General features: G+C 64.9%; 50 protein-coding genes, 1 other RNA gene and 1 pseudogene. 38 read left to right on the top strand and 14 right to left on the bottom strand.

The window, feature by feature from the left end:
* Positions 1-57: 57 nt before the first annotated feature.
* Complete coding sequence (locus tag AB4136_RS18685; RefSeq protein WP_024923474.1) at positions 58-1,563, top strand: amino acid permease; 1,506 nt, start codon at positions 58-60, stop codon at positions 1,561-1,563.
* A 44-nt stretch (positions 1,564-1,607) separates the two neighbouring features.
* Positions 1,608-2,375, top strand: a complete 768-nt coding sequence (locus tag AB4136_RS18680; RefSeq protein ID WP_024923473.1) for an SDR family NAD(P)-dependent oxidoreductase — start codon at positions 1,608-1,610, stop codon at positions 2,373-2,375.
* 2 nt (positions 2,376-2,377) lie between these two features.
* Here the strand turns inward: AB4136_RS18680 and AB4136_RS18675 are convergent, their stop codons facing one another.
* Both AB4136_RS18675 and tsaA read right to left on the bottom strand, forming a co-directional pair.
* The gene (locus tag AB4136_RS18675; protein WP_024923472.1) at positions 2,378-2,692 is read right to left on the bottom strand and encodes a DUF2293 domain-containing protein; all 315 of its coding nucleotides are present in this window, start codon (positions 2,690-2,692) and stop codon (positions 2,378-2,380) included.
* Entirely contained in the window at positions 2,689-3,195 is a 507-nt protein-coding gene (gene tsaA, locus AB4136_RS18670; protein WP_024923471.1) for a tRNA (N6-threonylcarbamoyladenosine(37)-N6)-methyltransferase TrmO, read from the bottom strand. The genes AB4136_RS18675 and tsaA overlap by 4 nt, the downstream gene beginning before the upstream one ends.
* Before the next feature lie 120 nt (positions 3,196-3,315).
* Here tsaA and AB4136_RS18665 point away from each other — a divergent pair, with 120 nt between their 5' ends.
* Both AB4136_RS18665 and metF read left to right on the top strand, forming a co-directional pair.
* Complete coding sequence (locus AB4136_RS18665; RefSeq protein ID WP_024923470.1) at positions 3,316-4,323, top strand: ArsR/SmtB family transcription factor; 1,008 nt, start codon at positions 3,316-3,318, stop codon at positions 4,321-4,323.
* Positions 4,323-5,282 (top strand): methylenetetrahydrofolate reductase [NAD(P)H], encoded by a 960-nt coding sequence (gene metF, locus AB4136_RS18660; RefSeq protein WP_024923469.1) that lies wholly within the window; start codon positions 4,323-4,325, stop codon positions 5,280-5,282. The genes AB4136_RS18665 and metF overlap by 1 nt, the downstream gene beginning before the upstream one ends.
* A gap of 240 nt (positions 5,283-5,522) precedes the next feature.
* Here the strand turns inward: metF and AB4136_RS18655 are convergent, their stop codons facing one another.
* Together AB4136_RS18655 and AB4136_RS18650 are read right to left on the bottom strand one after the other, a co-directional pair.
* A complete protein-coding gene (locus AB4136_RS18655) occupies positions 5,523-6,131 on the bottom strand; it encodes a YdeI/OmpD-associated family protein (protein WP_024923468.1) in 609 nt (202 codons plus the stop codon).
* Positions 6,132-6,547: 416 nt separating this feature from the next.
* Positions 6,548-7,468: a DMT family transporter gene (locus AB4136_RS18650; protein WP_024923467.1), complete on the bottom strand. Its 921-nt coding sequence runs from the start codon at positions 7,466-7,468 to the stop codon at positions 6,548-6,550.
* A gap of 204 nt (positions 7,469-7,672) precedes the next feature.
* Here AB4136_RS18650 and AB4136_RS18645 point away from each other — a divergent pair, with 204 nt between their 5' ends.
* Both AB4136_RS18645 and AB4136_RS18640 read left to right on the top strand, forming a co-directional pair.
* Positions 7,673-8,893, top strand: coding sequence for an alanine racemase (locus tag AB4136_RS18645; protein ID WP_024923466.1), 1,221 nt, complete (start codon positions 7,673-7,675; stop codon positions 8,891-8,893).
* 32 nt (positions 8,894-8,925) lie between these two features.
* Positions 8,926-9,273, top strand: a complete 348-nt coding sequence (locus tag AB4136_RS18640; RefSeq protein ID WP_036254254.1) for an MliC family protein — start codon at positions 8,926-8,928, stop codon at positions 9,271-9,273.
* Here AB4136_RS18640 and AB4136_RS18635 read toward each other — a convergent pair whose 3' ends face one another.
* The gene (locus AB4136_RS18635; RefSeq protein WP_024923464.1) at positions 9,274-10,548 is read right to left on the bottom strand and encodes a lytic murein transglycosylase; all 1,275 of its coding nucleotides are present in this window, start codon (positions 10,546-10,548) and stop codon (positions 9,274-9,276) included. It abuts the gene before it with no gap.
* Between the two features lie 82 nt (positions 10,549-10,630).
* Complete coding sequence (locus AB4136_RS18630; protein ID WP_024923463.1) at positions 10,631-11,440, bottom strand: glycoside hydrolase family 25 protein; 810 nt, start codon at positions 11,438-11,440, stop codon at positions 10,631-10,633.
* 293 nt (positions 11,441-11,733) lie between these two features.
* Here AB4136_RS18630 and AB4136_RS18625 point away from each other — a divergent pair, with 293 nt between their 5' ends.
* Positions 11,734-13,116 carry a serine hydrolase domain-containing protein gene (locus tag AB4136_RS18625; protein ID WP_024923462.1) on the top strand — a complete coding sequence of 461 codons (1,383 nt, stop codon included), beginning with the start codon at positions 11,734-11,736 and terminating at the stop codon, positions 13,114-13,116.
* A gap of 36 nt (positions 13,117-13,152) precedes the next feature.
* Here AB4136_RS18625 and AB4136_RS18620 read toward each other — a convergent pair whose 3' ends face one another.
* Positions 13,153-13,812 (bottom strand): class I SAM-dependent methyltransferase, encoded by a 660-nt coding sequence (locus AB4136_RS18620; RefSeq protein WP_137900825.1) that lies wholly within the window; start codon positions 13,810-13,812, stop codon positions 13,153-13,155.
* The gene (locus tag AB4136_RS18615; protein WP_024923460.1) at positions 13,812-15,056 is read right to left on the bottom strand and encodes a DUF3419 family protein; all 1,245 of its coding nucleotides are present in this window, start codon (positions 15,054-15,056) and stop codon (positions 13,812-13,814) included. Before AB4136_RS18615 ends, AB4136_RS18620 begins: the two co-directional genes overlap by 1 nt.
* 155 nt (positions 15,057-15,211) lie before the next feature.
* Between AB4136_RS18615 and AB4136_RS18610 the strand changes: the two genes are divergently transcribed.
* On the top strand, positions 15,212-15,601 hold the full coding sequence (locus tag AB4136_RS18610) for a cupin domain-containing protein (protein ID WP_024923459.1): 390 nt from the start codon (positions 15,212-15,214) through the stop codon (positions 15,599-15,601).
* Between the two features lie 12 nt (positions 15,602-15,613).
* On the opposite strand, the gene AB4136_RS18605 is transcribed toward AB4136_RS18610, so the two are convergent.
* Complete coding sequence (locus AB4136_RS18605) at positions 15,614-19,258, bottom strand: hydantoinase B/oxoprolinase family protein (RefSeq protein WP_024923458.1); 3,645 nt, start codon at positions 19,256-19,258, stop codon at positions 15,614-15,616.
* A 181-nt stretch (positions 19,259-19,439) separates the two neighbouring features.
* On the opposite strand from AB4136_RS18605, the gene AB4136_RS18600 reads away from it, so the two are divergent.
* Positions 19,440-19,673, top strand: a complete 234-nt coding sequence (locus AB4136_RS18600) for a hypothetical protein (protein ID WP_024923457.1) — start codon at positions 19,440-19,442, stop codon at positions 19,671-19,673.
* Positions 19,674-19,793: 120 nt separating this feature from the next.
* On the opposite strand, the gene AB4136_RS18595 is transcribed toward AB4136_RS18600, so the two are convergent.
* Both AB4136_RS18595 and AB4136_RS18590 read right to left on the bottom strand, forming a co-directional pair.
* Positions 19,794-20,099 (bottom strand): hypothetical protein, encoded by a 306-nt coding sequence (locus AB4136_RS18595; protein ID WP_024923456.1) that lies wholly within the window; start codon positions 20,097-20,099, stop codon positions 19,794-19,796.
* 5 nt (positions 20,100-20,104) lie between these two features.
* Positions 20,105-20,899: a DUF899 domain-containing protein gene (locus tag AB4136_RS18590; RefSeq protein ID WP_024923455.1), complete on the bottom strand. Its 795-nt coding sequence runs from the start codon at positions 20,897-20,899 to the stop codon at positions 20,105-20,107.
* Between the two features lie 119 nt (positions 20,900-21,018).
* Here AB4136_RS18590 and AB4136_RS18585 point away from each other — a divergent pair, with 119 nt between their 5' ends.
* The 6 genes from AB4136_RS18585 to rnpB all read left to right on the top strand — a co-directional run bounded on the left by AB4136_RS18585 (position 21,019) and on the right by rnpB (position 25,945).
* Positions 21,019-22,239 (top strand): hypothetical protein, encoded by a 1,221-nt coding sequence (locus tag AB4136_RS18585; RefSeq protein WP_024923454.1) that lies wholly within the window; start codon positions 21,019-21,021, stop codon positions 22,237-22,239.
* A gap of 64 nt (positions 22,240-22,303) precedes the next feature.
* A complete protein-coding gene (locus AB4136_RS18580; protein ID WP_024923453.1) occupies positions 22,304-22,948 on the top strand; it encodes a Vgb family protein in 645 nt (214 codons plus the stop codon).
* Between the two features lie 89 nt (positions 22,949-23,037).
* Positions 23,038-23,757, top strand: a complete 720-nt coding sequence (locus tag AB4136_RS18575; protein ID WP_024923452.1) for a J domain-containing protein — start codon at positions 23,038-23,040, stop codon at positions 23,755-23,757.
* Positions 23,754-24,518, top strand: coding sequence for a peptidoglycan recognition protein family protein (locus AB4136_RS18570; RefSeq protein WP_024923451.1), 765 nt, complete (start codon positions 23,754-23,756; stop codon positions 24,516-24,518). Before AB4136_RS18575 ends, AB4136_RS18570 begins: the two co-directional genes overlap by 4 nt.
* A 186-nt stretch (positions 24,519-24,704) precedes the next feature.
* Positions 24,705-25,469, top strand: a complete 765-nt coding sequence (locus AB4136_RS18565) for a lytic transglycosylase domain-containing protein (RefSeq protein ID WP_024923450.1) — start codon at positions 24,705-24,707, stop codon at positions 25,467-25,469.
* 80 nt (positions 25,470-25,549) lie between these two features.
* Positions 25,550-25,945: RNase P RNA component class A (rnpB, locus tag AB4136_RS18560), an RNA gene on the top strand.
* Between the two features lie 80 nt (positions 25,946-26,025).
* Here the strand turns inward: rnpB and AB4136_RS18555 are convergent.
* Positions 26,026-27,144 carry a cystathionine gamma-lyase gene (locus AB4136_RS18555; RefSeq protein WP_024923449.1) on the bottom strand — a complete coding sequence of 373 codons (1,119 nt, stop codon included), beginning with the start codon at positions 27,142-27,144 and terminating at the stop codon, positions 26,026-26,028.
* Between the two features lie 415 nt (positions 27,145-27,559).
* Between AB4136_RS18555 and mraZ the strand changes: the two genes are divergently transcribed.
* The 12 genes and pseudogenes from mraZ to murB all read left to right on the top strand — a co-directional run bounded on the left by mraZ (position 27,560) and on the right by murB (position 41,402).
* The gene (mraZ, locus tag AB4136_RS18550) at positions 27,560-28,018 is read left to right on the top strand and encodes a division/cell wall cluster transcriptional repressor MraZ (protein ID WP_024923448.1); all 459 of its coding nucleotides are present in this window, start codon (positions 27,560-27,562) and stop codon (positions 28,016-28,018) included.
* Positions 28,015-29,031, top strand: a complete 1,017-nt coding sequence (gene rsmH / locus AB4136_RS18545) for a 16S rRNA (cytosine(1402)-N(4))-methyltransferase RsmH (RefSeq protein ID WP_024923447.1) — start codon at positions 28,015-28,017, stop codon at positions 29,029-29,031. The genes mraZ and rsmH overlap by 4 nt, the downstream gene beginning before the upstream one ends.
* A gap of 4 nt (positions 29,032-29,035) precedes the next feature.
* Positions 29,036-29,401, top strand: a pseudogene (gene ftsL, locus AB4136_RS18540) (cell division protein FtsL); the annotation flags it as partial.
* A gap of 176 nt (positions 29,402-29,577) precedes the next feature.
* Complete coding sequence (locus AB4136_RS18535) at positions 29,578-31,290, top strand: peptidoglycan D,D-transpeptidase FtsI family protein (protein ID WP_024923445.1); 1,713 nt, start codon at positions 29,578-29,580, stop codon at positions 31,288-31,290.
* 58 nt (positions 31,291-31,348) lie between these two features.
* Positions 31,349-32,797 carry a UDP-N-acetylmuramoyl-L-alanyl-D-glutamate--2,6-diaminopimelate ligase gene (locus AB4136_RS18530; protein ID WP_024923444.1) on the top strand — a complete coding sequence of 483 codons (1,449 nt, stop codon included), beginning with the start codon at positions 31,349-31,351 and terminating at the stop codon, positions 32,795-32,797.
* A complete protein-coding gene (locus tag AB4136_RS18525) occupies positions 32,794-34,224 on the top strand; it encodes a UDP-N-acetylmuramoylalanyl-D-glutamyl-2,6-diaminopimelate--D-alanyl-D-alanine ligase (protein ID WP_024923443.1) in 1,431 nt (476 codons plus the stop codon). The genes AB4136_RS18530 and AB4136_RS18525 overlap by 4 nt, the downstream gene beginning before the upstream one ends.
* Positions 34,225-34,246: 22 nt before the next feature.
* The gene (gene mraY, locus AB4136_RS18520; protein WP_024923442.1) at positions 34,247-35,329 is read left to right on the top strand and encodes a phospho-N-acetylmuramoyl-pentapeptide-transferase; all 1,083 of its coding nucleotides are present in this window, start codon (positions 34,247-34,249) and stop codon (positions 35,327-35,329) included.
* 7 nt (positions 35,330-35,336) lie between these two features.
* Entirely contained in the window at positions 35,337-36,737 is a 1,401-nt protein-coding gene (gene murD / locus AB4136_RS18515; RefSeq protein ID WP_024923441.1) for a UDP-N-acetylmuramoyl-L-alanine--D-glutamate ligase, read from the top strand.
* Complete coding sequence (gene ftsW, locus AB4136_RS18510) at positions 36,737-37,897, top strand: putative lipid II flippase FtsW (protein ID WP_024923440.1); 1,161 nt, start codon at positions 36,737-36,739, stop codon at positions 37,895-37,897. Before murD ends, ftsW begins: the two co-directional genes overlap by 1 nt.
* Before the next feature lie 12 nt (positions 37,898-37,909).
* Complete coding sequence (gene murG, locus AB4136_RS18505; RefSeq protein WP_024923439.1) at positions 37,910-39,037, top strand: undecaprenyldiphospho-muramoylpentapeptide beta-N-acetylglucosaminyltransferase; 1,128 nt, start codon at positions 37,910-37,912, stop codon at positions 39,035-39,037.
* A complete protein-coding gene (gene murC, locus AB4136_RS18500; protein ID WP_024923438.1) occupies positions 39,034-40,440 on the top strand; it encodes a UDP-N-acetylmuramate--L-alanine ligase in 1,407 nt (468 codons plus the stop codon). Before murG ends, murC begins: the two co-directional genes overlap by 4 nt.
* Positions 40,437-41,402, top strand: a complete 966-nt coding sequence (gene murB / locus AB4136_RS18495; protein WP_024923437.1) for a UDP-N-acetylmuramate dehydrogenase — start codon at positions 40,437-40,439, stop codon at positions 41,400-41,402. Before murC ends, murB begins: the two co-directional genes overlap by 4 nt.
* A 31-nt stretch (positions 41,403-41,433) precedes the next feature.
* Here murB and AB4136_RS18490 read toward each other — a convergent pair whose 3' ends face one another.
* On the bottom strand, positions 41,434-42,243 hold the full coding sequence (locus AB4136_RS18490) for a hypothetical protein (RefSeq protein ID WP_024923436.1): 810 nt from the start codon (positions 42,241-42,243) through the stop codon (positions 41,434-41,436).
* A gap of 379 nt (positions 42,244-42,622) precedes the next feature.
* Here AB4136_RS18490 and AB4136_RS18485 point away from each other — a divergent pair, with 379 nt between their 5' ends.
* Both AB4136_RS18485 and AB4136_RS18480 read left to right on the top strand, forming a co-directional pair.
* Positions 42,623-43,465, top strand: coding sequence for a transporter substrate-binding domain-containing protein (locus AB4136_RS18485; RefSeq protein ID WP_024923435.1), 843 nt, complete (start codon positions 42,623-42,625; stop codon positions 43,463-43,465).
* A gap of 11 nt (positions 43,466-43,476) precedes the next feature.
* Positions 43,477-44,292 carry an amino acid ABC transporter permease gene (locus AB4136_RS18480; protein WP_024923434.1) on the top strand — a complete coding sequence of 272 codons (816 nt, stop codon included), beginning with the start codon at positions 43,477-43,479 and terminating at the stop codon, positions 44,290-44,292.
* A gap of 38 nt (positions 44,293-44,330) precedes the next feature.
* On the opposite strand, the gene AB4136_RS18475 is transcribed toward AB4136_RS18480, so the two are convergent.
* Positions 44,331-45,779, bottom strand: a complete 1,449-nt coding sequence (locus tag AB4136_RS18475) for an MFS transporter (RefSeq protein ID WP_244431119.1) — start codon at positions 45,777-45,779, stop codon at positions 44,331-44,333.
* A gap of 104 nt (positions 45,780-45,883) precedes the next feature.
* Here AB4136_RS18475 and AB4136_RS18470 point away from each other — a divergent pair, with 104 nt between their 5' ends.
* The 9 genes from AB4136_RS18470 to AB4136_RS18430 all read left to right on the top strand — a co-directional run bounded on the left by AB4136_RS18470 (position 45,884) and on the right by AB4136_RS18430 (position 56,141).
* Positions 45,884-46,489, top strand: a complete 606-nt coding sequence (locus AB4136_RS18470; protein WP_441931546.1) for a TetR/AcrR family transcriptional regulator — start codon at positions 45,884-45,886, stop codon at positions 46,487-46,489.
* Positions 46,490-46,770: 281 nt separating this feature from the next.
* Entirely contained in the window at positions 46,771-47,697 is a 927-nt protein-coding gene (locus AB4136_RS18465) for a D-alanine--D-alanine ligase (RefSeq protein ID WP_137900823.1), read from the top strand.
* Entirely contained in the window at positions 47,685-48,626 is a 942-nt protein-coding gene (locus AB4136_RS18460) for a cell division protein FtsQ/DivIB (protein ID WP_137900822.1), read from the top strand. Before AB4136_RS18465 ends, AB4136_RS18460 begins: the two co-directional genes overlap by 13 nt.
* A complete protein-coding gene (gene ftsA, locus AB4136_RS18455) occupies positions 48,623-49,930 on the top strand; it encodes a cell division protein FtsA (protein ID WP_024923429.1) in 1,308 nt (435 codons plus the stop codon). The genes AB4136_RS18460 and ftsA overlap by 4 nt, the downstream gene beginning before the upstream one ends.
* 72 nt (positions 49,931-50,002) lie before the next feature.
* A complete protein-coding gene (gene ftsZ / locus AB4136_RS18450; protein WP_024923428.1) occupies positions 50,003-51,682 on the top strand; it encodes a cell division protein FtsZ in 1,680 nt (559 codons plus the stop codon).
* A gap of 272 nt (positions 51,683-51,954) precedes the next feature.
* Positions 51,955-52,899, top strand: a complete 945-nt coding sequence (gene lpxC, locus AB4136_RS18445; RefSeq protein ID WP_024923427.1) for a UDP-3-O-acyl-N-acetylglucosamine deacetylase — start codon at positions 51,955-51,957, stop codon at positions 52,897-52,899.
* A 199-nt stretch (positions 52,900-53,098) separates the two neighbouring features.
* Positions 53,099-53,971, top strand: a complete 873-nt coding sequence (locus AB4136_RS18440) for an outer membrane protein assembly factor BamD (RefSeq protein ID WP_137900821.1) — start codon at positions 53,099-53,101, stop codon at positions 53,969-53,971.
* 70 nt (positions 53,972-54,041) lie between these two features.
* Positions 54,042-55,715 carry a DNA repair protein RecN gene (gene recN, locus AB4136_RS18435; protein WP_024923425.1) on the top strand — a complete coding sequence of 558 codons (1,674 nt, stop codon included), beginning with the start codon at positions 54,042-54,044 and terminating at the stop codon, positions 55,713-55,715.
* Between the two features lie 15 nt (positions 55,716-55,730).
* Positions 55,731-56,141, top strand: coding sequence for a hypothetical protein (locus AB4136_RS18430; protein WP_024923424.1), 411 nt, complete (start codon positions 55,731-55,733; stop codon positions 56,139-56,141).
* Positions 56,142-56,467 lie beyond the last annotated feature (326 nt).

The raw sequence follows: 56,467 nt of genomic DNA, 5'->3' as shown, positions 1-56,467 counted from the left end.
GGGCTAGGACCAATCGACACCGATTGGCGCCGATCCTCCGTGAAGGAGGGGATAGGGATGAGCAAACGCACCGACGGGCGGACAGCCGGCGTCACATACCAGGCGGTCGATCAGAGTTATTTCGAGCAACGCCAGTTGCAACGGCATGCCGGGCTGTTTTCGCTCTGGATGATGGGCGTGGGCGCCGTCATCGCCGGCGAATATTCGGGCTGGAACATCGGCTTCTCGCAGGGCGGCTTCGGCGGCCTTCTATTGGCGGCGCTGATCATCGGCTTCATGTATGTGTGCCTGTGCTGTTCGATCGGCGAGATGAGCGCGGCACTGCCGCATACCGGCGGCGCCTATTCCTTCTCGCGTACGGCCCTGGGCCCCTGGGGCGGCTTCACCACCGGCCTTGCCGAAAACATCGAATTCGTGCTGGCGCCCGCCGCCAACATGTTTTTCATGAGCTCCTATCTCGCTGCCATCTTCGGCACGCCCGACAGCGCGCTGCCGCTGTGGTGGGCGGGTGGCTATGCGGTGATGCTGGGGCTGTCGCTGCGCGGGCTGGAGCTGTCGATGCGGGTCGTCATCTACATCACTGTCGCCGCGATCGCCGTCCTGCTGTTCTTCTTCGTCGTGGCCATCCCGCATCTCGACTTCGCCCGCTACGCCCTGAACATAGCCGCGGGTCCGCAGGGCTCGGCGCTGTTGCCGGAAGGCAATGGGCCGTGGTTACCGTTTGGCTTCACCGGCGTGATGCTGTCGCTGCCGTTCGCGGTCTATATGTTCCTGGCGGTCGAGCAACTGCCGCTCACCGCCGAGGAGGCGAAGAACCCGAAGCGCGACATGCCGCGCGCGCTGATCCTGTCGATCCTCACGCTGGCCGCGCTGGCGCTCGGCGTTTTGTTCTTCAGCGCGTCCATTCCGCATGGCGCGCATGCCATGGGCACTTCGGGCGAACCGCTGCTCGATGGTTTCCGCACCATCTTCGGCGACGGTTGGGCAAAGCTTCTGGCCTCGGTGGCGGTGCTGGGGCTGGCCGCTTCCTTCTTCGCCGGTTCATTCGCTTCCGGTCGCAACATCTATTCGCTGTCGCGTGCCGGTTATCTGCCGACCGCCCTGTCGGTGACCAATCCCCGCACCAAGACGCCCAACATCGCGTTGGCCGCGGGTTCGGGCCTTGCCTTGTTCATGCTGCTGCTCGTCTGGTTCCTGGGCGGCCGGCACAATGTCGCCTTCATGGGCGGGTTCCTGGTCTCGATGATCGTCTTTGCCGGCATGGTCTCCTATGTGATGCAGAGCATTGCTTTCCTGCGGCTGCGCACAACCTACGCCGCGATCGAGCGGCCCTTCATCAGCCCGTTCGGCCGCTTCGGCGCCTATGCCACGATCTTCATCTGCGTGGTCACGCTGGCCTATCAGTTCTTCGATCCGCTCTATCGCTGGGCGGCGATCGCGGCTGCCGTCTGGTACGCCGTCGGGCTTGCCTATTTCGGCTTCTATCGCCGGCACCGCCTGGTGCTGTCGCCGGAGGAGGAATTCGCCGTGTCGGGCGGCATGCGCGGTCAGCCGGCTGAATGAGAAGCAGTCAGGCCGGCAAGAAAAATAACAGCAGGGACAAGAACATGACTGGAAGACTGCAAGGTAAGGTGGCGATCGTCTCGGGCGGTGCGACGGGCATGGGCGGCGCTGCCTCGCGCCTCTTCGCGGCAGAAGGCGCGAAGGTGGCGATCGTCGACCGCAACGCGGAAGCCTCGGCGGCCGCCGTTGCCGAGATCGAGGCGGCCGGCGGCGAGGCCGCCTATTTCACCGCCGATGTCTCGGACGAGGCCCAGGTCGAAGCGGCGGTGAAGGCGGCGGCGGAAACTCTTGGGGCGGCGACCGTGCTGTTCAACCATGCCGGCACCATCGTCATCAAGCCGTTCCTGGACACCACGGTGACGGAATGGGATTGGCTGCATGCCGTCAACGTGCGCTCGATGTTCCTGATGACGCGCGCGGTGCTGCCGGGCATGATCGCGGCCGGCGGCGGCTCCATCGTCTGCACCTCGTCCATTTCGGCGGTGGCGGCGACGCCGATGGAGGTGCTCTACGACACCACCAAGGGCGCCTGCCACATGTTCGCGCGCGCAATCGCCGTCGAGTTCCGCGACAGGAACATCCGCTGCAACGCTGTCTGCCCCGGCTTCATCCGCACGCCGCACGGCTTGCGTGAAGTTGCGGAATTGCAGCGGCTCGGCGTCGATGTCTCCGAGGCGGCGATTGCCGCCCAGCAGGGCCGCATCGGCGAACCGGAGGAGGTGGCGAAGGCGGCGCTGTTCCTGGCCAGCGACGAATCGAGCTTCGTCAACGGCGCGCACCTGTTCGTCGACAACGCCTTTACGGCGATCTGAGCCTAGTCTTCGTCGTCATCCGGGTCGAGCAGGCGGGTGGCGCGCCAGCGTGTCAGCACCTCGTTGGTCTGGCCGACGACAAAGAAACGCGCCGAGTCGCGGTCATAGCCTTCCGCCAGCAGCTTCTCGTAATCGGTGTGCTGGTGGCGGACATGGGCAATCGTCGCCAGCCACACCGCGATGCCTGGCGGCAAGGTCTTCATATGCACGGCGCCGGCGTCGGTGCGGATGCGCTCCATGTCGGCATAAGGCGCCAGCGGCAAAAGTGCGGTGAGCGCCTTGGCGATGGCGCGGCGGCGGCCGGTCGGCGCGGTCATCGCTCACCCCGGTCCGGCATCAGTGCGTCGGCCAAAACATCGACCGAGGGAAAATAAGGCTTGATGTCGATGATCGGCGTGCCGTCTAGCGCGTCGATGGTCTCGATCTCCAGTCTGCCCGCCGCGATATCGAGCGAGACAAGCCGCACCGAATGCAGGCCGACGGGGTTCGGCCGGGCCGGCGACCGCAGCGCGAAAACGCCTTTGGCTTCCGTAGCATGGCGTGGTTTCTGCACAATCAGATTCCGCGGCGCGTGGTGCATCCAGGTCAGCACATGGATATGGTTGGCGCGCTCCAATCCGGTCAGGCCGGGGCGATAAGGCTCGTCGATCAGCAATGCCGCCGGCTGGCTGGTCTCTCTCGCGGCGCGCATGTTCTTCGGACAGTCCTCCCGCGCCATCCAGGGCGACAGAACGCGGCCGATGAAGACGAGATGACCGTCCGGGTCCAGCATGGCCGGATCGTCGGCTAGTCGTACCTCTCCGTCGCGCATCTCAAACATCGATCGTCCCCCGCGCAAAAGGGCTGCGCCATTTTCTGGTCGTGACGCGACATTGCCAATTGCAAGGCTTGCGAAATTGACATAAACATATGTTTATATCTTTTGCGCGAGACTTCGATCATGCATGTCGCACTCGACACGATGGTAGATACATTGAAGGCGGCGGCCGAATCCAGCCGGTTGCGCATTCTGGCGCTTTTGGCGCGCGGCGACCTCACGGTTTCCGACCTCACCGAAATCCTTGGTCAGTCGCAACCGCGTGTCTCGCGCCATCTCAAATTGCTGCTCGATGCCGGGTTGATCGGTCGTTACCAGGAAGGGTCCTGGGCCTTCTTCCGCCTCTCCGACCTCGACAATGCACGCGACTTCGTGCTCAGGCTGATTGGCGGCATCCGCGCCGACGATCCGCAAGGCGAGCGCGATCTTGAGCGGCTGGCGACGGTCAAACGCAAGCGCCAGGACCGCGCTGCCGAATATTTCTCCACCAACGCCGCGAGCTGGGACGAAATCCGTTCGCTGCACGTGCCGGAGCGCGCGGTCGAGGCGGCTTTGCTCAAACTGGTCGGCAAGCGGCCGTTCCAGTCGATGCTCGATCTCGGCACCGGCACCGGCCGCCTGCTCGAAATTTTCGCGCCGCTCTACCGGCGTGGCGTCGGCATCGATATGTCGCGTGAGATGCTGGCGGTGGCCCGCGCCAATCTCGACAAGGCCGGCGTGGCGCATGCGCAGGTGCGCCAAGGCGATATCCTTTCGCCACCGGTGGAACGCGATTCTTTCGACCTGATCACCATCCATCAGGTGCTGCATTATCTTGACGATCCGGCGGCCGCCATTCGCGCCGCGGCGCGGCTGCTGCGCCCGTCCGGGCGGTTGATCATCGTCGATTTCGCCGCGCACGCGCTGGAGTTCCTGCGCGACGAGCATGCGCATCAGCGCCTCGGCTTCTCAGACCGGCAGATCGCCGAATGGTTCACCGAAGCCGGTCTCGATCTTGAGGAGAGCCAGGATTTCGAACCGCGCGGCGGCTCCGACGCCAAGCTCACCGTCAAATTGTGGCTCGGTCGCGACCGGCGCCTGCTGATCGCCGATCCCATCCCCGAAACCCAATCCGTGCGGGAAATCGCCTGATGAACCAGTTCCGCCTTTCCCGCCGCCCCGACATCGGCGACAAGATCCGGGTTTCGTTCGAGTTCTTCCCGCCGAAGACCGACGAGATGGAAGCCAGGCTGTGGGAGACGGTCAAGCGGCTGGAACCGCTGAGGCCGAACTTCGTCTCCGTCACCTATGGCGCCGGCGGCTCGACACGCGAACGCACGGCACGCACGGTGCGTCGTATCCTCACCGAAACCGGCGTTCCGGCGGCGGCGCATCTCACCTGCGTCGGTGCGACGCGCGAGGAGGTGGACGCGGTGATCCGCGATTTTTCCGCCACCGGCATCAAGCGTTTCGTCGCGCTGCGCGGCGATCCGGCCTCCGGCGTTGGCCAGGCCTATACGCCGCATCCCGGCGGCTATCAGAACGGCGCCGAACTGGTGGCGGGCCTGAAGGGGATCGCCGATTTCGACATTTCGGTCGCCGCTTATCCGGAAAAGCATCCGGAGAGCCCAGACTTCGCCACCGACATCGAAATGCTGAAGCGCAAGGTGGACAATGGCGCCAAGCGGGCGATCACCCAGTTCTTCTTCGACAACGATCTCTACGAACGTTACGTCGAGCGTGTGCGCCGCGCCGGTATCTACATCCCGATCGTGCCGGGCATTCAGCCGGTGCACAGTTTCCGGCAGGTGGCGAACTTCGCCACGCGCGCCGGCGCCCATGTGCCAGCCTGGCTGGCCGAGCGTTTCGAAGGGCTGGACAACGACCCGCAGACCCATGCGCTGGTCGCTTCCGCCGTAGCGGCCGAGCAGGTGCTCGATCTTGTCGAGCGTGGCGTCGGCGACTTCCATTTCTACACGATGAACCGCGCCGACCTCGTCTTCGCCATCTGCCACATGATCGGCATCCGCGCGCACCAGCCGGCTGCGGAAGCTGCGGTGCCGGCAAGCCACACGGCAACGGTTGCCAAGGCGGGACCGGCCGCCGCCTGAGTTACACGCGCGTCATTCCGGGCAAGCGAGGCGGAGCCGAGCGCCGACCGAGAACCTATTGAGCAGCGCGGCCGGGTTCAAATTTCGCCGTGACATCGGCGGAGTGCACGGCACCAGTGCGGAAGTGCGGGCAGACTAAGCGAGGACCGGGCCGCTCTCGACGACGATGCGGCCAATGGGTCCCGGATAGCCTTCGCTGCGCTTCGGCTTCCGGGATGACGACGGTGTCGGCGTGGTCGTTCAGGAGGAGGCGGATGTGCCAGTGTTTCCAGCCACACCCTCCGCCATCGCGACTGCCTGCTCGATGCGGCGCTGTCGCGTCTGCTGCTGCCCGGCCCGGCTGATCCAGTCGAGGATTAGCCGCCTGGACGGTGTCGGCAGCCGTTCGAAATTGCGGTAGGCGGCGCGGTTCTTGTCGAACTCCTGCCGCAGATCGACCGGCAGGCTGGCCGGGAAGGCGCCGGCCGCTGTCTCCCAGTTGCCGGCGCTTCTGGCCAGGCGTATGGCGGCAAGGCCGGGCTCCCGCATCAGGCCCCTGTCGATCAGGCTTTCGGCGCGTTCGCGGCTGATCCTGTCCCAGACGCCGTCGACCGGACGCGGCGAAAAGGTGAGGTGGAAACTGTCGGTGTCGCGCCGCGAAGCCCGGCCGTCGGCCCAGCCGTAGCAGAGCGCATCCTCGATCGCCTGATGGAAGTGGATGCCCGGCGCCTCGCTGGTCTTGTGACGGATGAGGAGGCTCACGCCTCGGGCGGTGCGCCCATTGGTTTCCAGCCAAGCGCGCCACTCCGCGCTGGAGGCGACGGCAAGCATCGGGAAATCGTCGCGGGTGCTGGGTTCGTCGATCCGCATCGCTCGTCTTCCTACCCCCCGGGGTCGCCGGTACTATAAGCGGGGCAGGAGTTCCTACAAAGTCCCAGAATGGAAAAAGGCCGGGTTTCCCCGGCCTTTTCAATGATTTGAACTATCAGGTGCTGCTTTCCCCCGCTTTCGCGGCTTTATGGAAGAACGCCCACAATGAGGGCGCCAATGAATGCAAACGCAGCACAAATCATCAATGCGTTGAGTGGCCTCGTTAGTCCCATGACATAGCCTCCTCTTGGAAAACTATGGCCAGAGTCTAGAGGCAATCAGGCAACACACAAGAAGAAAATGTGCTGCAATGCGACAAGCCTTTAGAAAATTCGACCTGTCTCTTGCCCCTATGCCTTGAATTCCTTGGCGAAACAGCGGTGAGCCGGCTGTGCATAAATTGTGTCTGAAAGGTGTCAGCGACGGGCGAAAAGACGCCCGTCTATGGTGACCAGGCCAAGCCCGATCAGCACCATCCCGATAAGCTCGAGCAGCTCGATGCGCTCGCCCAGGAAAGCGATGCCAAGCAGGATGGCGCTGACCGGCACGATCAGCGTCACCAGCGACGCGTTGGTAGCTCCGGCGGAGGCGACCAGGTTGAAATAAAGGATGTAGGCGAAGGCGGTGGACAACAATGCCAGGCCGAACACAGCAGTCCACACCGGCGTGCTCGCCACGAACAAGCCGCCCGGTCCGACGGCAAGCAGCGCAACCGGGATCATGATGATGGTGGAGGCGGTCAACTGGCCAGTCGCCAACACCGGCGGCGGTACGCTCTTCAGCCGCCGCGCCACCATCAGTGCGAAGGCATAGGAGAGCGAGGCACCGATCAGCGCGAATTTCGGCCAGACCGGTCCGCCAAGGCCCGCCAGTACGCCCGGGCCGACCATGACGGCGGTGCCGGCGATGCCGAGGCCGATGCCGGCGAGCTTGTTCACGGACAGTTTCTCGTCGGTGGTCATCGCATTGGCGACGATCAACGTCCAGAACGGCGTCGTCGCGTTGAGCACCGAGGCTATACCTGCGCCGAGCTGGGTCTGGCCGGCGAAGATCAGCGCGAAGGGGATGACGTTGTTGGTGAGCGCCAGCAGGAAGAACAGGCCGGCATGGGGCAGCGCCAGCTGGAAGGAGGGGCCGCGCAGGAGGAGGAAGACATGCAGTGCGGCCGCCGCGATCGCCACGCGAAACAACACCAGCACCAGCGGGTGCATTTCCGCTACCGCGATGCGGGCGAAAAAGAACGAGCCGCCCCAGATGGCGCCGAGCAGCAGAAGCTGGCCCCAGTCCCTCGCGCTCATCGGCCCGGTGGAAACGGTCTGTGTCGTTGCGGTGCTCATGGCTGGCGGTTCCCTCCCGTGCAGCGCGTTGCTGTCGGGCAAGATTAGCCGCTCTTAGGCTCGCGGCCACCCGAATCCTGCCGTCGGCGGCTTTATTCCTGCCAATTCCTTTTGCTGGATCAGTAATGAAGCGAACAGACATGGAAGTGTTTTCTTTCCCGGCTAGCGTGAAATAATTACGCACCGAGAACAGGGATTCGCCCCATGCAGCGATTCGAAAACGCCCGCGAGGCAGCCCTCGCGCTCCGCCCCGACGATCCGATCTATTGCTTCCGCCCTCAGGTGCTGAAGGACGATGCCCGGCAATTCATGCAGATGTTTCCGGGCAAGACCGCCTATGCGGTCAAGACCAATGGCGAGCAGATCGTGCTGAAAGCGCTGGCCGAGGCAGGCGTTACCGCCTTCGACGTGGCGTCTCCAGGTGAATTCGCCGCCGTGCGCGCCATCTCGCCGGATGCGGAAATGCTCTACATGCACCCGATCAAGGCGCAGTCGGACATCAAGCTGGCGCTGGAGAAATACGGCATCCGCGTCATCGCCGTCGACCATGAGGACGAGATCACCAAGCTGACGCGGGTGGTGCGCGCGCTCGACATCGACCCCGGTGCGATCACCGTCTTTGTCCGTGTCCAGACCAAGGGCCACGCCGCCTATGAGCTGTCGAAGAAGTTCGGCGCCGGGCCGGCCAACGCGGTGGAACTGGCGGAGCGGCTGGCGCGCACCGGCTACAAGGTCGGGCTGTGCTTCCATGTCGGCAGCCAGATCGAGGACCCCGACACCTATGAGCGGGCACTCGCCTCGGCCGACTGGGTGCGCAACCGGCTCTCCTTCGATCTCGCCGGGCTCGATGTCGGCGGCGGCTTCCCGGCCGAATATGGCCACGACCCGAACCGCAAGCATGTCGAAATGCCGTCGCTCGGCCAGATCATGTCCAGGCTGTCCGGCGATCTCAAGGAATACGGTTTTGACCAGATGCCGCTGGTGGCCGAACCCGGCCGGGTGATCGTGGCGCGCTGCCTGTCGCTGATCGTGCGTGTGTTGCTGCGCAAGGGCAGGCGGCTCTACATCAATGACGGCATCTGGGCGTCACTGTCGGATTCGTGGACCGGCAAGATCACGCTGCCGGCGCGTTTCATCCCCGATCCCGCGATCCGCTCGCGCAACGGCTCGGAAAAGAACATCGTGCCGTTCAAGGTGTGCGGGGCGACCTGCGATTCCGTCGACATCCTGTCGCGGCCGTTCTGGCTGCCGGAAACGGTGGATACCGGCGACTGGATCGAGATCGGCCATATCGGCGCCTATTCGCTGTCGCTGCGCACCCGCTTCAACGGCTTTTATCCAGACACCTTCGTGGAAGTGACGACGCCCTTCGACGAGGGCGAGGCGCCGCAGGGCTTCGCCAGTCTGGAGACGATGGCGGATTGAGTTCGAGGGTTCAACCTATTGGGAGATCGACCGTGAAAGGCATTGCATTTCTCGCAGGCTCGCTGCTGGCGATGACTGTCGTCGCATCGGCGACGACCGTGGCGATCAAGCTGCCGGGGAAGGAAAAACCTCAGACCACAAAAGCGACCTACACCTGCCCCGGGCGCAAAATGACGGTCACCTACATCAACACCAGCGCCAACCAGTTCGCCGTGCTGGATCTCGGCAAGACCACCGTCGTCACCGTTTCGGTGATCAGCGGTTCCGGCGCGCGCTATGTCGGGCAGCAATACGAGTGGTGGACCAAGGGCAAGGAAGCGACCTTCACCGACCTGATGCAGAACCCGCAGAAACCGGTGACCTGCACCGAAGCCAAATAGCTACGACGAGAGCTTCGCGAGCAGGTCCGGCGTCGGCCAGCCGTCGGCTGGAATGCCGAGCCTGATCTGCTCCTTGCGCACGGCATCGCGCGTGTTGGTGCCGAGGATGCCGTCGACCTTGCCGACGTCGTAGCCCTTGGCTTCCAGTTTGTTCTGCAGCTCCTTCATCTGGTCCATGCTGAGGCCGGGCTCGGGATCGCGCGGGTCATAGGCCGGGGCGCCGGCAAAGCGGGTCGCCAGAACGGCGGCGGTCAGCGCATAGGTGAAGGACTGGTTCCACTCGATATAAACGTCGAAGTTCTCGTAGGTCAGGAAGGCGGGGCCCTTGCGGCCCATCGGTAACGCCAGGCCGGCCTTCAGTCCGTTGTCCTTGAGCGGCGAGCCGTCGGGATTGGTGAGGCCCCATGCGTTCCACTGGCTGATCAGCATCTTGTTGGTGCGCGCCGTCTGTTCCCAGGGCAAGGTGTCGGGCACGCGCACTTCCTGCACCCAGGGTTGATCGCGCTTCCAGCCCTTGATCTCGAGCTTCTTGGCGGTGGTCATGATGACGTCGGGCGCGCTGTTGCGCAGGTCGACCTTGCCGTCGCCGTCGCCATCGACGCTGTCTTCCAGATAGTCGATCGGCAGCATCTGGGTCTGGCCGATCTCACCGGCCCAGGCGCCCTTGACGTCGGCGGGCAGGTCGCCGCGGTCGATCAGCTTGAGCAGCGGCACGATCTGGCGACGGAAGGTGGCCGGGCGGCGGCAGTCATGCGACAGCGTGACCAGCGCGTTCAGCGTGCCGAAATCGCCCTGGACGGCGCCGAAATCGGTCTCCAGCGCCCAGAATGCGGTGACGATGGCCGGCTGCACGCCGAATTCCTGCTGGGCGCGGGCGAAGACCGAGCCGTATTTCTGCATCATCGCGGCGCCTTGCTTCAGCCGGTAGGCCGAGATCATGCGGCCGGAGAACTGGGTGAAGGTCTGCGAGAACACGCCTTGCGAGCGGTCGCGCGCCAGGACGCGGGTGTCGATGCGCGAATCCTCGAGCGCCTCGAGGCCGGCGGCGCCGACGCCGGCGGCCTTGGCCTCCTCGGTGATGCCCTGCTTCCAGGCATCGAAGTCGCCGCCGCAAGGTGCTGCAGTCGGGTCAAACTGCGCGCCGGCGCCGGCATCGGGCTGGACGCCGGCAGCGGGGGTAACCTGCTGTTGCGTGGGCGCGGATTCCTGCGCCATGGCGGGAGCTGCCACCAATACCGGCAGCAGCGCAGCAATGAGCTGGGAGCGCAGTCGCATGGTCTTCCTTTCGGACTGATTACGTGGCGCGGCGCAAATGGCCTGCGCGGTCAGTGTCGAAAAGCAGGCGAGGGCCGCCCTGTCAACGGGTGTTCTGACGCAGCCACTTGTTCCAGGCGGCCTCGGTACCGTTGAAAACGTTGATGTCGGCATCGCCCTTCATGCCTGGAATGACCCCGGTTCCGGTGTATTGCCAGAAGGTGAAGGGGTGGCTTCCGTATTTCTTGGTGGGATGGCCGGCGACCGAGCGCAGCCAGTAGGGATAGCCGCGGAAGGTCGACAGGTTGTTGTCGTCGAAGAAGTCGACGGAGGTGTAGATGATCGGCTTCTTGCCGTAGTGCTTCTCGACCATCTGCAGGAAGATGGTCATCTCCGAACGCACCGTCTCGGCAGGCGGACGCAGCTTGCAGGTCGGCGATTGCGGGTTCCATTCCATGTCGAGCACGGGCGGCATCGAGGAGCGCTCGTTCGGCACGTTCTCGATGAACCAGCGCGCTTGTTCGGCCGCCGGGCGGCAGAAATAGTAGAAATGGTAGGCCGCGCGGGGAACACCCGCTGCTTTCGTGCTGCGCCAATGCTCTGCGAACATGTCGTCGACGCGGTCGCCGCCCTCCGTCGCCTTGATAAAGGCGAAGGAAACGCCGTTGGCTCTCGCCTTCGGCCAGTCGACGGATGTCTGGTATTTGGACACGTCGGTGCCGTGGACGGCATAGTTCCAGGGCGCGCCACTGTCCCATTCATGCGGGTTGGAATCGGCGAAGCGGGGTGCCCGCACGACCACGGAGCCGGCGCCGGAACTGGAGCCCGAGCCGGACGCCACCGGGCTAAGCGTGTCGACCGTAGAACAGGCGGAAAGCGCCAGCAGGGAAAAGGCGATCGCGAGACGGCGCATCCGATATTCAGGTCCAGACCGGAGGCCGCCGGTTGCGGATGGGTCGTTCTGCCGGTCCTTAGCCGGTTGCGGCGTGCCCACCTGGCCGCAACACATCCCTCTGTCATCGCCCAACATGGTTGATAATCGGTTGATGCCAGGCGAAGTGCAATGGGTCGCGGTCCCATCGCAGGGGAGGGAGTTAAGCCTGACAAGCCTGCTTTCCCTAAGGGAAATTAGCGCGGCGACATCCGCTGTTGCGATCTTGGTGCCAATCGCGGCAGATTGCGGCACCGACTGTTGGGAGGCAGGGCATGCGTGTCATCGGCAAGATTTTCAAATGGCTGCTCTGGCTGATCGTCGTCGCCGTTATCGGCGGGGCGGTCTGGCTGTGGATCGCGCCGCCGGTCTTGATCCGGGTCGCCGCCAACTACACGGCCAAGATCGTCTGCTCGAACGTCTTCCTGGCCGGGCGCGATGCCGGGCAGGTTCTGGCGGTGGACGTGCAGGCGCCGGGTCATCCGATCCTCAAGCTGATGATGCTGAATGTCGACAAGAGCGGCGGCACGGTCAGCGCCGGCCTGCTTGGTATCTTCGGCAAGGGGACGGCGGTGCTGCGTCCGGGGCTCGGCTGCACCGACGTGCCCGACGGCAATGTGGCTGCAGCCAAGGCAATCAGCACCGATATCGTCACGCCGCCGACGGTGGCCGACGCGCTGTGGCCGGAAGGCGGCCGTGTCGAGCCCTCGCAAAACCCGGAGATTGCGAAAATCCTTGACGATGCGGGTCTGACCGGTCCGGGCATGCGCGCCGTCGTGGTGGCCCAGAACGGCCGCATCCTCGGCGAGCGCTACGGTGCCGGTTTCTCCGAAAACACGCCGCTGCTCGGCTGGTCGATGACCAAATCGGTCAACGCCGCGATCGTCGGCACGCTGGTCAAGGAAGGCAAGCTTGCCATCACCGACCAGGGCCTGTTCGCCGACTGGAAGGCCGACAAGCGTGCCGCGGTCACGCTGGCCGACATGATGGCAATGTCGAGCGGGCTGGAGTTCAACGAAGACTATGGCGCGGTCACCGACGTGACACGCATGCTCTACCAGCAAGGCAACATGGCCGATTTCGCCTCCAACAAGCCGCTGACGGGAGAGCCCGGCAAGGTCTATTCCTATTCGAGCGGCACGGCGGTGATGCTGTCGCGCATCTGGCAAAACACCTTCGCCGACCCGAAGCAGGCGCTGGCATGGCCGCGCCAGAAGCTGTTCCAGCCGATCGGCATGAACAGCGCGGTGCTGGAGACAGACCAGCACGGAACCTTCGTCGGCTCGTCCTATCTTTACGCCACGGCGCGTGACTGGGCACGCTTCGGCCAGTTCCTGTTGCAGGACGGCGCCTGGAACGGCCAGCAGATCCTCCCCGACGGCTTCGTATCGTGGATGCGCGAGCCGGCGCCAGCCTCCAAGAATGTCTATACGCGAGGCCAATTGTGGATCGAGGCGCCCGGCAACGAGAACGACCCCGGCGCTACCGCCCGGGCCGGCGTGCCGGCGGACACCTATTGGCTCGAAGGGCATGACGGACAGACCGTCGCGGTCGTGCCGTCGCAGAAGCTGGTCGTCGTGCGGCTGGGGCTGACGCCGTTCAAGCTCGGCTACCGGCCGCAGAACCTGACGGCGGCGCTGGCAAAGGTGCTGAAGTAAGGGCGCTGTTTCCTTCTCCCGCGAGGGAAAAAGGGGTCAGCGTCGGGCTATCGCCAGCCATGCGTAGCCGCGATAAAGTCTTTCGAATGAAAGGCTTGCGCCGGCTTTGGCGGATTCCGATTCAAGCACTTCGTGCAGCGATTCACGCGGACTGACGTGGAATTTCCGCAGCCACGCCTGAAGCAGCGAGTGGAACCAGCCGGGCAGCTTTTCCTGCTGGCCGAAATCGACGACATGCAGCGATCCGCCGGGTGCCAGCGCGGCAAGCCCGGCGGCCACGGTCTTTTCCCAACTGGGGATCATCGACAGCGAATAGGACACGAAGACGCGGTCGAAATGCGCGACGCCGAACAGCGCCTGGGGATCGAAGTCGGTGGCATCCGCGCGGGCCAAAACAGCGCGGCCGGCGATACCGTCGCGAACGATCGCGGCCTGCGCGCTGTCCAGCATCTCGGCTGAGATGTCGAGGCCATAGAGACGGGCGTCAGGATAGTGTCGGGCGGTCAGCACAAGGTTGCGGCCGGTGCCGCAACCGAGTTCCAGCACACTGCCGCCGGCCGGCACGTCGAGACCGGCGATCAGCCGGTCGCGGCCGAGCAGATAATATTTGCGGGTCAGGTCATAGATGTGGCGCTGCCAGCGATAGACGCCGTCCATCAGTTCGGCATGATTGGCGGGAAGCTCCTGCGTGCTCATCAGCCGCGCTTCACGTAGAGGTGGAAGCCGCCATAGATCGCCGAGCGGTCGCGGGCGGAATAGTCGCGCGAGGCTTCGTCCTCGTAGTGCCACTGGTCGAGCAGGGAGGCGGAGACACGGCCCGGCAGCAGGCTGGGCTCGGCGGCGGTGCGGAAGATGACGCGCGCGCCGGGCGAGGCGGCGCGGGTGATCTCGGTCCACAGCGCGTTGAGCTGCTCGTCGGTCATCCAGTCCTGCGCGTCGAGCAGGATGAAGCGGTCGACCGTGCCGGCGTCCTTGCCGGCCAGGAATTCGATCATGTTGGCATGGTGGATGCCGACGCGGTCGACATTGGCCTTCAGCGTCGCGTGGTTTTCCTTTTCCAGATAGGCTGGCAGGGCTGCCTCGCCCGGATTGGGATAGCGGCGCGCGAAAGCCTGCCAGGCGAAATAATTGTCCTTCAGCGGGAAATCGCAAGCGAGCTTTTCGAGGCGCGCCTTCAGCACCGAGGCCATCGAGCCATCGCCGGAGGTGATGAGGGAATCGTATTGCGCCGGCGGGATGCCCAGGCCGAACAGCGAGGCCTTGCGCGAGGTTGCCCAGCGCAAAAGCTTGTTGTCGAAGACCGGCGCCAGCTTCTCGTCGAAGAAGCGGCGCTGCTCGGCGAGATCGGTGGCAGCCATGATGCCGGACGGATCGACGCCGAACAGGCGGCCGGCGCGATGGCCGGTGGCGATGAACAGGCCGAGCAGGCCGGTGCGGTAGAAATTGCGATTGAACACCTCGATGCGGCGGCGACCGCGCCAATTGCGCTTTTCCCAATAGTGGCGGCTGACCGGATCGAGATTGGGCGCGATGAAACGGTCATAGGCGGCGGAATTGTGCTCGGCGCCGGCCGCGCCGAAGAAGCGGAACAAATCGGCCTGCGTCGGCAGATCACGCACGGCGGTGAGCTTCATGCGGTTCAGCGCGATATGGGCCGCGTTGAGGTCGACGGCGTCGATTTTCGCCGGCGAGCGCGTGAGATAGGCCAGGATGTTGCAGCCGCCCGAGGCGATGGTGACGACGCGGTGGCCTTCGCCGAGCTGCATCGCCTCGATGTCGATATCGGGGTCTTCCCAGATCTGCGGGTAGACGAGACCGGAAAACAGCAGCGCGAACAGGCGCTCGGAAATGCCCGCCTTGGAGAGGGCGCGGTTCTGGTAGACCGCCTTTCCCACTTCCTTGCCGCGCCTGAAAACCAGTTCCGCAGAAACGTCCGACATGGCAAGGCGATTCCCCGTTTACATTGGGCGAAGCGCGTAGCGCAGCGGCATGACAGTGCGGTGACGCGGGGGTGACGGGCACATGACGCGGCGGAGTCGGCTTGCGCTCGGCGGCCGGCTTGTCCATTTTTCGGGGGCATAGATCGGAGACTTTTATGACTCGACGCGATTTCGACCCCACGACCGTCGTTCCGGACGGTCGTTCACCGGCGAAGGCCCGGCTTTTCGACGCCGCGCTGCCGGGTCCTTATCGCGGGTCTGTCAATGGCGAGACCTTGCCGACCGAGGTCACAATATTGACCTATGGCAACGATGAGCCCGGCACGGGGCCGGTGCTGCACATCCACCCCTATGACGAAATCTTCGTGGTCCAGCAGGGCCGCGCGCGCTTTTTCGTCGGCGACGAGGTGATCGACGCGGAGGCCGGCGACGTCGTGCTCGGACCGGCCGCCCTGCCGCACCGCTTCATCAATCTGGGGCCGGGGCGGCTGCAGACGCTCGACATCCACCTGTCGCCGAAGTGGATCCAGACCAACCTGGACTAGGGACGACGCGCTTCATCCCGCGCCATAGCCGCCCGGCGTCGGCGTCGTCACGATCACCGCCTCGCCTTTCTCCAGCACGGTCTGGTCGCAGGCTTTCAGCACATCGACGCGGCCGTCGAGGCGGCGCACCTTGGTCGAGCCCACTTCGCCGTCGCCGCCGCCATCGAGGCCTTGCGGCGGGCGCGAGCGGTGCGAGGAGAGGATCGCGCACTCCATCTTCTCCAGGAAACGGATCGAGCGGCGGGTGCCATCGCCGGCGCTCCAGCGACCCTTGCCGCCGGAGCCTTGGCGAATGCGGAAGTCCTCCAAAAGCACGGGGAAACGCAATTCGAGGATTTCCGGGTCGGTCAGGCGCGAATTGGTCATGTGGGTGTGTACGCCGGACGTGCCGGCAAAGCCGCGGCCGTCATTCATGCGCCCCGCCGGCGAGCCCGAGCAGATGGTCTCGTAGTATTGGTAGCGATCGTTGCCGAAAGTCAGGTTGTTCATCGTGCCCTGCGCGTTGGCCATGGCGCCCATGGCGCCGAACAGCGCGTTGGTGACGTGCTGCGAGGTCTCGACATTGCCAGCGACGACGGCGGCAGGGTAGGCCGGCTTGAGCATCGAGCCGTCCGGGATGACGATGGTGATCGGCCGCAAGCAGCCAGCGTTCATCGGGATGTTGTCCTCGACCATGACGCGGAAGGCGTAAAGCACGGCCGCCCGCGCCACCGGCTCCGGCGCGTTGAAATTGTTCTTCATCACCGGCGAGGTGCCGGTGAAGTCGACGGTGGCCTGGCGCCTGCCGCGGTCGATGGCGATGCTGACCTTGATGACCTGGCCGGTATCGGTGGCATAGGCATAGGCGGAACTGTCCGGCAGCCGGTCGAGCACGCGCCGCACGCTTTCGGCCGCATTGTCCTGGACATGGCCCATATAGGCTTCGACGACGTCGAGGCCGAAATGCTCGACCATGCGGCGCAGCTCGGCGACGCCCTTTTCGTTGGCGGCGATCTGTGCCTTGAGGTCGGCAACGTTCTGGGCGGGATTGCGGGCAGGGTAGCGATGGTCGGTCAGCAGGTGGACGAGTTCTGTCTCGCGGAATCGGCCTTGCTCGACCAGTCGGAAATTGTCGAACAGCACGCCTTCCTCGTCGACTGTGGTTGCCAGCGGGGTCATCGAACCGGGTGCCGTTCCGCCGACATCGGCATGGTGGCCGCGCGAGGCGGTCCAGAACAGGATGTTCTCCCGTGCGTCGTCGAACACCGGCGTCACCACGGTGATATCCGGCAGATGGGTGCCGCCATTGTAAGGGGCGTTGAGGGCGAAGACGTCGCCCGGCCGGATGTCGCCCTGGTTGAGGCGGATGATTGTTTCGACCGAGCGGTCCATCGAGCCCAGATGCACCGGCATGTGCGGGGCGTTGGCGACCAGCGCGCCGTTGCGATCGAAGACGGCGCAGGAGAAATCGAGCCGCTCCTTGATGTTGACCGAATAGGCGGTGTTCTGCAGCGTCACGCCCATCTGCTCGGCGATCGACATGAACAGGTTGTTGAACACCTCCAGCATGACCGGGTCGGCTTCGGTGCCGAGTGCCGCGCGGCGTTGCTTTTTCTCCGCGCGGCGCAAGAGCACATGGTTGCGCGCCGTGATCTCGGCCCGCCAGCCGGGTTCGACGACGATGGTCTGGTTCGGCTCGATGATCAAAGCGGGGCCGGCGACCTTGTTGCCGGCATTCATCGCCTCACGCCGGAAAATGCCGGCCTCGTGCCATTTACCCTCGCAATAGACCCGTCTGGTCTCTGGAGCTGCCGCGTCGATTTTCGCGAGCGGAGCACTGGCCTCGCCCAGGCCATTCCGGGCTTGTTCCCATCCCTCGACAGCGCCGGTTTCGACGATCATCGGCTTGTCGGCATAGACGAAGCCGAACTGCGCCTTGTGCATGGCCTCGAAATCGCGCTTCGCCGCCTCAATGGAGCCAGCGGAAAAATCGACCGGCAGAGCGGTGTCGGTGCCGTCATAGCGGATATGCAGCACCGGCCTCGTCTCGATGCCGGTTGCCGCGACGCCTTGCTCCGCAAGCTCGTTCACAACCGCCTCGCGCAGGGCAGCCAGCGCGTCCTCGATCTCAGCCAGCGCGCTCTCGGCAAGCGGCGCCAGCAACGCCTTTTGGCGCGATGCGAACACCGAGGACAGGCCGATGCCATAGGCTGACAGAAGGCCGGAAAGCGGATGGATCAGCACCGCCTCCATGCCGAGCGCATCGGCCACCAGGCAGGCATGCTGGCCGCCGGCGCCGCCGAAGCAGTTCAGCAGATATTCGGTGACGTCGTAGCCGCGCTGCACCGAAATCTTCTTGATGGCGTTGGCCATGTTTTCCACCGCGATGGTGACGAAGCCTTCGGCCACCGCCTCGGGGCTGCGGTCGTCGCCGATCTCCGTTGCCAGCGCGATAAATTTTGCCCGTACCGCCTCGGCATCCAGCGGCCGGTCTTGTCCAGGGCCGAAGATCGACGGGAAGAAATCGGGCTGCAGCTTGCCCAGCATGACATTGGCGTCGGTGACGGCGAGCGGGCCGCCGCGGCGATAGCTGGCGGGGCCGGGATTGGCGCCGGCGGAGTCCGGGCCGACGCGGAAGCGGCCGGCCTCGAAATGCAAGACCGAGCCGCCGCCGGCGGCGACGGTGTGGATGCGCATCATCGGTGCGCGGATGCGCACGCCGGCGACCTCGGTGTCGAAGGCGCGTTCGTAGTCGCCGTCATAATGGGCGACGTCGGTCGAGGTGCCGCCCATGTCGAAGCCGATGACTTTCTCGAAGCCGGCGAGCCGCGCGGTTTCCACCATGCCGACGACACCGCCGGCCGGGCCGGACAGCAGCGCGTCCTTGCCCTGGAACTTGTCGGCCGCGGTCAGGCCGCCCGAGGACATCATGAACGTCAGTCTCGGGCTCGCGGCCGAGCGCTCGCTGGGCTGTGCCGACACGATGCCCAGTTCGCCCGCCACCCGCTGCACGTAGCGCGACAGGATCGGCGACAGGTAGGCGTCGACCACTGTGGTATCGCCGCGCCCGACCAGCTTGATGAGCGGCGACACTTCGTGGCTCACCGAAACCTGCGAGAAGCCGGCTTTGTGGCAGACCTTGGCCACCGCCTTCTCATGCTCGGGATATTTCCAGGCATGCATGAAGACGATGGCGACAGCGTCGATGCCGTCGGCCTTGGCCTGTTCGATCGCCGGCTTGACATTGGCGATGTCGAGAAGCCGTTCCACGCAGCCGTCAGCGCGCACCCGCTCGTCCACCTCGACGACGCGCTCGTAGAGCTGTTCGGGCAGGATGATCTCCTTGGCGAAGATGTCGGGGCGCGCCTGATAGGCGATGCGCAACGCATCGCGAAAACCCTTGGTGATGAGCAGCAAGACGCGGTCGCCCTTGCGCTCCAGCAGCGCGTTGGTGGCGACCGTGGTGCCCATGCGCACCTCGCCGATGGCATCGGCCGGAATGGCCGTGCCGGGCGCGAGGCCGAGCAAGGTGCGAATGCCATGGATGGCGGCGTCGGGGTAGGCCTCCGGGTTTTCCGACAACAGCTTCATGGGATGGAGCGCACTGTCCGGTCCGCGCCCGATGACGTCGGTGAAGGTACCGCCGCGGTCGATCCAGAAGTCCCATTTTCCGTTCATCGACCGTCCTCTCGATGCCATTGCCCTCCCTGTTAGAGCCGATGGCGCGGCCCGGCAACGGCCGATCGCGTGGGTTCGGCTGTTACAGAGCGAAACGCAATGTGACGAAACGGATGCGCGTCTGCGGCATTGAACCGATGCCGCCCTTCACAAGGGGGTGAAGTTGCGAAGGAGAAAAGCGATGAAAAACCTCGTTCTTGCCTCGGTTTCGGCGTTGCTGTTGCTCGGTGTCGCCGCCTGCAGTGAAAACAGCGGCGGCGGCAGTGGTACCGGCACGGACAAGACCACGACGGAAAGCACGACGCCGCCTCCCGCCGACGTGCAGCCGATGAAGCCTGCGACCCCGCAGGCGCAGCCGCCAGCCGACAACACCATGAAGCCGGCGCAGCCGAACTCCACGGCACCGGCGCAATAAGCGCGGGAAGTCCTGGCTTGAAGCGGCCGGTCGATGCCGGCCGCGCAAAAACGAAGAAGGCCGGGCGTGTCCCGGCCTTTTTCTTGGTTTCTAGCGGTCAGTTGTCGAGACGTTCTGGTCTCAGACGGAAAATCCGCGATCCGGCCGGTCTGCATCGACCGACCTGCCAGCGCGGCCGGCAACGAGCCGCAGCCAGGGCGGCAGGTGGAAAGCGCTCATCAGCAGATACATCATCACCATGCCGTTGAGCGGCAGGGCGTCCGCCATGGAGGAGCAGATCATGTCCGCCCCTCCGGTGACGGCGCTGAGCAGCGCCATTGCAGCGAAGGTCGGCGTGGCAGCGAGGCAGAGCCAATCCGTGAAGCCTGCCGTTGCGCCGCGCGGCCCGTTGGGCGTGTTGCTTCCGGTTCGATCAAGCGCGAACATAGTCGTTACGCCCGACCGTATTCGTCGTTGCGGCGCCACCAGAAACCGGTTTCGTTGCGGCCTTTGGGAGCACGGTCCAGCCACTGATACATGCCCCAGATACCGTCCAGGCCACGCGAATAGGCGGAATAGGTGTGGTAGACCTGCCCGTCTTCCAACACGAAGGCGCTGAGGCCGGGCAGATCGCGCAAGAAGGTGGCAGCGTCGGTTCCGGTCGTGGCGGCAAACTGGGCGACCGGACTGTCGTCGTCGCGCGGCTGCGATTTGCTGTCGGTCAGTTCCGCTGCTGGTCCAGCCATCGCTGGCTCGCGGCGATAGTTGTAGTCGATGCCGGCGCGCTGCTGCTCTTCGCTGAACCAGACGCCGAAATCGCTGTTGAAATCGCTGCCGAAGGAGGAAGCCCAGTCGAAGCTCCATCCCATGCGCTGCCTGTAAGCGAGCAGCTTTTCCAGCGGTGCCCGCGAGATGGCGGTGAAGGCAACGTCATGGTTTTCGAGGTGCACGACGCTGCCGTTGACGCCGTCGGCGATCGAGGAGCAGGAGGGGCAACCGGCCTTGTAGTCGGGGCCGAACATGAAATGATAGACGAGCAGCTGCGAGCGGCCCTTGAAGAGGTCGACCAACGAGGCGCTGCCGGCGGCGGTGTCAAAGCGATAGTCCTTGTCGATCCGCACCCATGGCAGTTTTTGGCGCAGCTCGGCCAGTGCGTCGCTGCGCCGCGTCAATTCCTTTTCGGCCGCGAGCAGGTCGAGCCGCGCTTCGAGCCATTGTTTGCGCGTTCCTGTCACATGCATCGTCATCGAACGTCTCCTTGTGAACTCTCGGCGGACCGTCACTGGTCCGGCCGTTTGCTTCGGAATAGGATCAGGCTAAGCCCGGAGCGCGCGATGGCGGGAGTTACAAATTTGACGGGATTGCCATGGACTCGCTGATCACCGCGGCAGCCCGCGCTCTGGCGGCCGGTGATCCGCTTGGCGCCTTGAAGCGGGTCGGCCTGCGCGATGACGCGCCGGCGCTGGCTTTGCGCGGTATCACCATGGCGCAGCTTGGCGACTTCGCCCGGGCAAAGATGCTGCTCAAGAACGCGGCGCGTGCCTTTGGTCCGAAGGAAGCGGTGGCGCGCGCGCGTTGTGTCGTCGCCGAAGCCGAGATCGCGCTGGTCTCGCGCGACCTCGGCTGGCCGGTGAAGGCGCTCGATGCCGCCCGAGCGACGCTGGAAGCCCATGGTGATCGCGTCAACGCTGCTCACGCGCGCAATCTCGAAATCCGGCGCCTGCTGTTGATCGGCCGCCTCGACGAAGCCGAACGCCTGCTGACGGAAGCCGACGTCGGACCCTTGCCACCGGCGGCAAGGGCTTCGCGCGAGCTGGCGGCGGCCGGCATCGCGATCCGGCGCCTGCAGACCAGGGCTGCGCGGGCCGCTCTTGCGCGGGCCGGCGAGGCAGCGCGCCAGTCGGGCATCGGCGCGTTGATCGCCGAGGTGGAGAGCGCCGCCGTGGTGCTTGAGGCACCCGCCGCGCGGCTGATCGCCCATGGGCAGGCACGCCCCTTGCTGCTCGACGAGGTCGAGACGCTGCTGGCGTCCGGGTCGCTGGTGGTCGACGCCTGCCGCAACGTCGTGCGCGGCGGCGGCATCGTGGTGCCGCTGGCGACGCGCCCGGTGCTGTTCGCCCTTGTGCGCGAACTGGCTGAAGCGTGGCCGGGCGATGTGTCCCGAAGCACACTTCTGCTGCGTGCCTTTGGCGCGAAATATGCCGATGAATCGCATCGTGCGCGGCTGAGGGTCGAGATCGGTCGCCTGCGCGCGGAACTCAGGATGCTGGTCGAGGTGAACGCGACCAGCGAGGGTTTTGCGCTTGCGCCGCGCCGGTCCGCCGATGCGGTGGTGCTGGCACCGCCCGTCGAGGAGGAAAATGCGGCGGTGCTGGCTTTCCTGGCCGATGGCGAAGCCTGGTCGAGCTCGGCTCTGGCACTCGCGCTCGGCGCCAGCCCGCGCACGGTTCAGCGGGCGCTGGAGCAGTTGGCCGCGGCCGGCAAGGTCCACTCGTTCGGCCGTGGCCGGGCGGTTCGCTGGATGACGCCGCCGGTGCCGGGTTTCCCGACAGCCTTGTTACTCCCGGGACCGCTGCCGAGCGACTAGAGTGGCTTTGAAGGACAGGAGCCGCAGGGCTCCGTGCTCCAATATTGAAACACGAGGCTGAACCATGAAACGCACCGCCGCCGAAATCATCCGCGAATACGGTCCCTTTCCGGGCGTCGAAAAGGTGGCTGGCGTGACCTTCGATGGCCGCAATGTCTGGTTCGCCTCCGGCGACAGATTGAACGCGCTCGACCCGGCAAGCGGCGAAACCGTGCGCTCGATCGATGTTGCCGCGCATGCCGGAACTGCTTTCGATGGCCAGCATCTCTACCAGATCGCCGAGGACCGCATCCAGAAGATCGATCCAGCGAGCGGGCGCGTTCTGGCAACGATCCCGGCACCCGGCGGCGGTGGCGATTCCGGCCTTGCCTGGGCCGAGGGCTCGCTATGGGTGGGGCAGTATCGCGATTGCAAGATCCACCAGATCGATCCGGAGACGGGAACCATCCTGCGCACGATTTCCTCCAACCGCTTCGTCACCGGGGTGACCTGGGTGGACGGCGAACTCTGGCACGGCATGTGGGATGGCGAGGAGAGTGAGGTCCGGCGTGTCGATCCGAAGACCGGAGAGGTGCTGGAACGGCTGGAGTTGCCGGCCGGCTCAGGCGTTTCCGGGCTTGAATCCGACGGCGGTGACCGCTTCTTCTGCGGCGGCGGCCACTCCAGCAAGATAAGGGCGGTGCGCCGGCCGAACCGGACGGCCGCCTAGGGCGTTATCGCTCAAACGGCTTTCGCCGAACCGGCCCATGACGCGATCGTGCCTTGATAGCGCCATGCGCTTGGTTCTAAGAGAAGCGCATGTCGATTTGGGACCGCATTGGTGATTTCATCGCCCGCCTTTCCGCCTCCGCCACGGCTGGCATCGCCGAGGTGGTCGAGGCCGTGCGCACGGTGTTTTCCGGCGACGCGGAACTGCGCCGGCGCGTCTCGTTCTCGGTGGCGATGATCGCGCTGTCGGCCAAGATGGCCAAGGCCGACGGCGTCGTCACCCAGGACGAAATCCGCGCTTTCCGCGAGATTTTCGAAGTGCCGCCGGAAGAGACGCATAATGTGGCGCGGCTCTACGATCTGGCCAAGCAGGACGTTGCCGGCTTCGAGGCCTATGCCGAGAAGATGGCGGGGCTGTGCGGCTCCGGCCACGCCAACTGCATGATGCTGGAAGATATTCTCGACGGTCTCTTCCACATCGCCACCGCCGACGGCGTTTTGCATGAGCGGGAAGGGCAGTTCCTGCACCGGGTCGCCGAAATCTTCCGCATCGAGGACGTGCATTACCAGCGTATCATGGCGCGGCATGTGCATCTTGGCGCCGACGACCCCTATGTCGTGCTCGGCATCGAGCGCGGCCAGCCCTTCACCGAGGTGAAGAAGCGCTACCGCAAGCTGGTGTCCGAAAACCACCCGGACCGGCTGATCGCGCGCGGCCTGCCGCAGGAATTCATCAAGATCGCGACGACGCGTGTTGCCGCGATCAACGCGGCCTACGAGTTGATCGAACGGGACCTCGCCCCGGCATGAGCGGCTTTTCGCCCGACCATGCCGGAGCAGACGTCAGGGTATCGCCCAATTTCGGCCCGCGCCGCGGACCGTTCCGGCCAGACATGATCGTGCTGCACTATACGGGCATGGCGAGCGGAGAAGGCGCCGAAGCCTGGTTGTGCGACCCGGCGAGCGAGGTGTCGTCGCATTATCTGGTGCACAAGGACGGGCGGATCGTGCAGATGGTGCGCGAAAGCGACCGTGCGTGGCACGCGGGCAAGAGTTTCTGGCGCGGCCATGCCGACATCAACTCGGCTTCCGTTGGTATCGAGATCGTCAATCCCGGCCATTCCCTGGATTATCCGCCTTATCCGAAGCGGCAGATCGAGGCGGTGATCGGGCTTTGCGCCGGGATTGTGGCTCGCCACGGCGTCGTGCCGGAACGTATTCTGGCGCATTCGGATGTGGCACCCGGTCGCAAGGTCGATCCCGGCGAAAGGTTTCCGTGGAAGGCGCTGCATGCTGCCGGCATCGGCCATCTGGTGCCCGCGGCGCCGATCCGGCAAGGGGCGGCATTGCGCGAAGGCGACCAGGGCGCTCAGGTCGAGGAATTGCAGTCGCTGCTGGCGCTTTACGGCTATGGTCTTGGAATCACGAGGATTTTCGACCCCGCCACGCGGATCGCGGTAGAGGCCTTCCAGCGTCATTTCCGGCCGCGCCTTGTCGACGGCGTCGCCGATGGCTCGACGATCAGGACGTTGAAGCGGCTGGTTGCTTCCGCGGCGGCAAGTCTAGCCTGACCATCGTTGCGCTTCCGTTTAATATTACAATTTGTAATATGAATTGAATTGCCCGGCCTTCATTGCCGCCAAATCGGGTTTCAAAGGCAAGTCCACACCAATGCCGGACTATTGCCAAGGCTAGTTCGTCATTCATGACAGGATGTAGCGCGAAGTTCTTCGCGCGGCCAAGAAAAACAGGATCGTATGCAAAAACCGTTCGTTGTAGCGGCAGCCTTTGCTGCCGGGATGATTTCTATTGCCTTCACGTCGCAGGATAGCGCCGCGGCCAGTCCAAGGGCTGACCAGACCGCCCCAGCCGCCAATCAGACGATAGCCAAGCCGGCCAAGGCCAAGCAGGTCGTGGCGCGCTCCAAGACCGCTGCCGAGCCGTGCCCCTATCTGTTCGGCTGCGCGAAGGACAACAAGACCGCGTCGAACACCAAGGCCGGCAAGACGGTCAAGGTCGCCAAGGGCGACAGGGTCAGCAAGGGCGACAGGGTCGGCAAGGCCAGGAGGAAAGTGATGGTCGACATGACGACCACAGCCTCGATCGCGCCGCGCACCACCAAGCCTTATTACGCCGGTGGAACCGACGTGCGTTATTCCGATATCGTCGCCCGCTATGCCGCCAGCTACGGCGTGCCGGCCAGGCTGGCGCATGCCGTCATCAAGGTCGAAAGCAACTACCGGCCCGGTATGGTCGGCAGCGCCGGCGAGATCGGCCTGATGCAGATCAAGCCTGCCACCGCGCGCATGATGGGCTACAGCGGCTCGGCCAACGGGCTGCACAACCCCGAGACCAACATCAAATACGGCATGAAGTATCTGGCGATGGCGCAGGAGCTCAGCGGCGGCACCACCTGCGGCACCATTCTCAAATACAATGCCGGCCATGCCGCCAAGCGCATGAACCCGATCTCGGCGGCCTATTGCCGGAAGGTGCAGGCGCAGCTCGGCGGCGCCAGCTAAGCACGATCTCCTTGGGACCCATTTGAGCCGGCTGCGGTTTTCGTTTGCCTTTTCGCTTGCGAATGCCTTTATACGCCCTGCCAGCCGGCCGGGCGGCCGCACCAGCAAGAGCCGAAAGGCTGCGGGTGAGGAAAGTCCGGGCTCCATGGAGACACGGTGCCGGTTAATGGCCGGCGGGGGCGACCCCAGGGAAAGTGCCACAGAAAGCAAACCGCCGCGGTTCTCCGCGGCAAGGGTGAAAGGGTGGGGTAAGAGCCCACCGCGCGACCGGCAACGGGAGCGGCAGGGCAAACCCCACCGGGAGCAAAACCGAATAGGGGCGGTACGAGGGGAAACCCTCAGGGCTGTTTCCGGCCCACCGCCCGGGTAGGTTGCGTGAGGCGTATGGCAACATGCGCCCAAGATGAATGGCCGCCACGTTCCGCTCCGCAAGGGGCGGGGCCATACAGAACCCGGCTTATAGGCCGGCTGGCATTTTTCTCAGGATTTCAGTGGCTTCGGGCGACTTGATCGGATTTCGATTCAGGTCGTTCGGAGTTTGATTCAGCCGCGCCGCCTAAGCCGCCGCAATCCTGTCCAGCGATGCCTTGATCGCAGCCCACAAATCCTCCGCCGGCTCGCAGCCGATCGCCAGCCTGACGAAACCGGGCGGCACGGCGTCGCCGCGCTTGGTGCGGCGCTCGGCCGAGGTGTGGACCCCGCCGAAGGAGGTGGCGGCGGCCATCAGTTCGCAGCCATTGATGAAATTCTCGGCCTCGTCTTCCGACCCGAGCACGAAGCTGATGAGGAAGCCGAAGCGCTCCATCTGCGTGCTGGCAAGGTTGTGCGACGGGTCGCCGATGAGACCGGGAAAGCGGAGCGCCTTGACCGCCGGATGCGCCTTGATGCGCGGCGCGATCAGCTCTGCCGATGTACACATGCGGTCGAAACGCACATCGAGCGTCTCCAGCCCGCGATGCAGCAGCCAGGCGTCGAAGGGGCTCGGAATGCTGCCCGAAGTGGTGCGCCATTCCTTCACGGCCGCCATGACGTCAGCGTTGCGGCTGGCGACATGGCCGGCCAGCACGTCGGAATGGCCGTTCGGCGCCTTGGTGTCGGCCGCCACGACGATGTCGGCGCCGAGGTCGAGCGGGCGCTGGCCGAAGGGCGTCATGGTGGTGTTGTCGACGATAAGCAGGCCGCCGGCCTTGTGGATCGCTTCGGCGGCGGCCGCGATGTCGCAGATATCCAGCATCGGATTGGAAGGGCTTTCGACGAAGACCAGCCGGTAGCCGTCAAAACCGCCGTCGAGGAAGGAGGCTGTCGGGCGGGTGTCGAAATGGACCCCGAAGGCGCGCAGGAAGCGATCAGCCAGGATGCGTGTGGTGTGGTAGCCGTCGGTCGGCAAGAGGATGCGGTCGCCGGTTTTCAGAAGCGCGAAGAACGCCGCGGAAATCGCCGCCATGCCCGACGGGAAGGCAAGGGCCGGCGCGTTCTCCAGATAAGACAGCATCTCTTCGGTTCCATCCCAGGTCGGGTTCGAGAACCGGCCATATTGATGGAAGCCGGTCGAATCGCCGGGCGCATGGAAGGTGGATGCCATCGTCAGCGGTAGGGGAATGGAATCGCCCTTGGACAGACCGTCGCGCCTGAGATGAAGGAGCCCGGCGGCGCGGGAGGGAGCTGTTTCGGACATGGCGGATCTCGGGAAAAGGTCTCTGGAGAGGGTTGGAAAGCGTCGAAGCGGCGCTCGGGCGAGCATTTCAAACGCTATGCCTCGCTGCTTGCCGGGGCAAGGGCGGAGCCACTCTTAAACACTTCGTTAGGCTTAATGGAGGATAAATACGGCAGTGCCCGCAATGTCACCTTCTAAGGGGTTTGTGAAGCCTGTTCCCGTTGACGCCCATGATACCCCATGATATCCCATCTCGCTAATCAAGCCTTCGTTTCGTGTCAGGGTGAAGCGTACGCCGAACGGCCAACCGCGTCGGCTGTGCGTGTGTCGTTTTTCGCTCCGTCCGGCGCGGTGGGCCTGGTGAAGGGGCCGTGCCGCGGCGGCATGGCTGCGAGGATGTTGAGAGGTGCAGCGGCGCAAGCGGCTGTAGCGCGTCATGGACCGTTTTCTATCAAGCGCGGTGAACCGGATCGACGCCAAGGGGCGCGTCTCGGTGCCTGCGCATTTCCGCACGGTCCTGCAGAAACGCGGCTATTCGGAACTCTATGCACTGCGCTGCCTGGACCAGGCGGCGATGGATGTCGGCGGGCTCGATCTGCTCGACCGTTACGAGCAACGCATTGCGCAGGAGGATCCGTTCCTGCAGACGGCGGACGACATGTCCTTCTTCTGCCATGGCGACGGCACCTTCCTGAAGCTGGATCAGGATGGGCGCGTCACGTTGACCGATTTCATTCGCGAGCATACCGGAATAACAACCGAAGTGGCCTTCGTGGGGAGGGGCAGTTTTTTCCAGATATGGGAGCCGGGACGGCTGGCCGCCTATGGGGCGGCCGCGCGGTCCAGGCTCTTGCATCTTCGGCAGGGGACGAAGCCAGGGGAGCGGCCGGAATGACGGCGGGCCACGGCGATGATCTCCACGCCGCTGGCGGACCGGCCCGCCACATTCCGGTCCTCCTCGCCGAGGTCGTCGAGGCACTGGCGCCGCAGCGCGGCGAGGTGATCGTCGACGGCACTTTCGGCGCGGGCGGTTACACCAGGGCGGTTCTAGACAGCGGCGCATCGGTGATTGCCATCGACCGCGATCCGGACGCGATTTCAGCGGGCAGGGCGCTTGAACAGCAGGCCGACGGCAGGCTCCGCCTCGTCCATGCGCCTTTTTCGACGCTCGACCAGCATGCCGAGGGCGTCGACGGCGTCGTGCTTGACATCGGCGTTTCGTCCATGCAGCTCGACCAGGCCGAACGCGGGTTTTCCTTCCGTTTCGACGGTCCGCTCGACATGCGCATGGCGCAGTCGGGGATGAGCGCCGCCGACGTGGTCAACACCTTCAAGGCGGGCGACCTTGCCCGCATCTTCGGCTTTCTCGGCGAGGAGCGCCATTCGGGCCGCATTGCCCGCATGATCGAGACGCGGCGCGAGAAGAAGCCGTTCGAGCGCACGCTCGATCTCGCCGACGCCATCGAAACCCATATCGGCCGCAAGCCGGGCGACAAGATCCACCCGGCGACGCGGGTGTTCCAGGCGCTGCGCATCTTCGTCAATGACGAGCTTGGCGAACTGGCCATGGCACTGATCGCCGCCGAGCGGGTGCTCAGGCCCGGCGGGCGGCTCGTCGTCGTCACCTTTCATTCGCTGGAAGACCGCATCGTCAAGCGCTTCATCGCCGACCGCTCCGAACAGGCGGCCGGCTCGCGCCATATGCCGGAGACGCAGATCCGCACCGCCACGTTCCGCAAGGCGGGCGGCGGCGTGACGGCGGGCGAGGCCGAGCTTGCCGCCAATCCGCGCGCGCGTTCGGCCAGGCTGCGCGCCGCGATCCGCACCGAGGCGCCGGCCCGCGCGGGCGACCTGTCCATCTTCGGCCTTCCAAAACTTCCCGGCGTCAGCAAGCCGGGCGAGAGGTGAGCGCGTGTTCCGTACCAGTGACATCATCCTGATCGCCGTCATGGTCTCGGCGGCGGCCATGACCTACAAGATCAAGCGCGACGCCGAGGTGCAGCAGACCGCGGTCTACAAGCTGCAGTCTCAGATACGCACCGAGGAAGAGACGATCGAACTGCTCAGGGCCGACTGGAGCCTGCTGACGCAGCCGGCCCGCCTGCAGAAGCTGACCGAACTCTACAAGACACAGCTCAATCTCCAGTCCGTCGATGCGCGCCAGGTGGTCGGGCTGGATGACCTGCCGCAGCGGCCGCCGCTCTCCATCGAAGACATCATGGCCGAGAATGGCGCTGCCGGCATCGACAAGGAAAAGACCGCATCGATCGCCAAGGACAAGGCGGCGGAGAAACCAAAGCTGGCAGCCAAGGCCGCGGACAAGGCGAAGCCGGCCGACAAGAAGATTGCCGCCGTCGCCAAGCCGAAACCCGTGGCGAAGGACAAGGCGGCCAGCGCCGCCAAGCCGACTTCACTGGACAAGATCGCGCAACAGATCGAGGCTGGAGCTGACGAATGATCGGCGTTCTCAACAAGCTCCTGAAACGTTCGCCGCGCAGCGACAACGGCTCGATCGTCCTCGACAGCGCCCGCAAGGCGACCGGCGGCAAGACGCGCACCCGCGTCGTCATGACGATGACGGTGTTTTTCGGCATCTACATCGCCATCACCGGTCGGCTGGTGTGGCTGGGCTTCCAGGGGCCGAGCGATTCCGGCCCGCCGCCCAGCCGGGTGACGGCTTCGCGGCCCGACATCGTCGACCGCAATGGCGAGGTTCTGGCCACCGACATCAGGACGTCGTCGCTGTTCGCCGAGCCGCGCCACATGGTCGATGCCGACGAGGCGATCGAGAAGCTGGCGACCGTGCTGCCGGAAATCGATTACGAGCAGACCTACAAGAAGTTGAAGAGCGGTGCCGGTTTCGTCTGGCTACAGCGCCAGCTGACGCCGAAGCAGCAGTCGGAAATCATGCAGCTCGGCATTCCCGGCATCGGCTTCCGCACCGAGAAGCGGCGCTTCTATCCTGCCGGCGAGACGACCTCCTATGTTGTCGGACTGACCAACATCGACAACCAGGGCATCTCCGGCATGGAGAAGTATATCGACGATCAGGGGCTGGCCGACCTGCAGCAGTCGGGCCTCGCCGTTGCCCGCGATCTGAAGCCGGTCAAGCTGTCGATCGACCTGCGCGTCCAGCACATCGTGCGCGACGAGGTCGCGACCGCGATGGAGAAGTATCATGCGATCGCCGCCGGCGGTGTCGTGCTCAACATCAAGACCGGCGAAGTGATGGCGATGGCCTCGGTGCCGGATTTCGATCCCAACAATCCTTATAACGCCCAGGAGAAGGACCGGCTGAACCGCATGTCGGCCGGTCTTTACGAGATGGGCTCGACCTTCAAGAGCTTCACCACCGCCATGGCGCTGGATTCCGGCAAGGTGACGATGGACTCCAAGTTCGATGCCTCGCGTCCGATCACCATCGGCCGCCAGACCATCCGCGACTTCCACGGCAAGGGCCGCGTTCTGTCGGTGCCGGAAGTGTTCATCTATTCCTCCAACATCGGCTCGGCCAAGGAAGCCGACGTCGTCGGCATCGAAGGCCACCGCGAGTTCCTGCACCGCCTCGGCGTGCTGGAAAAGATGAAGACCGAACTGCCGGAAGTGGCCAAGCCCACTGAGCCGAAAGTCTGGAAGAAGGTGCATTCGATCACCGCCGCCTTCGGCCACGGCATCTCGACCACGCCGCTGCAAACGGCGGTCGGTTGCGCGGCGCTGATGAATGGCGGCTTCCTGATCCAGCCGACCTTCCTGACCCGCACCGCCGATCAGGCGATGGACGTCGCCAAGAAGGTGGTCAGCGAGAAGACCGTGGAGGGCATGCGCTATCTCTACACGCTGAACGCCGAAAAAGGCTCCGGCAAGAACGCCCGAGTCGCCGGCTATCGCGTCGGCGGCAAGACCGGCACTGCGGAAAAGGTCATCAACGGCCGTTATTCGAAGGATGTCCGCTTCAACGCCTTCGTGGCGGCGTTCCCGATGGACGATCCACAATATATCGTGTTGACCATCATCGACGAGCCGAAGCCGGAAAAGCCCGGCATGGGCGCCACCGCCGGCTCCAACGCCGCGCCGATGGTGGCCAACATCATCCGCCGCTCGGCGCCGATGCTTGGCGTCAAGCCCGATTTCGGCCAAGAAAATGCGGCAACGATGGTGTCCTACTGAGTGATTCTTAAGAGGCGCGCCGGGATGCGCGCCGTTTTGTTGCAATGACTGGGGTTCGATGAAACTTAGAGATCTAGCCGGTGTCCTGCCTGTCGAGGCTTCCTCCGACACAGCGGTGACCGGCGTCGCTTCGGATTCGCGGCAGGTCCGTACCGGCAATCTGTTCTTTGCGCTGGCTGGCTCGAAGGCCGATGGCGCGACCTTTGCCGCGGACGCTGCCAAGCGCGGTGCATCGGCCATCGTTGCCGCGCGCGGTGCCGGCCTTTCCGGCCTCGGCGTGCCGGTGATCTCCGTGGATGATCCGCGCCACGCGCTGGCGCTCGCGGCAGCCCGTTTCTTCGGCGGCCAGCCTGAAACCATGGTCGCCGTCACCGGCACCAGCGGCAAGACCTCGGTCGCCGCCTTCACCCGCCAGATCTGGGACCATGCGGGGTTTGCCGCCGCCTCCATCGGCACTACCGGGGTCGTAGCGCCAGGCCGCGACGAATACGGTTCGCTGACCACGCCGGACCCGGTCGCGTTGCACCGCCTGCTCAAGGAACTGGCCGACGCCGGCGTCACCCATGCCGCGATGGAAGCCTCCAGCCATGGCCTCGACCAGCGCCGGCTGGACGGCGTGAAGCTCGCTGCAGGCGCGTTCACCAATCTCGGTCGCGACCATATGGATTACCACCCGACGGTCGAGGACTATCACCGCGCCAAGCTGCGCCTGTTCGATGCGCTGCTGCCCAAGGGCGCGCCGGCGGTGATCTTCGCCGACGACCCGTGGTCGGCCCCGACCGTTGCCGCCGCAAAAGCGGCCGGGCTTTCCGTGCTCACCGTCGGCCGCCATGGTGATTTCCTGCAACTCAAGCGCGTCGAGCACGAGCGCCATCGGCAGCGGGCCGAAATCGAGGCCGACGGCGTCATCTACGAGATCGACCTGCCGCTGGCCGGCGACTTCCAGATCTATAATGCGCTGGTTTCGGCCGGGCTGGCGATGGCCACCGGCACGCCGGCGGCCAAGGCCCTGGCTGCTCTCGAAAAGCTGAAGGGCGCGCCCGGTCGGCTCGACCTGGTCGGTACGACCTCGGTCGGCGCGCCGGTCTATGTCGATTACGCCCACAAGCCGGACGCGCTGGAGAATGTGCTGTCCTCGGTGCGGCCCTTCACCACCGGTCGCGTCCTGGTGGTGTTCGGCTGCGGCGGCGACCGCGACCGCGGCAAACGCCCGATCATGGGCGAGATCGCCACGCGACTGGCCGACGTCGTCATCGTCACAGACGACAACCCGCGCTCGGAAGTGCCGCAAGAAATCCGCGCCGCCATCATGGCGGCGGCGCCCGGCGCCATCGAGATCGGCGACCGCCGCAAGGCGATCCACGAAGCGGTGGCGATGCTCGATGCCGGCGACACGCTGATCGTGGCCGGCAAGGGCCATGAGGAAGGGCAGACCGTCGGCGCCGAAACGCTGCCGTTCTCCGATCACGAGGAGGTGCGCGCCGCACTCAGGGAGCGTGCCGCATGAGCCATCTGTGGACCGCCGACGCCCTTGTTGCCGCCCTTGACGGCCGCCCGATCGGCGCCATGCCGGAAGGCGTCAGCGGCATTTCCATCGACAGCCGCACATTGCAGCCGGGCGAGGCCTTCTTCGCCATCAAGGGCGACGCGATGGACGGGCACGACTTCGCCACCGCCGCCATCAAGGCCGGCGCCGGCGTTCTCATCGTCGCCGAAGGCAAATTACCGGCGCTTGGCCGGCTGACCGCGCCGATGATCGTGGTGCCCGACGTGCTGGCATCGCTTGAAAAGCTCGGCGTGGCGTCGCGCGCGCGTTCCCGCGCCAGGATCATCGCGGTGACCGGCTCTGTCGGCAAGACCACCACCAAGGAAGCGCTTCGTCACGTCCTGTCCGTGGTCGGCAAGGTGCATGCCTCGGCCGCCTCCTTCAACAACCATTGGGGCGTGCCGCTGACCTTGGCGCGCATGCCGCAGGACACCGACTACGGCGTCTTCGAAATCGGCATGAACCATCCCGACGAGATCCGGCCGCTGGTGAAGATGGTGCGCCCGCATGTCGCCATCGTCACTTTGATCGCGGCCGCCCATCTCGGCTTCTTCCGCAATCTGGACGAGATCGCCAAGGCCAAGGCCGAAATCTTCGAAGGGCTGGAGCCGGAAGGCGCGGCGCTGCTCAACCGCGACGACCCGCGCTCGACGCTGCTGGCTAAGATGGCGCGCCAGGCCGGTGTCGCCCATGTCTTCGGCTTCGGCGAGGCGCAGCGCTCCACCTATCGCCTGGTCGACTGCGTGCTTGCGGCCGACCATTCGGTCATCACCGTCAAGATCGCCGGCAAGGAATTGGTGGCGCGCGTCGGTGCGCCAGGACGGCATATCGCGCAGAATGCGCTGGCGGTGCTGGGTGCGGCCCATCTCGTCGGCGCCGAGGTTACGCGTATCGCCGAGGCCCTGGCCGACCTGTCGGCGGCACCGGGCCGTGGCCTGCGCCATGTGCTCGGCCTGCCCGGCGGCACGGCGACGCTGATCGACGAAAGCTACAACGCCAACCCGACCTCGATGCGCGCGGCGTTGACGCTGCTGCGCGACACGCCGGTGGCCGAAGGCGGACGCCGCGTCGCCGTGCTCGGCGACATGCTGGAACTGGGCTCGCAGTCGCAGAAGCTGCATGCCGCATTGGCCGAGCCTGTAACGGAGGCGGGCGCCGACATGGTGCTGCTCGCCGGACCTGATATGCAGGCCCTGGCGGAAGCGCTGCCGGCCGAGGCGAACGTCACTTACATGCCAACCACCGACGCGCTGAAGCCTGCGCTCATCAAGGCCTTGCAGCCGGGCGACGTGGTGATGGTCAAGTCATCGAAGGGTATCGGCTTCGCCAAGCTGGTCGACACTCTGGTCAAGACATTTCCGGCGGAGACCGCCGCAACGCAGATTTGAAGGCCCCGGGGGACGAAAACGCATGTTCTGGCTTCTCGTCGACTTTGCCGACCACGTCACGGTCTTCAATGTCTTTCGCTACATCACCTTCCGCACCGGCGGCGCGCTGATCACGGCCGCCCTCATCGTCTTCATCTTCGGGCCGACGATCATCAATTCGCTGCGTGTGCGCCAGGGCAAGGGGCAGCCGATCCGCGCCGACGGGCCGCAGACGCATTTCAAGAAGGCCGGCACGCCGACCATGGGCGGGCTGATGATCCTGACCGGCATCATCGGCTCGTCGCTTCTGTGGGCGAACCTGACCAGCATCTATGTCTGGGTAGTGTTGTTCGTCACGCTCGGCTTCGGCGCCATCGGCTTCTATGACGACTACCTCAAGGTCACCAAGCAGTCGCATCTCGGCTTTTCCGGCAAGGCGCGCCTGGCGCTCGAATTCATCATCGCCGGCATCGCCGCCTGGATCATCATGCGCAGCGGCCAGCCGCCGTTCTCCTCCTCGCTGACCTTTCCGTTCTTCAAGGAACTGATCATCAATCTCGGTTTCTTCTTCATCCCCTTCGCCGCCTTCGTGGTGGTGGGCGCGGGCAACGCCGTGAACCTGACCGACGGTCTGGACGGCCTCGCCATCGTGCCGATCATGATCGCGGCCGCCTCCTTCGGCGTCATCGCCTATCTGTCGGGCAACGCGGTGTTCGCGGAGTATCTGCAGATCCATTTCGTGCCGGGCACCGGCGAACTGGCGGTGATCCTGGGCGCGGTGATCGGCGCCGGCCTCGGCTTCCTGTGGTTCAACGCGCCGCCCGCGGCGATCTTCATGGGCGATACCGGTTCGCTGGCGCTTGGCGGATTGATCGGCACGGTGGCGGTCGCGGTCAAGCACGAGATCGTCATGGCCATCATCGGCGGCCTGTTCGTCCTGGAAATCCTCTCGGTGATCATCCAGGTCGGCTACTTCAAGATGACCGGCAAGCGTGTGTTCCTGATGGCGCCGATCCATCACCATTTCGAAAAGCTCGGCTGGACCGAGAGCCAGGTCGTCATCCGCTTCTGGATCATCGCCGTCATCCTGGCGCTGATCGGCCTCTCCACCCTCAAGCTGCGATAGGCCCTGCATGATCCCGGCTACATCCTTCGCAGGCAGACGCGTTTCACTGTTCGGGCTCGGTGGGTCCGGCATCGCGACCGCGCGTGCCCTGATCGAGGGCGGCGCCGAAGTGCTGGCCTGGGACGACAATCCCGAGAGCGTGGCGAGGGCACAGGAGCAGGGCGTTACCACGGGCGATCTGCGCGGCGCCGACTGGGCGGGCATTTCCTCGCTGGTGTTGTCGCCCGGCGTGCCGCTGACCCACCCCAAGCCGCATTGGGTGGTGGAGTTGGCGCGCGCGGCAAGCGTCGAGGTGATCGGCGACGTCGAACTGTTCGCGCGCGAGCGCAACAGGCTGCAGGCGGATGCACCCTTCATCGCCATCACCGGCACCAACGGCAAGTCGACGACCACGGCGCTGACTTCGCATATCCTGAAATCGGCCGGACGCGACACCCAGATGGGCGGCAATATCGGCCGCGCCGTGATGACGCTCGATCCGCCTGCGGCGGGCCGCCACTATGTGGTGGAGTGTTCGTCCTACCAGATCGATCTCGCACCCTCGATCAACCCGACCGCCGGCATCCTGCTCAACCTGACGCCGGATCACCTCGACCGGCACGGCACGATGCAGCACTACGCGTCGATCAAGGAACAATTGGTGGCGGGTTCCGAAACCGCGATCATCGGCGTCGACGACGCCTGGTGCGCGCAGATCGCCGACCGGCTCGAGCGCGCCGGCAAGGAAGTCATCCGCATCTCCAAGCGGCTGCCGCTCACCGACGGCTATTTTGCCGACGGCACCAATCTGATGGAAGCCGTGCACGGGCGCTACAGCCGCGTCGGCTTTCTGGAGGGCATCGGCTCGCTGCGTGGTCAGCACAACGCGCAGAACGCGCTGGCGGCGGTCACCGCCTGCCTGAAAGTCGGGCTGGAACTCGGCGAGATCCAGGCCGGGCTGGAGAGCTTCCCGGGCCTCGCGCACCGCATGGAGCAGGTCGCCCGCAAGGATCACGTGCTGTTCATCAACGATTCCAAGGCAACCAATGCGGATGCCGCCGCACCGGCGCTGTCGTCTTTCCCGCGTATCTACTGGATCGCGGGCGGCCTGCCCAAGGAAGGCGGCATCGAACCGCTGCGCGGTTTCTTCCCGCGCATCGCCAAGGCCTATCTGATCGGCGAGGCCGCCCCGGCCTTCTCGGCGACGCTCGGCGAGGCGGTGCCCTACGAGATCGCCGGCACGCTGGCGACCGCGGTGGAACGCGCGGCGGCGGAAGCCGCCCGGGACGAGAGCGGCGAGGCGGTGGTGCTTCTGTCGCCGGCCTGCGCCTCCTTCGACCAGTTCAAGAATTTCGAGGTGCGCGGCGAAGCCTTCAGGCAAGCCGTCGCTGCTATTGATGGCGTGAAACCCATCGGAGGGACACGATAATGGCCGCCAGCCGTCTCGACAAAAGCCCCGTTGCAACCTGGTGGTGGACCATCGACCGATGGTTCCTGGCGGCGTTCCTGTCGCTGATGGGACTGGGCATCGTGCTGTCCTTCGCCGCCAGCCCGGCGGTGGCGCAGCGCATCGGCCTCGACCCGTTCCATTTCGCCACGCGCCAGATCATCTTCACCGTGCCGGCGCTGTGCGTGATGCTGGCCGTGTCCTTCCTCGAACCACGGCAGATACGGCGCATGGCCGTCATCATGCTGTGCATCATGCTGGTGCTGATGGTGGCGGTGCTGTTCGTCGGCGTGGAGGTAAAGGGCGCGCGCCGCTGGATTTCCTTCGCCGGCCTGTCGGTACAGCCTTCCGAATTCCTCAAGCCGGCCTTCGTCGTGCTGTGCGCCTGGCTGTTCGCCGAACACAAGCGCCAGCCCGACATTCCAGGCAATGTGCTGGCCATGATCCTGCTCGGCCTCGTCGTGGCGCTTCTGGTGGCGCAACCTGACTTCGGCCAGACCATGCTGGTGACCGGCACCTGGGGCATCATGTTCTTCATGGCCGGCCTGTCGTGGCTGTGGATCGTCGTGTTGGGCGCAATGGGCGCCACCGGCGTGTTCGCGGCCTATACGATCCTGCCGCACGTCGCCGGCCGTATCGACCGCTTCCTGACCGGCGAGGGCGACACCTATCAGGTCGACATGGGCAAGGAGGCGCTGATCAATGGCGGCTGGTTCGGCGTCGGACCGGGCGAGGGCACGGTCAAGCGCGTCATTCCCGACAGCCACGCCGACTTCGTGTTCTCGGTGGCGGGCGAGGAATACGGGCTGATCATGTGTTTCTTCATCATGACCATCTTCGCCTTCATCGTGCTGCGCGGCCTCAACACGGCGCTGAAGGAGCATGACGACTTCACGCGTTATTCCATCGGCGGCCTGGTCACCATTTTTGGCCTGCAGTCGATCATCAACATGGCGGTGAACCTGCAGTTGATGCCGGCCAAGGGCATGACGCTGCCCTTCATCTCCTATGGCGGCTCCTCGCAGATCGCGATCGCCATCTCCATGGGCATGGTGCTGGCATTGACCCGCAAGAAGCCCGAGAAACGCAAGTCGCTGGGCGGCCTGCAAGGCTACGCCTCGCGCGTCATGCCGGCGGAGTAGATCGGCGCACATATGGCAAAGGGGGTTATTCTACTCGCGGCCGGCGGCACCGGCGGACACCTGTTTCCCGCAGAGGCGCTGGCGCATGAGCTGATCGGACGCGGCTGGGCGGTGCATCTGGCCACCGACGACCGCGCTTCGCGCTTCGCCGCGCATTTTCCGGCAACGGCCGTGCACACGATCCGCGCCGCCACCATGGGTTCGAAGAACCCGTTCGCGCTGGCTGGCGCGATGTGGCGCATCTGGCAGGGCGTCAGGCAGGCTTCCAGCGTCATCGGCCGCATCAAGCCCGAAGTGGTTGTCGGTTTCGGCGGCTATCCGACGCTGCCGCCGGTGTTCGCGGCGACGCGGCGCAAGGTGCCGACCGTCATCCATGAGCAGAACGCTGTGATGGGCCGCGCCAACCGGGCGCTGTCGGCCAGGGTCGACGCCATCGCCGGTGGCTTCCTGCCCGAGGACGCCAGCATCGCCGGCGCCAAGACCGTCACCACCGGCAACCCGGTGCGGCCGCCCGTGCTCGAAGCCGCCAAGACGCCCTATGTCGCGTCGGCCGGCGAGGATCCCTTCCGCCTTCTGGTGTTCGGCGGCAGCCAGGGCGCCCAGTTCTTCTCAGATGCCATCCCCGCGGCAATCGCGCTGCTGTCCGAAAACCAGCGGCGGCGGTTTTCCGTCGTCCAGCAGGCGCGCGCCGACGATGTCGGCAGGGTCAAGGACGCCTATGCGAGGCTCGGCATCGAAGCGCAGGTCTCGCCCTTCTTCACCGATATGGCGCAGCGCATCGCCGCCGCCCATCTGGTGATTTCGCGCTCCGGCGCCTCGACCGTTTCGGAGATCGCCGTGATCGGCCGGCCGGCGCTGCTGGTGCCTTATCCGCACGCGCTCGACCATGACCAGGCGGCGAATGCCGCCGCGCTGGCGGCGGCCGGCGGCGGTGAGGTGCACCCGCAATCGACGCTGACGCCGGAGGTGGTCGCCGGGCTGCTTGGTGTGGCGATGGAGGAACCGGAGCGGCTGGCCGGCATGGCGGCTGCGGCGAAGTCGGTCGGACGCCCACACGCGGCGCGGTTGCTCGCCGACCTGACAGAGGCTATTGCCTCGCGCAGAACCGTGGAAGAATTCAGGAAGGATAGAAGCGCATGAAGATGCCGCAGACGATCGGGCTCGTGCATTTCATCGGCATCGGCGGCATCGGCATGAGCGGCATTGCCGAGGTTCTGCACAATCTCGGCTACAAGGTGCAGGGTTCCGACCAGGCCGAAAGCGCCAATGTGCAGCGCCTGCGCGACAAGGGCATCGAGTGCTTCGTCGGGCACCGCGCCGAAAATCTCGGCGAGGCCGAGGTGGTGGTGGTCTCGACCGCCATCAAGAAGGCCAACCCCGAACTCGCGGCAGCGCGCGAGAAGAACCTGCCCGTCGTGCGCCGCGCCGAAATGCTGGCCGAGCTGATGCGCTTCCGCAACGCGGTCGCCATCGGCGGCACCCATGGCAAGACCACGACGACGTCGATGGTGGCGACGCTGCTCGAAGCCGGCGGGCTCGACCCGACCGTCATCAATGGCGGCATCATCAACGCTTATGGCACCAATGCGCGCATGGGCGACGGCGAATGGATGGTGGTCGAGGCCGACGAGAGCGACGGCACCTTCCTGAAGCTGCCGGCCGATGTCGCCGTCGTCACCAACATCGATCCCGAGCATCTCGACCACTACGGCTCGTTCGACAAAGTGCGCGAAGCCTTCCGCCAGTTCGTCGAGAACGTGCCGTTCTACGGTTTTGGCGTCATGTGCACCGACCATCCGGAAGTGCAGGCGCTGGTCGCCCGCATCGAGGACCGCCGCGTCATCACCTATGGCGAGAATACGCAGGCCGACGTGCGCTTCGCCAACCATCGCATGGAGGGCGCCACCTCGCGCTTCGACGTCGTCATCCGCAACCGCAAGCGCGGCGGCGAGACGGTGATTTCCGATCTCAGCCTGCCGATGCCCGGCCGCCACAACGTCTCCAACGCGACAGCGGCGATCGCCGTCGCCAATGAGCTCGGGATTTCCGCCGAGGCGATCAAGAAGGGCCTGTCCGCCTTTGGCGGCGTCAAGCGCCGCTTCACCCACACCGGTTCGTGGAACGGGGTCGAGGTGTTCGACGATTACGGCCACCATCCGGTCGAGATCAAGGCGGTGCTGAAGGCCGCGCGCGACGCCACCAAGGGCCGCGTCATCGCCATTGCCCAGCCGCATCGCTTCAGCCGCCTGCACGATCTGTTCGACGAATTCTCGTCCTGCTTCAACGATGCCGACACGGTGATGGTGGCGCCGGTCTACACCGCCGGCGAGGATCCGATCGAAGGGGCGACCTCCGACGCGCTGGTCTCGCGGATCCGCTCCGGCGGCCATCGCGACGCGCGCTACATCGAAGGGCCTGCCGATATCGCGCCGATCGTGCGCGGTCTGGCGAAAGCCGGCGACTTCGTCGTCTTCCTCGGCGCCGGCAACATCACGCAATGGGCCTATGCGCTGCCGAAGGAACTTGCCGGGGCAGGATCATGACACGCGGCGATGCGCTGCTGGAAAAGCTCGGCGACAGGCTGGCCGGCCTGCGCGGCCGCATCACGCCCAATGCCGAGATGGACAAGATCACCTGGTTCCGCGCCGGCGGCCTGGCCGACGCGCTGTTCCAGCCGGCCGACGAGGAAGACCTTGCCGCTTTCCTGAAGGCGGTGCCGGAGGACGTGCCGCTGACCATCGTCGGCGTCGGCTCGAACCTTCTGGTGCGCGACGGCGGCATTTCCGGCTTCGTCATCCGGCTTTCCGCCAAGGGTTTTGGCGAGGCTGAGGTGGTCGGGTCGACCCAGATCAGGGCAGGGGCCGCGACGCCCGACAAGCGGGTGGCGGCGGCGGCGCTCGAGGCCGGTATCGGCGGCTTCCATTTCTACCACGGCATTCCGGGCGCGATCGGCGGGGCGCTGCGCATGAATGCCGGCGCCAATGGCGTCGAGACGCGCGAGCGGGTCGTGGAAGTGCGGGCGCTTGACCGCAAGGGCGAGCTGCATGTGCTGACCAACGCCGACATGGGTTATGCCTACCGGCATTCGGCGGCGCCGGCCGATCTCATCTTCACCTCGGCGCTGTTCGAAGGCTTCGCGGAAGACAAGGACGTCATCAAGGCGGCGATGGAAGCCGTGCAGCACCATCGCGAGACGGTGCAGCCGATCCGCGAGAAGACCGGCGGCTCGACCTTCAAGAACCCGGAAGGCACTTCCGCCTGGAAGGAAATCGACAAGGCCGGCTGTCGCGGGCTGATGGTGGGCGGCGCCCAGATGTCGCCCATGCACTGCAACTTCATGATCAACACCGGCACCGCGACCGGCTATGACCTCGAAAATCTCGGCGAGACGGTGCGCGAGCGCGTGCTGGAACATTCCGGCATCCGCCTGCACTGGGAAATCAAGCGCATCGGCAAGTTCCGCGCCGGGCACGAGGTGCAGGAATTCCAGGGGCAGCTGCTCTAGCCGCTGCCCCCTCGCGTCGCGCTTGGCGCCGTCACAGGCCGTGGGCCGAAAAATCCCATCTGGCGGAATTGACCCAGCCCTTGCCCATGGCGATCGTGCCCTTGCGGTTGAGGACGACGTGCCGCCATCTGGGCGCTGCCGTTCCCGAGCGCAGATAGCTCATGCACAGGATTTCCAGTTTCTCGGCGTCGGCGGTGTCGCGCCAGGCGGCGCCGTTCTTCTTGGCGTCGGTTATGTGGCCGCTGGGGCCGGCGCGCGTCGCCAGGAAATCGCAGATCAAATCGTCGACGCGGTCGGGACTGTTCAACCGGATGAAATCGGAAACCCGTCCGGGCGTCAGGCCTTCAAGCCCGCCATTCTGGGTGACGATGTCGAAGAACCAGCAGAAAAGCCGCTTCGAGGGCGCCGGCCGCCCGGCCTCGCTTGCCCAGGCGGCGGCGCGGTCGAATGCCCTTTGCGCCACCGCTTCTATCCGGATGCGTTGCTGCTCGCGCATAGCCGGGCTGCCCATCAGCGCCTGCAACTCGGCTTTCGGCCTGGCCCTCAGCGTCGTGCCGCTCTGCCAGCTGCGAACGATGGCCAGCCCCCTCGAAACCGAGGTGCCGCAGGCCGCCCACAACTCCTGTCCAAAGGTGGGCATCAGCGCCCAAACCTCGGCCTGCCCAACAGCGATGACCATAGGCTGCAGCGAGCCCTTGCCGATATTCCATTGCAGCGCGCCGCAGGAAATTCCCATGCCGTCGAAATCGCCGACAGCGGCGCGGTAAGGATCTCCCGATGTCTCGAAGCCAGGCGTGATGGCGACGGCGGATGCGATCCAATCTTGTGCTGGCCTGGCCATGGTTCCCCTCCGTGGTGAACAGCTGATTCAAGCTACTCCGTCCATGCACTATTTCAATCAATTGCCGTGTATCTCAGGTTGTATTTTGAGTTGTTTCGGTTGCAGGAGCGGTCGTGGGAATCAGGTCATTTTGTTTGAAATTGCGGCGGCTTTTATTCTACTTCCTCACCCTTCGAAGAATTTGCGATCATCTAAACTGACAGCGACAGAACATGCTTGCCGTCCGGATCAAGACAATTTATGTCTATACATAAATCGAGACTGGACCAGCACGCCGGGGAACAATCAAACAGGCTGGACCAGTGCCGTCGAAGCGCGATAGTGCTTTGACGTGGCGGTCTTTAGGTGCCGTGAAACGGCCGTTTTTAGGGAGGCGTCAATGATATCGAAGAACGCAGCGAAACTGGTGTTGGGCGGCCTGTTGGCCGGCATGATCTCGTCGGCCCATGCGGGCGAGACGCTGGATCGCGTCATGAAGAACAAGGTGCTGGTGGAAGTGACCGACCAGGCCTATCCGCCGTTCTCCTTCATCGACGACAAGGGCGAGGTGGTCGGCTTCGACGTCGACATCGCGCGCGAATTCGCCAAGCGGCTGGGCGTCGAACTGAAGGTCGAGACGCCGTCCTGGGAAATCATCACCGCCGGCAACTGGAAGGGCCGCTGGGACATCTGCATCTGCTCGATGTCGCCGACCGCCGAGCGCGCCAAGGTTCTGGACTTCGTCACCGAATATTACGGCGCGCCGGCGGTGATCGCCGTCAATGCCGCCAACACCTCGATCACGAGCGCCAAGGACCTGACCGGCAAGAAAGTCGGCGTCCAGGCCGGCACGCCCTATGAGAAGTATTTGCAGAAGGAACTGGTCGACGAGGTGCCGGGCAAGGCGCCTTCGAAGCCGAACTTCCCCTTTGGCGACCTGACGGCCCAGCCCTACGACACCGAGGATTTTGCCTTCCAGGACCTCGGTCTTGGCGACGGCAAGCGGCTCGACGCCGTGATCGCCGGCTACATGACGGTTTCCGACCGCGTCAAGAAGTCGGAAGGCAAGCTCAAGATCGTCGGCGAGGACCTTTATCACGAGACGATCATGGTGGCCTCCGACAAGGGCGACCCGGAATGGGAAGCCAAGATCAAGGAAATCTTCAAGTCCATGTATGACGACGGCACGCTGAAGAAGATTTCCGAAAAGTGGGTTGGCCGCGACATTTCGGCCAAGCAGTAGACGGTCAGGGCGTGGCGGCGGAACAATCAACCGGCAAGGCGCGCATCAGCGCGGCGGACAAGGCGTTCCGCGTTCGCGTCGCCGTCGTCTGGCTGGTGTTGCTTACGCTGTTCGTCGCCTTCTTCCTGTCCTTCGGGCTCGATCTGCCCTTTATCGTCGACAAGTTCCCGGCGCTGGCTGGCTTCACGCTCAGCCGCGCCGGTTTCATCCAGGGCGCCGTGCTGACGCTCTATGTCTGCTTTTTCTCCATCATCGCCTCGGTGGTACTGGGGTTGCTGTCGGCGCTCGGCCGCCTGTCGAAAAGCGCCGTCGCCTACGGCATTTCCACCTTCTACACCTCCTTCTTCCGCGGCACGCCGCTGCTGGTGCAGATCTTCCTGATCTATCTCGGCATTCCGCAGATCGGGCCGGTGCCGGCGGCCATCCCGTCCGGCATCATCGCGCTGTCGCTCAACTATGGCGCCTATCTCAGCGAAATCTTCCGTGCCGGCCTGTTGTCGGTGCCGGCTGGCCAGCGGGAGGCCGGCTTGGCGCTCGGCCTGCACCCTTGGCAATTGATGCTGAAAGTGGTGATGCCGCAGGCGATCCGCGTCGCCATCCCGCCGACCGGCTCGCAATTCATCTCCATGTTGAAGGATTCCTCGCTGATCTCGGTGATGGGCGTGACCGAGCTGATGTTCGTGGCGCAATCCTACGGCCGCTCCAGCTATCGCTACATCGAGATGCTGACCACGGCGGCGGCGATCTACTGGTTCATGTCGATCATGCTCGAGCTCGTACAGTCGCGGCTGGAGAGCCATTACGGTAAGGGCTATCGCGCCCGCTAGTGGCCCGGCAGCGCCGGGCCATGCCGCGGCAGGCCGGGTCAGGCGCCGTCGCCCGGTGTCTTCGACTGGGACACCAGCGCGACCAGGATGCTGAGCACGACGCCTGCCGTCGCGATCCAGAAGGCCGTCTGCATGCCTGCGGTGACCGCATGGCGCAGCGCATCCCCGGTCAGCCCGCCGACATGCTGGTTGGCGACCGCGATCAGCACGGCGAGACCGATGGCGTTGCCGACATTGAGCGTGGTGGAGGCCATGCCGGAGGCAACGCCCTGCTGGTCGTGGTGCACGCCGGATGCGGCGGCGATCCACATCGCCGTCCAGACGATGCCCTGGCCGATGCCCGAAACGATGAGGCCTGGTGCCAGCGCGAGGTAAGTGCTGTCCGGCGTTGTCGCCGGCACCATCAGCGCCGTGCCGATGGCGCCGATCGCCATGCCGCCGATCAGGCTTGAGCGGTTGGAGAAACGGGTCGACAGGCGTGCCCCAAGCTGCGTGCCGGCGGCAATCGCGATCGACGGCACGAGAAAGGCGACGCCGGTCTCCAGGGCGGAAAAGCCCTGCACGTTCTGGAACAGCACGGTGAGGAAGTAGGGCAGGGTGCCGAACGTCGCCATGTAGAGGAAGGTGATCGTCATCCCGGTGACAAGGCTGCGGTTGCCGAACAGGCGCAGCGGCATCAACGGGTCGGAACTTTTCGCCTCGATGATGGCGAAGGCGACGAGAAACAGCACCGCGAGCGACGCGCTCCACAGGATCGAGGGCGACAGCCAGCCATATTCCGGGCCCTGGACGAGAGCGAAGACCAGCAGGGTCGCGCCGGCGGTCACCGTCACCGCGCCGGCAAGATCGAAGCTGCGGTGCTCGTGGCGTTTCGGGTCGCGCGGGATGACGAGGAACGCGGCAACGATGGCGATGCCGGCCAGAAGCACGTTGACATAGAAAACGGACGGCCAGCCGAACATGCCGGTCAGGAAGCCGCCGGCGAGAGAGCCGATGGTCAGGCCGCTGGCGCCGGCCCCACCCCAGACCGCAAGCGCGCGGTTGCGTTCCGGTCCTTCCGCGAACAGCCGGTTGACCAGCGAGAGCGTCGCCGGAAACAGGAAAGCGCCGCCGATGCCCTGCACGGCGCGTGCCGCGATGATGATTTCGGGCGACCAGGCCATGCCGCCGACCAGCGACGACAGCGCGTAAAGCCACAGCGCGAAGATGAACATGCGGCGCTGGCCTATCAGGTCGGCGGCGCGCCCGCCGAACAACAGGAAGCCGCCGGTGAAGACCGTATAGACGCTGACCACCCATTGCAGCGTCTGGCTGGAAAAACCGAGCCCGGCGCCGATCTCCGGCAAGGCCACGAAGACGATGTTGAGATCAAGCGCGATGATCAGCTGCGCAAAAGCCAGCAAGGCAAGCGTCGCACCCCGCTGTGCCCTGGTTCGTCCGGCCGAAGCCATGGCGCCGTGGGATACGGCCTCGTTCGATGCACTCACGGTGACAATCTCCTGTGTCATTCTTTGTCGATCAACAAATAACTTGAGCTTGCATCGCGCTGTCAAGTGAATTATTTGTTGATTGATCAAGAATGGAGATGCGGATGGCGCGGCCCCGGGAATTCGATCGTGACGAGGCCCTGGCGAAGGCGCGCGACGCCTTCTGGACGCGCGGCTATGAAGGCACGTCGATGGCCGATCTCGTCTCCGAACTCGGCATCGCCTCGGCCCGTATCTACGCCGCCTTCGGTTCCAAGGAAGACCTGTTCCGCGAGGCCATCGGTCTCTATGAGGTGAAGGAAGGCGGCTTCGTCGACCGTGCGCTGGCGCAGGAGCCGACGGCGCGGCTTGCGGTTGCGAGGATGCTGCGCGAGGCGGTCGAAACCTATACGAGGCCCGGCAAGCCGTGGGGCTGCATGGTGGTGACGGCGGCGACCAATTGCGCAGCTGAAAACAGCCGCGTGCAGGAATGGCTGGCCGAACGCAGGCGCCAGCAGACCGCGGCCGTCGCCGGCCGGCTGGCGCGCGCGGTGCGCGATGGCGAGCTGGTCGAGGATGCCGATGTCGGGCGTCTCGCCGACTATCTGACCTCGGTCATGCACGGTCTTTCGGTGCAGGCCCGCGATGGCGTTTCCAGTGAGCGCCTTGCCGCGCTTTGCGAACTGGTGCAGCAGGTCGTCGCTGGCTTTCTCAAGCCACGCGCCAGCTAAGTTCGCTATCTCGAAAGGGGCGGCGATTGCCGCCGCATCCGTTGCAGGAAAGACTCAAACGCCGGCTTTCGAGCGACTTTTTTCGAGAAAGTGAATCGCTCGGAATCATAAGGGCTTGTCAGTGAATCAACTCTCTGATTCTTTGGGGCTACAGCGTTTCCTGATTTGAGTCGTTCGACGCGTGGGGCCGCGTTCCATCTGGGGAAGTCATTCTCCGGACGTGGGCGATTCATGGCTAGGAAACTGAAATTGAAGACCCGCCGCTAGAGGGATGACGGGGTATGAAGAACAAACATGTGGCCGTCTTGCTGGGAGGTTTTTCGTCCGAGCGGCCCGTGTCTCTGTCGTCCGGCAAGGCATGTGCGGATGCGCTGGAGGCGGAGGGGTATCGCATTACTCGCGTCGATGTCGGTCGCGATGTTTCGGCGGTTCTCGCGGAGTTGAAGCCCGATGTTGTCTTCAATGCGCTGCATGGTCCGTTCGGCGAGGATGGCACGATCCAGGGCGTGCTCGAATATCTCGACATTCCCTATACGCATTCCGGCGTGCTTGCCTCGGCTCTTGCCATGAACAAGGAGCAGGCGAAGCGAGTTGCGAAGGCGGCGGGCATTCCGGTTGCGGAATCCAAGGTCACCAGCCGCTTCTCGATCAAGAACGAACACCCGATGAAGCCGCCTTACGTGGTGAAGCCGGTCAATGAGGGGTCGAGCTTCGGCGTCGTCATCGTCAAGGAAGGGCAGACCCATCCGCCGCAGCTGATTTCCTCTCCGGAGTGGAATTATGGCGAGGAGGTCATGGTCGAGCGCTACGTCCACGGGCGCGAGCTGACCTGCGCGGTGATGGGCGATGTGGCGCTCGGGGTCTGTGAAATCATCCCGACCGGTCATTCCTTCTACGATTATGATTCAAAATACGTTCCGGGCGGCTCAAAACACGAGGTGCCCGCTAAAATTTCACTAAATATTTACCAAAAAATACAGACACTGGCCCTCAAGGCTCACCAAGCGATCGGCTGCCGGGGCGTCTCCCGGTCGGACTTCCGTTACGATGACCGTTATTCCGAGAACGGCGAGGTTGTCTGGCTGGAGGTTAACACCCAGCCCGGCATGACGCCTACGTCTCTGGTGCCGGAAATCGCCGCGCATGCGGGGCATTCGTTTGGCGAGTTGTTGAGTTGGATGGTGGAGGACGCGTCGTGTCGGCGTTGAACTGGGGACAGAGCGGAAGGCGGGGTGCGATGCCGCGCGCCGGCCTCGGTGCGTCCTCGTGGTTCGACCGTTTCGTGCTGCCGAAGATGCTGCGCAAGCCCATGCGCACGCTGGGCCGCATGGGTCGCGGCGACTTTACCGCGCCGCCCTTCACCGCCACCGCGATGACGGCGGTGCTGATGGCTTCCAGCCTGACCTATGGCGCCTATCTCGGCGGTCATCTCGACGGTTTCGTGCAGGACGTGACCGCTCGCACCGGCTTCGCCGTCGATCAGATCAAGGTGGTCGGCAATCGCGAAACCTCGGAAATCGACATTCTCGACAAGCTGGACCTCAACGGCTGGACCTCGCTGGTCGGCTTTAGCGCCGAGGGCGCGCGCGAGCGCATCGCCTCGCTGCCCTGGGTCGAGGGCGTGGCTGTTCGCAAGATCTACCCGCACCTGCTGGAAGTCCGCATCGAGGAACGTCAGGCCTTCGCCATCTGGCAGCGCGGTTCCGATCTTTCGATCATCGAACGCGACGGCCGCGTGATCGCTCCTTACATCGGCGGCGACCAGTCCAGGCTGCCGCTTCTGGTCGGCGTCGGCGCGCCGGAACATGCGCCGGACCTGATGGCCAAGGTCGCGGGTTTCGCCGATCTCGCCAAGCGCGTGCGCGGCTATATCCGCGTCGCCGAGCGGCGCTGGGATCTGAAGCTCGACAACGGCATCACCATCAAATTGCCTGAAGACGGGATCGACCAGGCGCTTGCCGATCTGGCGCGCATGGATCGCGAGAAGGGGATTCTGTCGCGCGATATCGCCGCGGTTGACATGCGCCTTCCCGACCGGCTGACGGTGCAGCTGACGCCCGAGGCGGTCACCGCCCGCGAGGCGGCGCTGAAGGAACAATCCAAGATGGCCAAGCGCAAGGCGGGGCAGCAGATATGAGTTGGCTCGGCGGCAACAATGACGCAGCCTCGCGCCGGTCCGGCATCCTCACGGTGCTCGACGTCGGTTCGAGCAAGGTCTGCTGCGTGGTGGCCAAGCTCAAGCCGCGCGAGGATGGCAACCTCCTGCGTGGTCGCTCGCATCGCATCCAGGTCATCGGCATCGGGCATCAGAAGTCGCATGGCGTGAAGTCGGGCGTGGTGATCGATCTCGATCGCGCCGAACACGCCATCCGCCTGTCGGTCGACGCCGCCGAGCGCATGGCCGGCCTCACCGTGGATTCGCTGATCGTCAACATGACGGCCGGCCGCCTCAAGAGCGAAACCTTCAACGCCACCATCAATCTCGGCGGCCATGAGGTCGACGAGAACGACATCAAGCGCGTGCTCGCCGCCGGCGCCAAGCAGGCGCTGAAATCGGAGCGCGAGGTCATGCATGCGCTGCCGGTCGGCTTCTCGCTCGACGGCGAGCGCGGCGTGCGCGACCCGCGCGGCATGATCGGCGACACACTCGGCGTGGACATGCATGTCATGACCGGCGACTCGGCACCGCTGCGCAATCTCGAACTGGCCATCAACCGCTCGCATCTGTCGGTCGAGCGCATGATTGCCACGCCTTATGCCGCGGGCCTTGCGGCGCTGGTCGACGACGAGCTCGAAATGGGTGCGGCCTGCATCGACATGGGCGGCGGCACCACGACGATTTCCGTCTTCTCGGAAGGCAAGTTCGTCTACGGCGACTCCATCCCTGTCGGCGGCAACCACGTTACGCTGGATCTCGCCAAGGGCCTGTCGACGTCGCTGGAAGCGGCCGAACGCCTGAAAGTCATGCATGGCTCGGCACTTCCGGGCAGCGCCGACGACCGCGACCTCGTCACCATCCAGCCGATCGGCGAGGAGGGCGAAGCGCCGCAGCAAATTCCGCGTTCGGTGATGACACGAATCATTCGCGCCCGTATCGAGGAAACGCTGGAGCTGCTGCGCGAGCGGCTGAACAAGTCCGGTTACGGCAATGTGGTGGGCAAGCGGGTCGTGTTGACCGGCGGTGCCAGCCAGCTTGCCGGCATGCCGGAAGCGGCCCGCCGCGTGCTGGGCCGCAATGTGCGCGTCGGGCGTCCGCTCGGTGTCGCCGGCCTGCCGGAAGCGGCGAAGGGTCCAGCATTCTCGACCGCGGTCGGGCTGATGATTTATCCGCAGGTCGCCTCTTTCGAGAGCCGGTCTACGTTTGGGGTCTCGCGTTTCAAGATGACGGGAACGGGCGGGAGACTGCATCGGATGGGTCAGTGGTTGAGAGACAGTTTTTAGTTGAGTTGACGGGGACAGCCCCAAAGGCGGCCGCGACGGCGAAGCGGCGGTAAAGGCAAAAGGACGAGGACTATGACGATCAATCTGAAAAAGCCGGACATCACCGAGCTTAAGCCCCGCATCACCGTGTTCGGTGTCGGCGGTGGCGGCGGCAACGCGGTCAACAACATGATCACGGCGGGCCTTCGCGGGGTCGAGTTCGTCGTGGCCAACACTGATGCGCAGGCGCTCACAATGTCGAAGTCCGAGCGCCTGATCCAGCTCGGCGCCCACGTCACCGAAGGTCTCGGCGCTGGCTCCCAGCCCGAAGTCGGTCGTGCCGCAGCCGAAGAGTGCATCGACGAGATCACCGACTATCTGTCCAACACGCATATGTGCTTCGTCACCGCCGGCATGGGCGGCGGCACCGGCACCGGCGCGGCTCCCGTGGTAGCGCGCGCTGCCCGCGAAAAGGGCATCCTCACCGTCGGCGTCGTCACCAAGCCGTTCCACTTCGAAGGCCAGCGCCGCATGAAGACGGCAGACCTCGGCATCGAGGAACTGCAGAAGTGCGTCGACACCCTCATCGTCATCCCGAACCAGAACCTGTTCCGGCTCGCTAATGACAAGACCACCTTCGCCGACGCCTTCGCGATGGCCGACCAGGTGCTCTATTCGGGTGTCGCCTGCATCACCGACCTGATGGTCAAGGAAGGCCTGATCAACCTCGACTTCGCCGACGTGCGTTCGGTGATGCGCGAGATGGGCAAGGCCATGATGGGCACCGGCGAAGCTTCGGGCGAGGGCCGTGCAATGGCCGCCGCCGAAGCGGCAATCGCCAACCCGCTGCTCGACGAGACCTCGATGAAGGGCGCCAAGGGCCTGCTGATCTCGATCACCGGCGGCCGCGACCTGACCCTGTTCGAAGTCGATGAAGCCGCGACCCGTATCCGCGAGGAAGTCGACCAGGACGCCAACATCATCCTCGGCGCTACCTTCGACGAGGAACTCGAAGGCGTCATCCGCGTCTCGGTCGTGGCGACCGGCATCGACAAGTCGGCCGAGCAGATTGCCGCTACGCCGATCTCGATCCGCGCCGCGCAGCCCAAGGCTCCGGCCCGTCCGGCAGCCGCGGCGGTTGCTGAAATCCGCAGCGCTCCGGTGCCGCAGTCGGCCTTGCAGGAACCGCGCGGCGTCGACCCGGTTGCGGAAGCCATCCAGCAGGCCGAGGCCAATGCCGCCGCGCTCGCCCAGCAGCCGCGTATGGCTGCTGCTGCCCCGCAGGACGAGTTCCGCCCGCAGAGCAAGCTGTTCCAGGCGCCGCCGGCCCAGCCTCAGCCGCACCCGGTGATGCAGCAGGTTGCGCCGCAGCCCGCTCCGCAGCCGGTGCGTGAAGCTCCTCAGCCGGCTCCCGTCCAGGCGCGCATGCCGCGCGTCGAAGACTTTCCGCCGGTGGTGAGGGCCGAAGTCGAGGCCAAGCAGCACCCGGTGGACCAGGAGGACCGCGGTCCGATGGGTCTCCTGAAGCGCCTGACCAACGGCCTGACCCGCCGCGAGGAAGAGCCTGCCCGCCTGCAGCCCGCGCAGCCGCGCGAGCCCAAGCTGCGCCAGGCCGCTCCGGAAGTGCGCCGGCTGAACAACCAGGATGCGCAGCTCTATGCTCCGCGTCGTGGCCAGGCCGACGACCAGGGCCGCTTTGCGCCGCAGCAGCGCGCGACTCACGAAGACGATCAGCTGGAGATCCCGGCCTTCCTGCGCCGCCAGGCCAACTGATCTTCTGACGGATTGTAACCGTTGTTAACAGGCAGGCGGGCAACCGCCTGCCTGTTTGCTTGAATAGCTTTTGAAAAACAAATAGTTATGATGAGCTTTCTTGCTCCCGTTGGCGTTACATCGGGTAAGAAAGCGTGATTTGGAACCTGCCTGACGGACCACTATCTTCCGCTGGCACTGAACGGTGGCGGGTATTTTTGGGGATGTGCCCCGCCAACCGAATGATCAAAGGCGCTACCAGAGAAGCCGACAGGCCGCGCCAAAAAGGGCACATGGGGATCAGTTTGCAGGACTACCAGACAACCCTGAAAGCGCGCGCGACATTGACCGGTATCGGCGTCCATAGCGGCACCACGGTCACCGTCCACTTTCTTCCCGCCGACGCCGACACCGGCATCGTTTTCCAGCTGACCGACGGTGACCAGCCGGCGCGCGAATTCCGTGCGCTCGCCTCCGAAGTCGGCGCCACTGACCTGTGCACGATGCTCGGCGATCCCGCCGGCCAGCACATCGCCACCGTCGAACATCTGATGGCCGCCGTGCTTGGGCTCGGCATCGACAATCTGGTCATCGAGATCGACGGCCGCGAGGTTCCCATTCTTGACGGATCGTCGATCCAGTTCGTGGAAGCCTTCGACCAGGCGGGTATCGAGGTGCTGGCGGTAAAGCGTCGCTTCATCCGCATCCTCAAGACCGTCCGCATCGAGAATGGCGCCTCCTGGGCCGAGTTCCGGCCCTATTCGGGCACGCGCTTCGAGGTCGAGATCGATTTCGAGAGCCCGGCCATCGGCCGCCAGAACTTCGCCACTGATCTGACCGCCGACACTTTCCGCCGCGAGATCGCGCGCGCCCGCACCTTCGGTTTCATGAAGGATGTGGAGCGGCTATGGGCGGCCGGCTACGCGCTCGGCTCCTCGCTCGACAATTCGCTGGTGATCGGCCACGACCACCACATCATCAATGTCGGCGGCTTGCGCTATCCCAACGAATTCGCGCGTCACAAGACGCTGGACGCCATGGGCGACCTGGCGCTGGCTGGCGCGCGTTTCATCGGCTGCTTCCGCTCCTATCGCGGCGGCCACCGGCTGAACGCTGCGGCGCTGCGCCGGCTGTTGTCGGACCGCAGTGCCTTCGAGGTGGTGGAAACGACGCGGCGTGGCCGCACCGGCGAAATGAACGCCATCAGCGCGCCGGTCTACGCTCCCTGGACGATCTGAACGCCACCGGCTTCCGGCAGCGTACGGCGCCTGTTGCGCGGACGCATCACCGGGTCGGCAAATTAGTGCGTGCCAATTCACGGCGGATTGCGCCACAAAATTGCACGATTGCAGGGCGATAGCGTTGCCGCGCGCGGCGGTTTTGGTTTATGGCTGCTCGCCGACGAAGGCAATGACGCCGAGAGGGCGAATTTCGATCATGTTTTTCAAACAGGCCGACCATCTGAAAGCGCCGGCAACGGCGACCCTTTTGGCACTTTCGATGCTTGCCGCGCCGCTCCTGCTTTCGGGCTGCATGTCCTCCGAAAAGGACATCGATCTGTCGACCTATGTCGACAACACCGAGCCGGGCGATGTGCTCTACAACCAGGCTCTCGCCAATCTGAACGCCGGCCGCCTCGATGAGGCGGCAAAGAAGTTCGCCGCCGTCGACCGTCAGCATCCCTATTCGGAATGGGCGCGCAAATCGATGGTGATGGGCGCCTTCACCAATTACCGCCAGGCCAATTACGATGACGCCATCAGCTCGGCCAAGCGCTACCTGACGCTTTATCCCTCGACCGACGATGCCGCCTACGCGCAGTACATCATCGGTCTCAGCTACTTCAAGCAGATCGAGGACGTCACCCGCGACCAGAAGGAAGCCAAGCTGACGATCCAGACCATGCAGGAACTGGTGACCCGCTGGCCGAATTCGGAATATGCCGAGGACGCCAAGGCTAAGATCCGCGTCGCCAACGATCAGCTCGCCGGCAAGGAAATGCAGGTCGGCCGCTATTATCTGGAGCGCAAGGAATATCTGGCCGCCATCAAGCGCTTCCGCACGGTGATCGAGAATTATTCCAACACCCGCCACATCGAAGAGGCTTTGGCCCGCCTGACCGAGGCCTATTATGCGCTGGGTCTCATCGACGAGGCGCAGACGGCGGCCGCCGTGCTTGGCCAGAACTATCCAGACAGCCAGTGGTACAAGGATTCCTACAAGCTGCTGCAGAGCAAGGGCCTGCAGCCGCGCGAGAATGCCGGCTCGTGGATTTCCAAGGCCGGCAAGCTGATCACCGGCGGCGCCTGATCGTCCTGCTGTCAAGATTGCGCGCCTGATGAGGGCGCGCATCAACCATCGTTGATGCTATAGAGCGCCGATGCTCTCCAGGCTATCGATTCGCGATATCGTCCTGATCGAACGGCTCGACATCGATTTCGCGCCGGGGCTTTCCGTTTTGACCGGCGAAACGGGCGCCGGCAAATCCATCCTTCTCGATGCGCTGTCGCTGGCGCTCGGCGCGCGCGGCGATGCCTCGCTGGTGCGCCACGGTGCCGCCCAGGGGCAGGTGACGGCGGTGTTCGACGTGCCGCGCAACCATCCGGCGCGCGAAATCCTGGCCGAGAACGCCATCGAGGACGACGGCGACATCATCCTGCGCCGCCTGCAGACGAGCGACGGGCGCACGCGCGTCTTTGTCAACGATCAGCAATCCTCCGTCACGCTGATGCGCGACATCGGCCGTGCGCTGGTCGAAATCCACGGCCAGCACGACGATCGCGCACTTGTCGATCCCGGCGCCCACCGCGATTTGCTCGACGCCTTCGCCGGTCATCTCGGCATCGTGCGCGCCACCAGCGAAGCCTGGCGATACTGGCGCGCCTGCGAGCAGGATCTGGCGCGCCACCGCGCCAAGGTGGAGGCTGCCGCCCGCGAGGCCGACTATCTGCGCGCCGCCGTCGCCGAGCTTTCCAAACTCGATCCGCAGCCGGGCGAGGAAACCGAACTGGCGGACCTGCGCACCACGATGATGCGGGCCGAAAAGATCGCCGCCGAGATCCACGACGCGCAGGACGTGCTGTCGGGCCAGTCCTCGCCGCTGCCGCAACTGGCCAGCCTGCTGAGGCGCCTGCAGCGCAAGGCCGGCGAGGCACCCGGCCTGCTCGAAGACGTGGTGAAATCGCTGGACGAGGCATTGATCTCGCTCGATGCCGCGCAATCGGGCGTCGAAGCGGCTTTGCGTGCCACCGAATACGATCCGCAGCGGCTGGAGAAGGCCGAGGAGCGGCTGTTTTCGCTGCGCGCCGCCGCGCGCAAGCACAATGTCACCGTCGACAATCTCGCCCAATTGCGTGACACGATGTCGGCCGATCTTGCCGATCTCGACGCCGGCGAGGAAAAGCTGCACGGCCTGGAAAAGCAGGCGGCGGTTTCGCGCGAGGCCTATGACCTTTCGGCGGCGCAACTGTCTGGCCTGCGCCATGCGGCGGCGACATCGCTCGCCAAGACGGTGATGGCCGAGCTGCCGGCGCTCAAGCTCGAACGCGCCGACTTCCTTGTCGAGATTTCCACCGAGGCGGACAACCGTCTGGAGGAAGGCATCGACCAGGTCGAATTCTGGGTGCGCACCAATCCGGGAACACGGCCGGGGCCGATGATGAAGGTTGCCTCCGGCGGCGAGCTGTCGCGTTTCCTGTTGGCGCTGAAGGTGGCGCTGGCCGATCGCGGCTCGGCGCCCACCCTGGTGTTCGACGAGATCGACACCGGTGTCGGCGGCGCGGTGGCCGATGCCATCGGCCAGCGGCTGGCCAGGCTGTCCAAGCGCGTGCAGGTTCTGTCGGTCACCCATGCGCCGCAGGTGGCGGCGCGCGCGGCGACGCATTTCCTGATTTCGAAATCGGGCGGCAGCGAGCGTGTCGCCACCGGCATTGCCGAGATGGATCGTCCCGCGCGCCAGGAAGAAATCGCGCGCATGCTGGCCGGCGCCACCATCACCGACGAGGCCCGCGCCGCGGCGGAACGGCTGCTCAGGGAAAATCTGGCTTCGTCCTAGATGAGCGGAGGGACCATGGCGTTCGCGATCAAGGCGGAAGTGAGTGACCCCCGGGCCAAGACGCTGACCTTTACGGCGCAAAAGACCATGTATGGCGGCAAGCGCATCGCGCCGGGCGATACGCTGTTTGTGTTCGCCAGCGAGAACGAGGGCGGGCAGGGGCTGATTGCGCGGGGCGTGGTCACCGCCGCCGAGGCGGTCGCGCGCAAGGCCGACGTCGAGCGGCAGACGCCACGGGTGAGCATCGCGGTGACCTGCACCGCCTTTGCCAGGCGGCCGCTGGGGCGCGGTGAGCTGAAGCGCTTCAAGGATTGGGACGACGGCCGGCCGGAGAGCGAGCTCAATTTCAAATTCTACCGCCAGGCCACCAACAAGATCGTCGGCATCTCCGACGAGACGGCGGCATTCCTGGACGGATTTTTCTGAGGCGGCCTGTCTTTTCCGTCCTTCGCGGCGACGGTGCCGCACGCGGCGGCGCAAGATGTGGATAGAAAACGCGGCGGTGCGCGCAAGTCCAAAGAAAGAACCCCGTCCCTTCAATCCCTTGCCGCAAACCGCACGAAAATCACGCCCGGATTTGCCCACACGTTCGGGGCTTGCACGACAATCGGCCCATCGCCCTCACGGGAACCTGGTGCGCACCGGGTATCAGGGAGGGCGCCGGTGCCGGACTGGCAGCGCTAACGGTGGCGCTGTCTGGTGACGAGCCCTAAGTCCGGGCCCTGGAAAAACCCGGCTGCCGCGAATGGCGG

Origin of the sequence: Mesorhizobium sp. 2RAF21 (assembly GCF_052115345.1) — a bacterium.
Lineage (GTDB): Bacteria > Pseudomonadota > Alphaproteobacteria > Rhizobiales > Rhizobiaceae > Mesorhizobium > Mesorhizobium terrae.
Note: the sequence above shows the minus strand (reverse complement) of the source record. Positions and strands in the feature narration are given on the sequence as shown.

Bases quoted from the DNA above. Each gene is read 5' to 3' on its own strand.
- AB4136_RS18685 (WP_024923474.1), top strand. From the start codon at position 58: ATGAGCAAACGCACCGACGGGCGGACAGCCGGCGTCACATACCAGGCG.
- AB4136_RS18680 (WP_024923473.1), top strand. From the start codon at position 1,608: ATGACTGGAAGACTGCAAGGTAAGGTGGCGATCGTCTCGGGCGGTGCG.
- AB4136_RS18675 (WP_024923472.1), bottom strand. From the start codon at position 2,692: ATGACCGCGCCGACCGGCCGCCGCCGCGCCATCGCCAAGGCGCTCACC.
- tsaA (WP_024923471.1), bottom strand. From the start codon at position 3,195: ATGTTTGAGATGCGCGACGGAGAGGTACGACTAGCCGACGATCCGGCC.
- AB4136_RS18665 (WP_024923470.1), top strand. From the start codon at position 3,316: ATGCATGTCGCACTCGACACGATGGTAGATACATTGAAGGCGGCGGCC.
- metF (WP_024923469.1), top strand. From the start codon at position 4,323: ATGAACCAGTTCCGCCTTTCCCGCCGCCCCGACATCGGCGACAAGATC.
- AB4136_RS18655 (WP_024923468.1), bottom strand. From the start codon at position 6,131: ATGCGGATCGACGAACCCAGCACCCGCGACGATTTCCCGATGCTTGCC.
- AB4136_RS18650 (WP_024923467.1), bottom strand. From the start codon at position 7,468: ATGAGCACCGCAACGACACAGACCGTTTCCACCGGGCCGATGAGCGCG.
- AB4136_RS18645 (WP_024923466.1), top strand. From the start codon at position 7,673: ATGCAGCGATTCGAAAACGCCCGCGAGGCAGCCCTCGCGCTCCGCCCC.
- AB4136_RS18635 (WP_024923464.1), bottom strand. From the start codon at position 10,548: ATGCGACTGCGCTCCCAGCTCATTGCTGCGCTGCTGCCGGTATTGGTG.
- AB4136_RS18630 (WP_024923463.1), bottom strand. From the start codon at position 11,440: ATGCGCCGTCTCGCGATCGCCTTTTCCCTGCTGGCGCTTTCCGCCTGT.
- AB4136_RS18625 (WP_024923462.1), top strand. From the start codon at position 11,734: ATGCGTGTCATCGGCAAGATTTTCAAATGGCTGCTCTGGCTGATCGTC.
- AB4136_RS18620 (WP_137900825.1), bottom strand. From the start codon at position 13,812: ATGAGCACGCAGGAGCTTCCCGCCAATCATGCCGAACTGATGGACGGC.
- AB4136_RS18615 (WP_024923460.1), bottom strand. From the start codon at position 15,056: ATGTCGGACGTTTCTGCGGAACTGGTTTTCAGGCGCGGCAAGGAAGTG.
- AB4136_RS18610 (WP_024923459.1), top strand. From the start codon at position 15,212: ATGACTCGACGCGATTTCGACCCCACGACCGTCGTTCCGGACGGTCGT.
- AB4136_RS18605 (WP_024923458.1), bottom strand. From the start codon at position 19,258: ATGAACGGAAAATGGGACTTCTGGATCGACCGCGGCGGTACCTTCACC.
- AB4136_RS18600 (WP_024923457.1), top strand. From the start codon at position 19,440: ATGAAAAACCTCGTTCTTGCCTCGGTTTCGGCGTTGCTGTTGCTCGGT.
- AB4136_RS18595 (WP_024923456.1), bottom strand. From the start codon at position 20,099: ATGTTCGCGCTTGATCGAACCGGAAGCAACACGCCCAACGGGCCGCGC.
- AB4136_RS18590 (WP_024923455.1), bottom strand. From the start codon at position 20,899: ATGACGATGCATGTGACAGGAACGCGCAAACAATGGCTCGAAGCGCGG.
- AB4136_RS18585 (WP_024923454.1), top strand. From the start codon at position 21,019: ATGGACTCGCTGATCACCGCGGCAGCCCGCGCTCTGGCGGCCGGTGAT.
- AB4136_RS18580 (WP_024923453.1), top strand. From the start codon at position 22,304: ATGAAACGCACCGCCGCCGAAATCATCCGCGAATACGGTCCCTTTCCG.
- AB4136_RS18575 (WP_024923452.1), top strand. From the start codon at position 23,038: ATGTCGATTTGGGACCGCATTGGTGATTTCATCGCCCGCCTTTCCGCC.
- AB4136_RS18570 (WP_024923451.1), top strand. From the start codon at position 23,754: ATGAGCGGCTTTTCGCCCGACCATGCCGGAGCAGACGTCAGGGTATCG.
- AB4136_RS18565 (WP_024923450.1), top strand. From the start codon at position 24,705: ATGCAAAAACCGTTCGTTGTAGCGGCAGCCTTTGCTGCCGGGATGATT.
- AB4136_RS18555 (WP_024923449.1), bottom strand. From the start codon at position 27,144: ATGTCCGAAACAGCTCCCTCCCGCGCCGCCGGGCTCCTTCATCTCAGG.
- mraZ (WP_024923448.1), top strand. From the start codon at position 27,560: ATGGACCGTTTTCTATCAAGCGCGGTGAACCGGATCGACGCCAAGGGG.
- rsmH (WP_024923447.1), top strand. From the start codon at position 28,015: ATGACGGCGGGCCACGGCGATGATCTCCACGCCGCTGGCGGACCGGCC.
- AB4136_RS18535 (WP_024923445.1), top strand. From the start codon at position 29,578: ATGATCGGCGTTCTCAACAAGCTCCTGAAACGTTCGCCGCGCAGCGAC.
- AB4136_RS18530 (WP_024923444.1), top strand. From the start codon at position 31,349: ATGAAACTTAGAGATCTAGCCGGTGTCCTGCCTGTCGAGGCTTCCTCC.
- AB4136_RS18525 (WP_024923443.1), top strand. From the start codon at position 32,794: ATGAGCCATCTGTGGACCGCCGACGCCCTTGTTGCCGCCCTTGACGGC.
- mraY (WP_024923442.1), top strand. From the start codon at position 34,247: ATGTTCTGGCTTCTCGTCGACTTTGCCGACCACGTCACGGTCTTCAAT.
- murD (WP_024923441.1), top strand. From the start codon at position 35,337: ATGATCCCGGCTACATCCTTCGCAGGCAGACGCGTTTCACTGTTCGGG.
- ftsW (WP_024923440.1), top strand. From the start codon at position 36,737: ATGGCCGCCAGCCGTCTCGACAAAAGCCCCGTTGCAACCTGGTGGTGG.
- murG (WP_024923439.1), top strand. From the start codon at position 37,910: ATGGCAAAGGGGGTTATTCTACTCGCGGCCGGCGGCACCGGCGGACAC.
- murC (WP_024923438.1), top strand. From the start codon at position 39,034: ATGAAGATGCCGCAGACGATCGGGCTCGTGCATTTCATCGGCATCGGC.
- murB (WP_024923437.1), top strand. From the start codon at position 40,437: ATGACACGCGGCGATGCGCTGCTGGAAAAGCTCGGCGACAGGCTGGCC.
- AB4136_RS18490 (WP_024923436.1), bottom strand. From the start codon at position 42,243: ATGGCCAGGCCAGCACAAGATTGGATCGCATCCGCCGTCGCCATCACG.
- AB4136_RS18485 (WP_024923435.1), top strand. From the start codon at position 42,623: ATGATATCGAAGAACGCAGCGAAACTGGTGTTGGGCGGCCTGTTGGCC.
- AB4136_RS18470 (WP_441931546.1), top strand. From the start codon at position 45,884: ATGGCGCGGCCCCGGGAATTCGATCGTGACGAGGCCCTGGCGAAGGCG.
- AB4136_RS18465 (WP_137900823.1), top strand. From the start codon at position 46,771: ATGAAGAACAAACATGTGGCCGTCTTGCTGGGAGGTTTTTCGTCCGAG.
- ftsA (WP_024923429.1), top strand. From the start codon at position 48,623: ATGAGTTGGCTCGGCGGCAACAATGACGCAGCCTCGCGCCGGTCCGGC.
- ftsZ (WP_024923428.1), top strand. From the start codon at position 50,003: ATGACGATCAATCTGAAAAAGCCGGACATCACCGAGCTTAAGCCCCGC.
- lpxC (WP_024923427.1), top strand. From the start codon at position 51,955: ATGGGGATCAGTTTGCAGGACTACCAGACAACCCTGAAAGCGCGCGCG.
- AB4136_RS18440 (WP_137900821.1), top strand. From the start codon at position 53,099: ATGTTTTTCAAACAGGCCGACCATCTGAAAGCGCCGGCAACGGCGACC.
- recN (WP_024923425.1), top strand. From the start codon at position 54,042: ATGCTCTCCAGGCTATCGATTCGCGATATCGTCCTGATCGAACGGCTC.
- AB4136_RS18430 (WP_024923424.1), top strand. From the start codon at position 55,731: ATGGCGTTCGCGATCAAGGCGGAAGTGAGTGACCCCCGGGCCAAGACG.